This is a genomic window from Kitasatospora sp. NPDC001095, assembly GCF_053598615.1.
Map to the genome: position 1 here is coordinate 1 of NZ_JBSFKQ010000001.1, position 56252 is coordinate 56252.

Sequence of the window (56252 nt, forward strand, 5' to 3'; positions counted from 1 at the left end):
CGCCCCCGGGGGCGCCGGGTGCGGCCGGCTCCCGCGCTGACCGCCCGCACGCGCGCGGGCGGTCAGCGGTGGTGCGCCACGGACCCGGCCGCCGGGTGCCGACTACCGCGTCCGGGAAGCCCGGTGGGCGGCGATCAGGTCCCGGTACCAGGCGTAGGAGGCCCTCGGCGTCCGCTCCTGCGTCGCGAAGTCGACGTGGACGAGGCCGAAGCGCTGGCTGAACAGCCCCTCGGCCCATTCGAAGTTGTCGAGGAGGGACCAGGTGTAGTAGCCGCGGACGTCGACGCCCTCGGCGGCGGCCCTGGCGAGGGCGTCGAGGTGGGCGGCCATGAAGTCGATGCGGGGCTGGTCGGGTTCGACGGACTCCTCGACGGAGCAGCCGTTCTCGGTGATGGTGACGGGTGGGAGGGCCGTGCCGTAGGTGTCGCGGAGGTCGAGGAGGAGGCGGGTGAGGGCGTCGGGGACGACGGGCCAGCCGAAGGCGGTGTGGGGGACGTCGGGGATGTCGACGAGGTCGAAGGGCAGGCCGGGTTCGGTGGGGGCGGCGACGCGGGTGGGGTTGTAGAAGTTGAGGCCGAGGCCGTCCAGGCCGGGTGCGTGGATGAGGTCGAGGTCACCGTCGCGCACGGCGCCGAAGATGTCCTCGAGGACGCCGAGGGCGGAGAGGTCGGGGTAGCGGCCGAGCAGGACGGGATCGGTGAACAGCCGGTTGTGGAGGGCGTCGTAGGCCCGGGCGGCGGCCGCGTCCTCGGCGGCGTCGGAGGCGGGCTCGACGGGGGTGAGGTTGTTGGAGAGCATCACCTCCAGGCCCCGCTCGTGGAGGATCGAGGCGGCCAGACCGTGGCCGAGGAGCTGGTGGTGGGCTGCCGGGAGGGCCTCGAACATCAGGGTGCGGCCGGGGGCGTGGGTGCCCAGGGCGTAGCCGAACACCGTGTGGACGAAGGGCTCGTTGAGGGTGATCCAGGCGGGGACGCGGTCGCCGAGGCGGTCGGTGACGATCCCCGCGTACTCGGCGAAGCGGTACGCGGTGTCGCGGTTGAGCCAGCCGCCGCCGTCCTCCAGGCCCTGCGGGAGGTCCCAGTGGAAGAGGGTCGGCAGCGGCGTGATGCCGGCCTCCGACAACGCGTCCACCAGGCGGTCGTAGAAGGCGAGTCCGGCCGGGTTGACGGCGCCGGCGCCGGTGGGCAGGACTCGGGACCACGAGACGGAGAAGCGGTAGCCGTCCAGCCCGAGGCCCTTCATCAGGGCGATGTCCTCGGGGTAGCGGTGGTAGTGGTCGCAGGCCACCGCGCCGGTGTGGCCGTCGCGGACGGCTCCCGGCCGGGCGGCGAAGGTGTCCCAGACGGAGGGCCCGCGGCCGTCCTCCTCCACCGCCCCCTCGATCTGGTACGCGGCGGTGGCGGCACCCCAGCGGAATCCCGCCGGCAGGTCGTAGCGGTCCGACATGACAGCCTCCTGAGTAAACGTGAGGGTCACTCATGTTACTGGCGCGGAATCGAAACGCCAGAGGGCGAACAGGATGCCCGGCGGGAGCCCTTCCCTCTCGCGTTGCCCCGCAGGACGGCCCAGGGGCGACGGATCACCTGCGGTTCGGAGCGCCGGAGGACGTCGACAACTGCCGTGCGGGGAAGGGCCCGTCCTCCCGGCGGGGCGGGAGGACGGGCCCGGTGGAAGGACGGACCGGAGCGGTCAGTGGCGGGTCAGCGGCGGGAGGGGCCGCTCGTGGTCGGGCGAGGTGGAGAGGACCGGGCCGGTGCTCGACGGGGTGGTGCCGGCGCGGACGGGCAGGCCGCCCGGGACGGCGTACATCGCCTCGTCGAAGGCCCGGCCGTCGGCCGGGGCCCTGCCGACCGCGAAGACCGCCACCGCCCTGCCGTCGAGGACGGAGGTGGAGAGGTAGTCGCCGACCATGCTGCCCCCGGTCGTGGCGGCGATCCGGGACAGCGGCATCGGGCCGGCGACGGTCAGCGGTGTGCTCCAGGTGGCGCCGCCGTTGGCGGAGGAGATGTATCCGACCTCCAGCCGGCAGGTGACGTCGGTGCAGTCGGCTTCCGGGTAGAAGTAGTAGTACAACCCGAGCTTGGCGGTGGGGCCGGCAGTGGCGCGGTCGACGCCGAGGCCGGGCAGGAAGTGGTCCGCGCCGCTGGTGGTGGGGTCGATCGGCACCCTGGTCACGGCGGACCAGCTGGTGCCGTCGGGCGAGGTCGCGTAGACGATGTCGTTGACCGGGCAGCCGGCCCGGAAGCGGCAGTCCTGCCAGGCGACGTAGACCCTGCCGTCGGCGTCGATCTCCGCCGAGGGCAGGCCCTCGCCGTCGCGCAGGCCGCCCGCGACCTCGTGCGCGGAGACGTCCGCGACCAGGACCGTGGAGCCCCAGGACCTGCCGCCGTCGGTGGAGGTGAAGGAGCGGATCGAGGTGGTGTCGGTCGAGAAGGGGACCACGACCGTGCCGTCCGGCCGCACCAGCGGCTGGCCGCCGAGGCCCAGGTTGACGCCGGACGGGGAGGCCGGGGCGGACCAGGTGGAACCGCCGTCCCGCGAGACGGACATGACCATCAGGTCGTCGGAGGACGGGATGTCGACCTCGATGTAGCAGGTGCCGAAGTATCGGCTGGTCGGAGTGTTGTCGCAGACGATCCACTCCTTGTCGTAGGCCTGGCCGTCGAAGCCGACCGCCGGCACCGGCTCCCGCCAGCTCCGGCCGTCGGCGGAGCGGCTGACGGTCACGCCCACGGGGTTGCGCCCCGAGTCGATGACCAGGCCGGCGACCATCCAGGTGCCGTGCCTGGCGTCGTAGGCGACCGACGGGTCGGAGGCGCGGGCCCAACGGCCGCCCTGCTGGACGGTGAGGCCGGGCAGCATGCCCTGCCGCCAGCTGACGCCGCCGTCCATCGAGGTGCTCCAGCCGAGGCCGGCCGCGCCGCCGTCGACGAACCGCCCGACCTGGAAGGAGGAGACGATCGTGCCGCCCTGGGCGAAGGTGTCGGGCTCCACCTCGGTGGCGTGCTGGCTGCCGGTGTCGGTGAGCGGGTCGGCGCCCACCCGGACCAGGCTCGGCCCGACGGCGGCGGTGTCCGGGGTGGGCGTCGCCGCGACGGCGGCGGCCGGGGTGGCGGCGGCCGGGGTGGCGGCGGCGCTCGCGGCCGCCGGCGCGGTGCTCCAGGCGGCGCCGGCCAGGGCGAGGGCGGCGGCCGCGACGGCGGCGAACGGCCGCCGCCAGGGGGTGGGGGTGCGCGGGTGCTTCATCCGAAGCTCCTTTGCGTGGGGGTGGGAGTACGGACGACGGGCGCGGTCCGGGGGCACGGCGCCCACCCCTGCTGGTGCGTACGGTCAGAGGAGCGCGGCGTCGGACCGAGCGTCCGGGGATGTCCGACGGTGATGGCGGCCGTCCTCCGGACCCGGCCGGAGGAGGGCATGCGGCGGCCGGGGAGCGCCCGGCGGACGAGAAGTGGAGGACCTTCGTGCGGAAGCGCACGTATGGTCGCAAATCGGTAGTGTGAGCCCGGCCATGACATCCCACAAGATGTGTGACCGAACTCACGGAAAATCAGGCCCGGCGCCCATCACGCCGGATCTCCGGGGCGAATACCGGTGGTTTGTCATCCGTTTTCGGCGGCCCGGACGTCCTGGGGACATGAAGCGCGAAGCGATCCGCCCGGGGGGCTCCGGGCCCGACCCGTTCGACGAGTTCGTCGCAGCGCGGTACCAGGCCCTGCTCCGGGGGGCCTACTTGATCACGGGGGACGTCCACGACGCCCGCGACCTGCTGCACGACGCCCTGGCCCAGGTGTATCCGAAACGTTCGGCGATCCGGGACGTGGCGGCGAGCGAGGGGTACGTCCGCAGGACGATGGTCCGCACCCACGTGTCGCGATGGCGGCGGACCAGACGCGAGGTGCTCACCTCCGCGCTGCCGGACGGGCCGGCGGCCCAGGAGACCGAGCGGGACGACGAACTGGCCGCGGCACTGGCCGGGCTGCCGCGACGGCAGCGGGCGGCCGTGGTGCTGCGCTACTACTTGGACCTCCCGGTGGCGCAGGTGGCGGAGGAGCTGGGGTGTTCGGTGCCCACGGCGAAGACTCACCTGGCGCGCGGGATCAAGGCGCTTCGACAGGAGATGGAACCGGTGGAGGAGTTGGTGAGTCGTGAGCGCTGAGGACAGGTTCGAGGAGGAGCTGGTCACCCGGCTCGGAGCGCATGCCGCGGGAATCGGTGGCAGCCCGCCGCTGACCGAGCTGCACGAGGCCGGGCGCCGCCGGGCCCGACGGCAGGCGGTCGTGCGGGGAGTCACGGCGGTGGCGGTGCTGGCCGTCGGAGCGGGGGCGTTGACACAGCTCGTCGGCGGCCTCGGGGCCGGCCGCACGGGCGCGGCCGGGGCGGGCCCGGGCACGACGAGTCCGACACCGAGCGCGACGGCGCCGGGACGCGTGACCGTGATGCTGAACTGCACGAACGGGCCCTCGTCGATGCGGACGCCGGGCTGGCACCAGCACGGCGCCCGGCTGCTGCCGAGTCCGCCGTCGGGCCACCCCTCGGGCGGAACGCCGTCGTCCGGCCTTCCGGCGACGGACCAGCCCTCGTCGGGGATGCCGTCGACCGGCGGCCCCACAACCGGGGCCCCGACAACCGGCGGCCCCCCAACCGGGGCCCCGAGCTCCGACGCCCCGTCCAGGCCCGGCTCGCCGTCGACCTGGCCCACGGCCTCGGGCTCGCTGTCACCGTCGTCATCGTCGGTGTCGGCGGATCCGGCGGAGCTCGCCCTGAACCAGGCGGGTCAGGCCATCGAGGGACTGGCGATGACCGACTACCCCGACCAGTACTTCGGCACCTGCCGCGACCGGAGCACGAACACGCTGTACGTGATGCGCGTCCCCGGCAGCGGACTGGACGCCGCCGTGACCCGCATGGCGGCACCCCCGGTGAAGGTGGCGTTCGCCGACGCGGCCGGCTCCCGCGGCCAGCTCATGACGTTCCTGAACCGGATCCGCGCGGACACCGAGGAGTGGCAGGCCAAGGGTGTGGAGATCGAGGGGCTGACGCTCGCCATCGACGGTAGCGGCGTGATCGTCGACACCCCGCAGTGGCAGTCCGCGGCTGCGGACATCAAGGCGAAGTACGGTCCCCTGGTGGCCGAGGTCCGCTGACGGTCGGCGCCGTAACATCCCTTGCCGTCAAGCGACTTGACGCCAGGGACCACAGCACCGGACCACCGGACCACTGCTGACGGCAGGCCCCGCACCCCCACGTGCGGGGCCTGCCGGCGCTGCACCGGTGCCCGGCCTGGCGTCCCGGAGAGGCCTCAGGAGACGAGCGCCTCGTCCTCGCGCGCCCCGGCCACGGGAGCGGCGACGACACGCTTCCGGCCGAGGCCGAAGGCGGTGACGACCGCACCGAGGAGCACCGCGCCCACCGGCACGGCGAGCGCCGCGTGGAAGCCGTCCAGCTTGTCCCGGACGGTGCCGTCGGCCTTGGTGGCGGCCAGGTTGACGGTGGTGACGACGGAGAGGCCGAGCGCCGCACCGAACTGGAACGAGGTGTTGACCAGGCCGCCGGCCAGGCCCTGTTCCTCCTCCTCGATCCCGTCGGTGGCCGCGATGGTGAGCGGGCCGTAGGCGAGCGAGAAGGCCATGCCGGTGAGGATCATGGTCGGGAACATCGCCGCGTAGCTCCAGTCGAGGCCCACCGGCAGGAACAGCGCGTAGGACACCGCGGCCAGCAGGAAGCCGCCGAGGATGACCTTGACGTTGCCGAACCGGTCGACCAGCTTCGGAGTCAGGGTCGGGGCGAGGATCGCGTCGCATCCGACCGCCAGCAGGGCGAGACCGGTCTGCAGCGAGTTCCAGCCGCGCAGGTCCTGCAGGAACAGCGTGACCACGAACTGGAAGCCGAAGAACGAGCCGGCGAAGAGCATCGCCCCGAGGTTGGCGCGCACCAGCGGGCCGGAGCGCAGGATGCCCAGCCGCACCAGCGGGGTGGCCGAGCGCTGCTCGGCGACGACGAACAGCACCAGCAGGAGCAGGCCGCCGCCCAGGATCGCCAGGGTGACCCCCAGCTCGGCGTCGGACTCGCCGAAGCGGACCACCGCGTAGACGAGCAGCAGCATCGCGCCGGTCGCGGTGATCGCGCCCAGGACGTCGAACTTCTCGTTCGGGTCGCGCTGCGGCGGCGCCTCCCGGGGGATCAGCGCCAGAGCCCCGAGCAGGATCGATCCTGCGAGGATCACCGGGGCGAAGAACACCCAGCGCCAGCTGATCCCGGTGAGCAGACCACCGACCACCAGGCCCAGCGAGAAGCCCGCGGCCGCGGTGCCCGCGTAGAGCAGCAGGGCCCGGTTGCGCTGCGGGCCCTCCGCGAAGGAGGTCGTGATGACGGCCAGGCCGGCCGGCGTCATGAAGGCCGCCGACAGACCGGTCACGAAGCGCGCGAGGATCAGGATCCAGCCCTCCGTGGCGAATCCGCCGAGGCCGGAGAAGAGCACGAAGGTGGTCAGCCAGAACAGGAACATCCGCCGCCGGCCCAGAAGGTCGGCGGTGCGGCCGCCCAGCAGCATGAAGCCGGCGTAACCGAGGACGTAGGCGCTCAGCACCCAGCTGAGCGCTCCGGTGGACATGCCCAGGTCGGCGCGGATGGAGGGCAGCGCCACGTTGAGCATCGCGACGTCGATGCCCTCCAGGAAGATGGCGCCGCACAGGACGATCAGTACACCCAGGGATCGGCCGGTGATCCGGCCTGAGTCGCCTTCCGGCGATGCGGTTCGGGTTGACACGGAGTTCTCCTTGCGAGGCGTCACGGAGCCCGGGACCGGACGGCCGGGGTCGGTTCCCGCACGGCCTGCCAGTTCCCTCTTGTAAGCAGTCGCCATCCTGCGGCAGCATGAGGAACCGTGGAAGAAGGCACTTCGAAGTTACCGACGCACTGCACGGATACCGACGGCGACTACGCGGTCCTGCAATGGGACACGCGTGAGGACTGCGAAGTCCGCCAGATCCTCGACCGGATCGCCGACAAGTGGTCGCTGCTGGTCATCGCCCTGCTGGACCGGCGCTCCCTGCGCTTCACCGAACTGCGCCGTGAGATCGACGGCATCAGCCAGCGGATGCTCACCGTGACGCTCCGCCAGCTGGAGCGGGACGGCCTGGTCAGCCGCACCGTGCATCCGGTGGTCCCGCCCCGGGTGGACTACGAACTCACCCCGCTCGGGCGCACCCTGCACTCGACGATCCAGTCCCTGGTGGTGTGGACGGAACAGCACCAGAACGAGATCGCCAGGGCCCGTTCCCGTTACGACATCCGGTCCGACGCGCCCTGACTCCCGGCGTCCTCGGTGGCGCCGGCCAGGCCCCGTCCTCGACCGGGCGCGGCTGGTCGGCCCCACCCGCCGAGGGCGGAACCGCCGTACGTCATACGCCGCCCGCCGCCCGCACCCCGATCAGGCGAGGTCGCGCACCCGGCGGATCGGACCGACCAGCAGGATCGCCGGACCGGCCAGGCCGCACACGGCCAGCACCACCAGGGCCGTGCGCGGCCCCCAGGCGGTGGAGGCCGCGCCGGCCAGCAGCGCGCCGACCGGGGTGGCGCCCCAGGAGACGAACCGGACGGTGGCCATCACCCTGGGGAGCAGCTCCGCCGGGGCGTGGGTCTGCCGGTGGGTGCGGGCGACGATGCTGGTGACCACGACGCCCGCCGAGAAGCCCGCGTTGCCGACGGCGAAGACCAGCACCGCCCAGCCCGAACTCGCCGCCGGGAGCAGGAAGGTGAAGAGCGCGGCCACCAGCGCCGCCCACCGCAGGGCGCCGCCGCTGCCGATCCTGGACACCACCCGGGGTGTGAGGGCGGCGCCGGCCAGACTGCCCAGGCCGCCGGTGGCCATCAGGGCGCCGACGGCGGCGGCCGGCGCGTCGAGGGTGTCGATCAGGAACACCGGAGTGAGCGTCATCAGCCCGCCCGCGACGAAGTTGACGACGGCGGCGTCGGCGGCGCACGGCCCGATCACGGGGTGGCGGGTGACGAAGTGCCAGCCCTCGCCGATCTGTTCCCGCATCCCCGCGCCGGCCGGCCGCCCGGCGGGCCGCTCCGCGCGCGGCAGGCTGCGCAGCAGGGCGGCCGAGACCAGGTAGCTGACCGCGTCCAGCACCATCGCGGCCGCACCGCCGACGAGTTGGACCAGGACCCCGCCGAGCGAGGGGCCGGCCAGCTCGGTCGCCGCGCTGCTGCCGGAGAGCAGGCTGTTGCGGGCGGTCAGCTCCTCCTTGGCGACGATCGAGGGCAGGAAGGTGGAGTTGCCGACGTCGAAGACCACGCTCGCCAGCCCGACCAGCAGGGCCACCGCGACCAGGTGCGGCAGTCCGAGCACCCCCAGCGCGGCCGCCACCGGCACCGTGGCCACGGCCAGCGCGCGCACCAGGTCCATCACCACCTGGGTGCCGCGCAGCGGGAGCCGGTGGACCAGGACGCCGGCCGGCAGCCCGACCAGCAGCCAGGCCAGGTACCCGGCGCCGGTGACCAGGCCGACCTGCCAGGCCGTCGCATGCAGGGTGAGCACGGCGATCAGCGGCAGGGCGACGGCGGTCACCTGGTCCCCGAGCCGGCTCACCAGCGATCCGGTCCAGTAGCGCCGGAACACCCCGGCGGACGTGCGGAGTTGCGCCTCCCATCGCGCCTCCCGTTGCGCGTTCCGTTCCGCCCCCGAGCGGTCCGTCGTGACCGCCGTCCGTACCGTCACATCCACCCTCGGTCCCACCCCTTCTGTCGCCAACCGGCCCACCCACCGGGTGGGGGGAGTCCCCGGCACGGCCGACACGCACCCCTGAGTCCGACACCGACCGTGACCGAGTGGCCGAATCCACCGCCCGCGACGCCCGGGCCCACGGCTGCGGCACCCAACGCCCCTACTGGACGGCCGCGTTGGCGGAGTCCGCCACGCGGCGATCGACCCAGCGGGGATCGGCCGAGGACGCACCCACCCTGATCGACGGGCTCCTCGCACACTGACGGCAGGCCGTCACCGGCCCCGCTCCGACGCACCGGGCGTCCGCACAGCCGCCCGGGTCCTGACGCGTCCCTGCCCAACTCTCCCGACACTCACACCCCAGGCGTCGACAACACTCGGCAGGACCGGGCCCCGGACAGAGCGGTTGCACCGCCGTCCGACAGGATGGGGTGGGTCAGCGAACGGAAGCGGAAGCGGAAACGGAAGCGGAGGAGGAAAGCCGATGTCGAGGTACGACATGCTCGTCGTCCTGCCACCGATGGCGCCCGAGCGGTACCGCAAGGCCCTGATCGCCGCCCTCGCGCCGTACCACAGCGAGCTCGAAGTGCCCCCGTACCGGGACTACGAGCCGGCGGACCCGAACAGCGCGTACTGGGTGCGGGCGAACAAGGAGCGCGGCATCCTGCCGGACCGGGACCGCCTCGGCTGGGCCGAGGTCGCCGACGTGATGAACTCCCGGACCGGACGAACCCCCGGTGACGACGGCTATCTTCACGTCGACGGGACCGGGCGCGGATACTTCCTCAGCACCCGCAATCCCCGCGGCGAGTGGGACGGCCTGTCCCTGCGCATCGAGGGCCCGCGCCTGCTGCACCGGCCCGACGCCATCGCGGACCCGCGACTGGTCAAGCACCTCTACGCCGAACCGCCCCAGGGCCGCGACCTGCTCGGCGGCCTTCCCAACCGGTGCGACGGCGGCCCGCGCGGACTGCTCGACTTCGAAGCGCTGCGCGCCGCACACGAACGCCTCGCCGCGGCCCGGCACGACGCGTGGGCCGCGGGCGGCGACGAACCGTGCGACTGGCCGTTCCGGTTCACCGAGGACCGGGCCCGGAACATCGCACGGGCCCGCGCCACCGCGGTGCCCGGCCACGCGCTGCTGCGGCTCGACGGCTCGTGGGCCGACCACGACGACGCCGGCTACCTGCCGGACGCCAACGCCTACCTGGACGCCCTGGCCCCGGAAGCCGTCGTCCTGGACGTGTACTGCCACTGCTGACGGGATGCCGGGGCGGCGGGCCCGGAACCCGAAACCCGCCGGACCCCGGTCGGATCGGAGTTCAGGACCGCTACGCGATGGGGCCGATCAGCCGGTTCTCCTGCCCGGCGACGGGGCACGCCGCCCCGTCAGGACTTTCGGCGCACGTTAGGTCGAAAATGAACGGCGCGACAATTGCTTTCCGGGAAAATCACGCCTTCGATGGAAGAACGCGCCATGAACGCATGATCTGCGCGCGCGAGGATAGGGCAGCACGGCGCCGTGCCGGTCGACGCGGACGACTCGGCTGAGCCGCCCGGGCTCTCCTCGGGGTCGCCGTCGGTGGGGTCGCCGTCGGTGATGACGCCGCCGTTGCCGAAGCCGATCCACCGGGAGATGCCGCCGAAGGCCTCGGTCCGACGGCCAGGGCGCCTCGGACCGCCCTACGCCCCGGCGACGAGCATCCCGCCCATCACCAGCATGGTCACGGCGACCAGCCCGTCCAGCACCCGCCAGGCCTTCGGCCGGGACAGGACGCCGGTCAGCAGCCGGGCGCCGAAGCCCAGGGCGGCGAACCAGCACAGGCTGGCCAGCGCCGCGCCCGCGCCGAAGGCCCAGCGCAGGTCGCCGCGGTCGGAGGCGAGCGAGCCCAGCAGGAGCACGGTGTCGAGGTACACGTGCGGGTTCAGCCAGGTCATGGCGAGGCAGGTCAGGACCGCTCGCCGGACGGAACCCGTCTCCGGTCCGCCTCCGGTGAGCGCGGCCGCCGGATCCGGGCGCAGCACCCGTCGGGCCGCCAGGAAGCCGTAGCAGAGCAGGAACGCCCCGCCGACCAGGCCCACGGCGGTCAGCGCCGCCGGCCAGGCCGTGACCACGGTGCCCACCCCGGTCACGCCGAGCGCGATCAGCGCCGCATCCGAGAGGGCGCAGATGGCGACCACCGCGAGGACGGCGTGCCTGCGCGCGCCCTGGCGCAGGACGAAGGCGTTCTGGGCCCCGATGGCCACGATGAGGGAGAGTCCGGTTCCGAATCCGGCGATCACGGCCGCGATGGTGCTGCTGTTCATGGCCTCGACCGTATGGACGGCGTATCGGTGAGTACAGCTAAAGATTCTTACGTATCCTTAGCAGTAGTTATGGACGAGCTTCCCCTGGACCAGGTCCGGACCCTGCTCGCGGTGGTCGACGAGGGCACCTTCGACGCCGCGGCCGCCGCCCTGCACGTGACCCCCTCGGCCGTCAGCCAGCGCGTCAAGGCCCTGGAACAGCGCACCGGGCGGGTCCTGCTGCTGCGCACCAAGCCGGTACGGCTCACCGAGTCCGGCGAGGTGGTGGTCCGTTTCGCCCGCCAGCTGGCCCGCCTGGAAGGCGACGCCCGCGCCGAACTGGGCCTGGCCGCCGAGCAGGGCCCGGCCCGGGTCCCGATCGCGGTCAACGCCGACTCCCTCGCGACCTGGTTCCTGCCCGCGCTCACCCGGGTGCCGCAGGACCCTCCGATCTGCTTCGAGCTGCACCGGGAGGACGAGGCCCACACCACCGCCCTGCTGCGCGAGGGCCAGGTGATGGCCGCCGTCACCTCCTCGCCCGACCCGGTGGCCGGCTGCACCGCGCGGCGGCTCGGGCTGGCCCGCTACCTGGCCGTGGCCACACCGGAGTTCGCGGCCCGGCAGCTCACCGGGGACCTGGCCGAGGACCTGTGTCACGCCCCCACCGTGGTCTTCGACCGGCGCGACGAGCTCCAGGACGAGTTCGTCCGGTCCCTCACCGGGGGGCGCTCGGGCGCCGGGCGGATCCGCCACCTGGTGCCCGCCTCGGACGGGTTCCGGGACGCGGTGGCCGCCGGTTTCGGCTGGGGCCTCGTGCCCGAACCGCAGGCCGAGCCGCTGCTGCGGTCCGGCCGACTGGTGGAACTGGCGCCCGGTCGGCCCATGGACGTCGCCCTGTACTGGCAGCAGTGGAAGCTGGATTCGCCCGCCCTGTCCACGGTCGCCGAGGTCGTCGCGACGGCCGCCGCCGAGGCCCTGCTGGCCGAACCCACCCGCCGCCGGCCATAGCCGGCCCTGGATGCACGGCGCACGGCCAGGCCGCTGCCGGTGACGGCCGCGCGCCCGCGCGCAGAGGGCCGAGGGCCGAGGGCCGCGAGGCGGACTGCCACCGGGCTGCGACGAGGAGCGGCACAAAAGGGAGTGACACCGGAAGCGCGTTGCCGCGCAGCGGATCCACGGCGGCCCGGCGGGCGCGCGGCCGTTCCCGGAATTCCCCGGAAATCCGCACCGCCGGAAATCGAAGGCCACATCAGTGCCGGAAAATCAACATTTACTTTCCCGGAATCGCTCTGCATAGTGGTGGGTCGAATCGAGAGGGGGCTCTTCCTTGTCGCAGATCCACGGCAACGCCGCACAGCAGGTGGAGCTGGAACGGGTGCAGGTGTCCGTCATCGGCGAGCTGTTCGACGAGCGGCTCGCCGGGGCCCGGGCGCAGCTGGGCCGGGTGCTCGCGTCGGCGGCCGGCAGTGCGGGCGAGGTGTACGAGCGGGAGGTGGCGGCCGGGCGGCTGGCGGGCGAGGTGCGCCGGCTGGAGGGCGCCGAGGGAGGGCTGGTCTTCGGCCGGATCGACCTCGCGGACGGGACGGTGCTCCGGATCGGTCGGCTGGGCCTGCAACGGGACGAGGACGAGCTGCCGCTGCTGGTGGACTGGCGGGCGGAGGCGGCACGGGCCTTCTACGAGGCGACGCCGGTGCACCGGATGGGGCTGCGCCGGCGCCGTCATCTGAGCCTGGCAGGCCGCACGGTGGTCGGGGTGAGTGACGAACTGCTGGACGGCTCGGAGCCGACCCGCGGGGACGTCGTCGGTGACGGCCCGTTGGCGGCGGCGCTGCAGGAGCGGCGCACGGGTCGGATGGGTACGGCGGTCGCCACGCTCCAGGTGGAGCAGGACGCGATCGTCCGGTCGTCGCACCGCGGGGTGACGGTGGTGCAGGGCGGGCCGGGCACCGGGAAGACGGTGGTGGCGCTGCACCGCGCCGCGTACGTGCTGTACGCGTTCCCGAAGGCGGCCGAGCGCGGCGTGCTGGTCCTGGGGCCGAACGCGCGCTTCCTGGACTACGTCTCCCAGGTGCTGCCCTCGCTCGGGGAGAACGACGTCGTCCTGGCGACGTGTGCGGAGCTGGCCGGTGTCCGGCCGGGTGCCGTGGACGGGTTCGGGGTGGCGCGTCTGAAGGGCGGTGCCGAACTGGCCGACGCGCTGGTTGGGTCGGTCCGCGCGCGGCAGGCGCCCTGCGGGGACTTCACCGTCCGGGTCGGGCAGGAGTGGGTCCGCCTGGCGGAGGGAGAGGTCGCCGGGGCGCGCGAGGCGGCGCGGGCGAGCGGACTCGCCCACAACCGGGCGCGCCGGCTGTTCCTGGAGCTGCTGGTGGACGCTCTGACCGGCGCGCTGGCCCGCGGCATGGCCGAGGACCTGGAGCGCATCGACGCCGAGGTCGCCCAGCTCACCGGCGTCGACTTCGACAAGATGGCGGCCCGGGACCTGCGCAACCTCGGCATCGACGGCGAACCCTCCACCGGGGCCGACGAGTTCGACGCCGACGCCGTCCGGTCCGCGCTCCTGGACGACGCGTACGTGGACCGGGCCGTCGAGGAGCTCTGGCCGCGGCTGGTGCCCGGCGGGGTCGTCGACGCCCTGCTGGCGGACGCCGACGCACTCGCCGAGTACCTGCCGCACCTCACCGACGACGAGCGGGCGTCGCTGCTGCGCTCCCCCGGCGCGCCGTGGACCGAGGCCGACGTGCCGCTCCTCGACGAGGCGGCGAGCCTGGTCGACGGGCCGCCCGAGCAGGACTTCGGGCATGTCGTCGTCGACGAGGCGCAGGAGCTGACGGCCATGCAGTGGCGGATGATCGTGCGCCGGTGCCCGGGGCGGTCGATGACGCTGGTCGGTGACTTCGCGCAGGCGGGCCCGGCGGCGACCGCGCGGGACTGGGACGAGGCGCTCGCCCCGCACCTCGGCCGGCGCTTCGACCTGCGGACGCTGACCGTCAGCTACCGGACCACACAGGAGATCCTCGCCACCACCGGGGAGTTGCTCCACCGGATCGCCCCGGCGCAGCCGCCGGTCCGGTCGATCCGGCACGGCGACGAGCCGCGGTCCGTCGCGGTGGCCCCGGAGCGGCTCGTCGGCGAACTCGTCCGCGAGCTGCGGGCGCAGGCCGCCGCGCACCCCGGCGAGCTGCTCGGCGTCGTCTGCGCGGACGGCCGGGTGGCGGAACTGGCGGCCGCCGGAGTCGAGGAGTACGCCCGGCTGGTCCCGGCGTCGGAGGCGCGCGGCCTGGAGTTCGACGAGGCCGTCGTGGTGGACCCGGAGGGGATCGTCGCGGCCCGTCCCGCGGGCGAACGGGACCTGTACGTCGCCCTGACCCGCGCCACCAAGCGGCTGTGCACGGTCGTCGTCCGGGGGTCACGGGCGTAGCGGGACGTCCGGCGCGGCCGGGCCGGGCGGTGACCGTCCGATCCGGTTGATCCGGTTGATCTGGCTGCTCCGGTTGCTCCGATGTGACGAAGCCCGTCGTCACCGTCGTTGCTGCATCGCGCGGTCTTCTGCCGCGCGTCGCTGCCGGTCTGCCCTGTCCTTCGCCGCGTCCTTGCGGGCCTGGGCCGCGTCGGGGGGCTCCACGACGTGATTGCAGTTGCCGCAGACGTAGCCCCCGCGCGGGCCGTAGATGATCTCCGCTCCGCACTGGGCGCAGTTCATGCCCGATACGCCCACCTCCCGAGTGGTGACCTCTCGGGAGGTGGCGTTGGCCGGCGGGGGGACGACGTGCCAGCACGAGCCGCACACGTACCCGCCCAACGGCCCCTCGGTGGCCGGTTTCCTGCACTTGCCGCAGCGCGGAGACTTCATGGCTACCTCTCGGCGGGCTGGACGCTTCGGAGGAACAGCCTAGGGATGTGTTCCGGATGCACCCGGGTGGGGTTAACCCCACCCCTCGTCCGCCAGCAGCCTCCATGGCTCGCGACACCCGCCGTTCCTAGCCTGGGTCACGTCGACGACCAGCGACGATCCGCCGACGATCCGCGAGGGAAGGCACCACCATGGCACGCCGCCACGACCGCTCCGAGTACCGGTCCGAGTACCGGCCGTCCGGGCCGACCGGGCCGACCGGGCCGACCGGGCCTTTCGATCCTTCCGGCCGGGCCCGAGTCGCGATCGAGTTACGGGCGGTGCGGCGCAGCTACGGGCGCGGCGGTGAGACGGTGCACGCGCTGCGCGGCATCGACCTGGCGCTGGCGCACGGCACCTTCACCGCCGTGATGGGCCCGTCCGGCTCCGGCAAGAGCACCCTCCTGCAGTGCGCCGCCGGCCTGGACGAGCCGACGTCGGGCGAGGTGTTCCTCGGCGGCGAGGAGATCACCGGCCTGAGCGAGAACCGGCTGACCGAACTGCGGCGCAGCCGGGTCGGGTTCGTGTTCCAGGCGTTCAACCTGCTGCCCTCGCTGACCGTGCTGCAGAACGTGCTGCTGCCACTGCGCCTGGCCGGTGAGCGTCAGGACCGTGACAGGGCGCGGGAGTTGCTCGACCAGGTCGGTCTGGGTGGGCACGCTTCGCGCCGGCCGGGCCAGTTGTCCGGCGGTCAGCAGCAGCGGGTGGCGATCGCGCGTGCGCTGATCACCCGCCCCGACGTGGTGTTCGCGGACGAGCCGACGGGTGCCCTGGACACCCGCACCGCACACGAGGTACTGGGACTGCTGCGGCACGCGGTGGACACGATGGGTGCGACGGTGGTCATGGTGACGCACGATCCGGTGGCGGCCTCGTTCGCCGACTGCGTGGTCTTCCTGGCCGACGGCATCCTCGCGGGCGAGTTGCCCCACCCGGATCCGCAGTCCGTCGCCGACCGGATGGTCACGCTCACCACCGGCCGGGTGGAGACGGCGGCGTGAGCAACGGCCTCGCGCGCGCGTCGGTGCGCTTTCGGCCCGCCTCCTTCGCGGGCACGTTCATCGCCCTGCTCTTCGCCGCGGCGGTCATCATGGCCTGCGGCACCATGCTGCAGACCGGCATCACCGCCACCGTGCCCCCGGTCCGCTATGCGAACGCGCCGGTCGTCGTCGCGGCCGATCCGGACGTCGAGATCGTCCGCAAGACCGGCAAGAAGGAGAAGACCGTCGACCGGCCCGTCTCCGACCGGGCCCGCCTGGATGCCGCCCTGGCCCGGCGCATCGCCGCGCAGCCGGGCGTGGCGGCGGCCCGCGCGGACTCCGCCTTCCCGATCCAGCCGGGCCCTGCGACGCCGGGCCTGACGGGGCGCGGGTACGCGGCGCTCGGCATCGCCGGCGGCGCGGACACCCTGGTCGAGGGCGTCGCCCCCGGCGACGGCGAGGTCGTCCTCGACGCCGCCAGCGCACGCGCCGCCCACCTCGCCCCGGGCGCGAGCCTGAGCCTGGTCGCGCCGGGCGGCAGCGGCACCTACCGGATCTCCGGCCTGGCCGCGCCGCAGAGCGCCGGCCCCACCGCCTGGTTCGCCGACGACACGGCGAGCCGGCTCTCCGGCCACCCCGGCCGCGTCGACGCCGTCGCCGTCCAGCCACGCGAAGGCGTCAGTGCCGGGGACCTCGCCCGGCAACTGCGCGGCGCGCTGCGCGACACCGCCGACCGGAAGGCCGCCGGAGCATCCCAGCCCGCCGCCTCCCCCACCGGGATCAGGGTGGTCACCGGCGACGCCCGCGGATCCGTCGAACAGCCGGCGCTCGGGAACGGCCGGACACTGCTCATCGCGATCGGCGGTTCCTTCGGCGGCACCGCGACCATGACGGCCGTCTTCGTGGTGGTGTCCACCATCGCCCTGGCCATCGGCCAACGAGCGCGCGAGTTCGCCCTGCTGCGCGCCGTCGGCGCGACACCCCGTCAGATCCGCCGCTCCGTCGCCACGGAGGCGGTACTGGTGGCCCCGCTCGCCGGCGTGCTCGGCCTCGTCCCGGGCGTGGCACTGGCCCGCTGGTGGTTCGACGGCCTCGCCTCGCGCGGCGCCGTCCCCCCGGGCGTCGAACTGGACGTCGGCCCGCTCCCCGCGCTCGTCGCCGTCGCCACCTGCCTGCTCGCCGCACTGGCCGCCGGCTACCTCGCCGCCCGGCGGCCCTCCAACCTGCGGCCCGGCCAGGCGCTCGGCGAGGCGTCGGTGCCGGTGGCGCGAACGGGCGTGGTGCGGACCCTCCTCGGGGTGGTGGCCATCGCGGGCGGCGTGGTGCTGACCGCGGTCGCCGCCAACCTGAGCGGCGAGAACGCCGCCAACACCGCGCTCGGCGTGGTCATGTGCTTCCTGCTGGCCATCGCCCTGCTCGGCCCGTGGGTGGCCCGGATCGCCGCCGGAGTACTCGGCCTGCCGCTGCGGGCCGGCGCGGGCGGCGCCGGCGGATCACTGGCCGCCGACAACGCCCGCGCCAACGCCCGCCGACTGACCTCCGCCCTCACCCCCATCGCGATGGTGACCGCCTTCTGCGGCACCATGCTGTTCATCCAGAGCAGCGTCCAACACGCCACCGGCGAGCAGGTGCGCGACGGGATCACGGCCGACCACGTGCTCGGCTCCACCGGCCCCGGCCTGCCCGCCACCACCGCCGAACAGGCCGCCCGGGTGCCCGGCGTCGACGCCGCGATCGGGCTGCTGCGCACCGGCGCCGTCTACCGCTCCGACGGCAAGCTCCGCTCCGCCAACGCCCTCGGCGTCTCCGGCGACCCGGCGAAGCTGCCCCGGGTCCTCGACCTGGGAGTGCGAACCGGTTCGCTCGCCGACCTCGCCCGGGGCACCGACACCGTCGCCCTCGACACCGCCCTCGCCGACAAGCTCGGCCTCAAGGCCGGCGACCGCGCCTCCTTCTGGCTCGGCGACGGCACCCAGGCTCAGCTGACGGTCGTCGCCACGTACGAACGCGGGCTCGGCTTCGGCCAGTTGATCCTGCCCCAGGCGGCCGTCGCCACCCACGCCGCCGTCGCCTACGACAGCCAGGTCCTGGTCGCGGACACCCCCGGCACCGACCGCGCCGACATCGCCGCCCGGCTGGCGAACCTCTCCGCCGACGCCTCCGGCACCACCACCGCCACTCCCGGCGCACTCACCGTGGCCGACCGCGCCGGATACCTCGCCCAGACCGACCGCAGGCGCGCAGCCGGCGACTGGGCGAACTCCGTGATGGCGGGCGTCCTCGGCGGCTTCGCGGCGATCACCGCCGCCAACACCCTGGTGATGACCGTCCTCGACCGCCGCCGCGAAGTGGCCCTGCTGCGCCTCACCGGCGCCACCCGCCGCCAGGTGCGCGGCATGATGCGCTGGGAGGCCCTGCTCGTGGCCGCGGCCGGACTGCTGCTGGGCGGCGCGATCGCCTGGATCACCCTCGTCCCGATCGCCCGCGGCCTCGCCGGCACCGCACCGTACGTCCCGCCGGGCACCGCCCTGACCCTGGCCGCCGCGGCCGTCGCACTCTGCCTCGCCGCGACCGCCCTGCCGACCCGGGCCCTGCTGCGCACCCGTCCGCTCGCGGCGGACGGCTGAACCACGTCCGGGTCGGGCCTCGCCGGTGCCCGGGTCACGTGTCCTCAGTCATCGGTGTGCCGAACGAACATGTTCCGCCAGCGCTGACTGAGGACATGGCGTTTGCCCGCCGCCAACGGCGCAAGTGCCTTGCGAGCGGCGCGGATGTCCTGGTCCCGCCCACTCCAGCTGCGAGTCGACGACGCGTCGCTACGGCGATAGACAGCGGAAACGGTGTTCCACTGCCGAAAGCCCAGAACCTTTGCGAGTGCCACCCGGTTCTCCGCCCACGCCTGCGCAGTCGGACGCGCCTGGTGACCAGCCGCACCGACGCTTCCTGTTTCCAGGCGAGCCAGGTCGTCGTCGACGAGGCGGGCACCTACGATGCCATCGGCCAGTTCCTGACGGATCGTCGCGAGCCATCCCCACAGAGTGGAGATCAGACCGCCGACCACGACGCCGATCAGACCGAACCACGCAGCATCCACGCGGCGATGGTACGTCAATTGGTCCTGGTTCTGGCGCATTTGGACCGCCGACCGGGCCGCCGGTAGCGGGCCCGGGGGAGAACTCCTCCAAGCCGGCGGCGCCCGAGCCGGCTACGCGTCGAGCGGGATGGTGGCGACGGTGTCCCAGTCCGCGTCAGCGGGAGCAGCCGATTCCCCAGGCGGCGGCCCGGGCGGCGGCGGCCGCACGGTTGGGGAGGTCGAGCTTGGCGAGGATGTGCTCGATGTGGGTCCCCACGGTGCGGGGCGTGACGTACAGCCGTTCGGCGATCTCCCGGTTGGTGCGGCCGGCCGTCAGTTCGGCCAGGACCTGCAGCTCGCGCGGCGAGAGCCCACCGGGCCGGGACGAGGCGCCCTGGCCGGGAACGGCTGCCCCGGCGGCCTCCTCGGACCGCGGGCCCGCGTGGGGGGCGACGGCCGCGGCGAGCGCCTCACTGAGCAGGGTGACCACGGCCCGCGCGGGATCGGGCGCTGACCGCGGCCGTCGGGTGCTCACGTTCAGCACCCCGACGTACCGGCCGTCGACGGCGAAGAGGCACTGGGCCACCCCGTCCGCTATGCCGAGCGGGCGCAGCACCTCCCGGAAGCCCGGGGAGGCGGCCAGGAGCCGTCCGGGGACGTCCCCGAGCCAGAGGCCGCCCCTGGCCGGGCTGCGGAGCACGGGGAACACCGGGTCGTGGTGGAGCCGCGTCTCGATGTACGCGGTGGCGTCGTCCGGGTAGCTCCCGGCCAGGGTGGTGTGGCAGCCGCGCAGCGGATCCCACCGGGCCAGCGAGGCGTGGTCGTACTCCATCACCCCCGACAGCGCCGCCAGGACCGCGTCGAGGCCGGTCGTGCCGGCCGCCGCACCCCTGGCGGCCTCGCGGACGCCGACGGCCGCGTCCAGGATCTCCGCCACGCTCCGCTCCGCTGCCATCGTCCCAGGATGATCATGTGCCCGGAATGCGTCAAACGCGCGCCCGGGCCGCGACTCGCCGCGCCGGCCCCGCGGGGCGTGCCGGAGGCACCGCAGCAGGTGATGCGGCAGCTCCGGCCGTGTCGATCAGCCGGAGGACCGGGCGCCGGACGTGCCGCGGCGGGCGTCCTCCCTTCCGCTCCTAGCGGCGGGCGAGCGTCGCCGCGACGGCGGTGCGGGCGGGTTCGCGGGGGTCGGGGTCGGTGGAGAGCCAGGCGAGGTGGCCGTCGGGGCGGACGAGGGCGGCGGTGACCCCGGACCAGGCGGCGCGGTGGCCTGCGGGACGGCTGCCGGCCGGAGGGGCGGTGTGGACGTCGAGGCCCGGCGTCACGTCGTGGGCCAGCGGCGCGAGCGGCGACGGGGCGTCGGGGGCGGTGGTCAGGTCGAGCAGGACGTAGCGGCCGCGGCGCAGCAGGGGCAGCAGTGTTGTGCCGCCGTGAACGGGGAGGTCGGGGGTGCGGGTCCCGGTGAGCGGGTGGGTGTCGGACGGTTCGGCGGGCGGGTAGTGGACGGCGAGTCCGGAAGCGCGCAGGGCCAGGGCGTCGGAGAACTCCGGTACGTCGCCGATGAGTTCGCTCAGCAGGTCTCGCATGGCGAGGTTCTCCGGGGTGTAGCCGGTCATCAGGCCGGTCTGCGCGCTGGTGCTGCGCAGCAGGTCGGCGCCGACCGGGTGGCGCTCGGTGTGGTAACTGTCGAGCAGGCCGTCGGGGGCGGTGCCGGCGAGGGTCTGGGCGAGCTTCCAGCCGAGGTTGCCGGCGTCCTGGAGTCCGACGTTGAGGCCGGGTCCGCCGGCGGGGAAGTGGGTGTGCGCGGCGTCGCCGGCGAGCAGGACCCGACCGTGGCGGTAGCGCTCGGCCTGGCGGGTGGCGTTGCCGAAGACGGAGATCCAGTGCGGGTCGCGCATGCCGAGGTCGGTGCCGGCGATCCGGCGCACCCGGGTGCGGACTTCCTCGATGGTGGGGGTCTCGGGCGGCTCCTGGACGCTGTGCGCGTCGTTGCCGACCACCCGGTGGAGGCCGTCGGGCAGGGGGAAGACCATGACGGTGCCGTGCTCGTTGAAGGCGGTGTGCGCGGCGGGCGGCGCGTCGAGCGTGACGTCGGCCATCCAGGCCCACCGGGTGGCGGACGTGCCGGGGAAGCCGATGCCCGCGGCGGTGCGGACGGTGCTGCGGCTGCCGTCGCAGCCGACCAGGTAGGCCGCGCGCAGTTGCCGGTGCCCGGTGGGGGTGTCGACCTGGACGGTCACCCCGTCGTCGTGCCGGGTCAGACCGGTCACCCGGTGCTCGCGCAGCAGGCGGACGCCGACGGCCTCGGCGTGGGCGGCGATGAGTTCCTCGGTGCGGACCTGCGGCAGGACGAGGGTGAACGGATAGGGCGTGTCCAGCCGGGAGAAGTCCATCCGGGTGGTGAGCGCGGCGAAGTGCCCGTTGGGCACCCGCAGTCCTTCGGCCAGGAAGGGCGCCACCAGCCCCCGGGCGGCGAACAGTTCGAGGGTGCGCGGGTGGACGGTGAGGGCGCGGGAGTGCGGGTCGGGCTCGGCCCGGGTCTCCAGCACGGTCACGTCGACGCCGTGGAGCCGCAGCTCGCAGGCGAGCCAGAGCCCGACCGGTCCGCCTCCGGCGATGACGACCCCGGTGGCGTGTTCGGCAGTGGCGGGTGCGGTGGTGGTGTGTGTTCCTTCGGGCATGACGAGACTCCCCTTCTTGGTCGCTGACCAATAGCGATGCCTCCAGTAGACTAGGTCAGTGACCAAGAAGCAAACCCCGGCCGCCCCGCGAACCCGGCTCGACCCCACCGCCGTGGTGCGGGCGGCACTCGAACTGCTCGACGAGAAGGGCGCCGACGCCGTCTCCCTGCGCGGCACGGCCGAACGCCTCGGCGTACGGATGAACACGGTGCTGTGGCACGCCAAGACCAAGGCCCGACTGCTGGAGCTGATGGCCGACGCGATCGTCGCCGGGATCCCGCTCACCGACCTGCCCGCGGCCCCGGACGAGCGGGCGCGCGAACTGGCCCGCCGCTACCGCCGCAGCCTGCTCGCCCACCGCGACGGCGCGGCCGTCGTCGCCGGCACCTACGCCGCCGAGCCCGCGACCCTCGCGTTCGCCGAGCACCTCGTGGCGGCCCTGCTCGACGCCGGACTCGACGAACGCCGGGCCGCCTGGACGTTCTGGAGCATCCAGTACCTGACACTGGGCCTGACCCAGGAGGAGCAGGCACTCGCCACCTCCGGCGAGGAACACACCCTCGGCCCCGCACTCGCCGCCGGCGGCTACCCCGCGCTCGACCGGGTGGTGCCGCACCTGGAGGACACGGCGTTCGACGAACGCTTCGAGTTCGGCCTCGACCAGCTGCTGCTTCCCCGACCCATGTGATCGCACGTCAGGCAGGTTTGACGCCCGGACAAGCCGCCGAGCCGGTAGCGGACTGGCTACGCCACTGCCCGCCGGACGCGGTAGTTCCAGCGCGTGAGTGACCGGACGACGGTTTCGGCGCCGATGGGGTTGGCGCTGTGGACGAAGACGGTTCCGATCCGGAAGGGCCGCCCGTTGAAGGCGGCTTCTTCCATGAGGGTCACCACGGGCATGATGCTGTCGTCGCCGCCGAGATCGTGGTCGAGCCAGAGTTCGTCGACGAAGACGTCGCGATGTTCTTCCAGGAGCCGGACGCCCTCACGGCTGGTGCGGGCGATCCGCGTGACTCCGGGGAGCGGCCGGAGGTCGTCTATGCCGAGGATGACGGGCGTCGGTACGACTGGATCCTCTTTCATCTGATCATCATCGCAGTAGAGCGGCCGCCAGAGTTGCGGGAATACCGCACCTGGCTCCCGCCTCCCCACGAAGGCGGCCACGCCCCCCGCCACGCCGGTGGCCCGCGGGATCGCCCGCGGGCCACCGGCGGGCCGTCAGGGTGCCAGGCGGTAGGCGCGCAGCACGGTCTGCTCGACGGTGGAGCCGTCGGCGGCGCGTGCGGTGGCCTTGAGCGAGACGAAGCCGCCGGCGCCCTGCGGCGGGTCGACGGTGACGCGGTAGCCGCCGTCGGCCGGGGCGACGGGGGCGTCCTGCCAGGTGGCGCCGTCGTCGAAGGAGACCCGCACACTCAGGCTCGCGGTGGCCGAGGCCGGGGCGCCCTTCTGCCGTTCGACGGCGGCGAGCAGGGTGTGCTGCCGGCGCGGCGTCTGGTTGTCCGGGTCGACGGGGGCGGTGAAGCGGACGGTGTCGACCGGCAGCGCCGTGCTGCCGGTCCGGCCGTCGGGCCCGGGGGCGACGGCCGCCGAGCGGAAGGTCCAGACGGCCTCGACGGTGCCGGACAGCATCGCCCAGGGTTCGGCCCGTACGGCCTTGGCGGTCAGCCGGTAGGAAGCGTCGCCGGCCGGCACGGCGAAGCGGGCCTGTTCCTGGTCGCTGCCGCCGACGCGCTGCCCGTCGCGTTCCAGTTCGAGGCGGACGGTGTCGTCGAGCATGCGCGGCCACGGGGAGCCGAAGTGGCCGGCGGAGGCGTCGCTGAACAGCTGCGGGGCCACGGTGAGGTAGCCGTCGCTGGTGCGGGCCATGGTGGCGCCGCCCTTGTCCGGGGCCAGGCCCGGGCCGATGACGGCGGCGTTCCAGCGTTCCGCGCAGGTCGCGCCGGCGGCGCAGCGCACCGTGCCGCTCTGGCTGGTGGCACTGGGGACCATCTCGCCGCCGGGGCCGGCGGTCTGGCCGAAGGTCGTCTCGCGGAACTGGTCCTTCACGGTGAAGTACTCGGTGCGGGTGGCCGGCAGCGCGAAGTTGGGCTGGCCGATGCTGAAGAGGCCGAGGCCGCCGGCGGACGCGAAGCTGCTGAAGTCGCCCGCGGTGCCCGGGCCCTGGGCGAAGTAGCGGGTGTTGAGGGTGGCGAGTTCACCGGCCTTGACGGTCAGGGCCGGGTCGGGCAGTCCGCCGGTGGTGTGCACCAGCAGGTCGTAGCGGTCCGGCAGTCGGCCGTTCTGCGCGGCCGGGCCCTCCTGGATGCTCTGCGTGACGAAGTCGAGCCGGCCGGTGGTGGGCCGGGCGGTGGGGACGACGTACAGGTTGCCGGGCCGGGCCAGGACGGCGAAGGAGTCCGCGCAGTCGCCCTCGGGGGCGCTCCCGGTTGCGCGGTGGCAGTAGCCCGCGGCGAGCGACCAGCCGGTGGTGGCGCGGCCGGGGACGGTGACGGTCAGCTGCCGGCCCTCGCGGGCGTCGACGGCGAGCCGGGTGTCTCCGCGCAGCTCCAGCTCGGGCTGCAGGAACAGCGTCGAGGTGCGGCTCGCGGTGCCCGAGGCGGGGGTGACCAGCTCTCCGCCGAGGTTGTAGCGGCCCTCGGGCACCCGCGCGGTGGCCGTGCCGCCGGTGAACCGCAGCTGGAAGGTCTCTCGGGTGTCCAGGTTGACGAGGTTGACCGTCGACGAGGTGTTCCAGGTGCCCGGCCCGATCGGCGCCCCGTTGCGGTCGACGGCCGTGACGGTGACGTCGTGCCGCACGGCCTCGCGGGTGAGCGCGTAGGCGGTGGTGACGGCGGCCCCGCCGGGCCCGGTCGCCCGCACCCGCCCGGTCAGCGACGCCCCCGAGGGGACGCGGGCCGGATCGACGGTCACGGTGGCCGACGCCGTCGCGCCCGCGGGCACCGTCAGGCGGGAGGGGGAGACGGTGAACGCGCCGGCCGCCGCGGTGGTCTCGACGGCCAGGTCCAGGGTGACCGGCGTCCCGCCGTCGTTGCGGTACTCGACCGTACGGGTCAGCGGCGCGCCGCCGGGCGGGCCCTCCAGGTGGATCCCGGTGCCCTCGGCGGTGGCGGACACCTCCTGGGCGGTGGCCCGGGCGAGGTCGACGCGCCCGGCGCCCTGCTCGTACGCGCCCTGGCCGGCGGCCGGCGCCGCGGAGGAGGTGAGCGCGGCCTTGAGCTGCGCGCCCTTCCACTGCGGGTGCTGCTGGGCGAGCAGGGCCGCGGCCCCGGCCACGTGCGGGGCCGCCATGGAGGTGCCGGAGATGGCCGTGTACCGGTCGCCGACCGGTTCCTGACCGTTCGTCCCGGCGGCCCGGGCGGCGACGATGCCGACGCCGGGCGCGGTGAGGTCCGGCTTGACGGCCTGGTCGCCGACGCGCGGGCCCCGGCTGGAGGACCGGGCGAGCGCGCCGTCCCGGTCGACGGAGCCCACCGTCAGCGCGGCGTCGGCCGACCCGGGGGTGCCGACGGTGCCGGGGCGGCCGCTGTTGCCGGCGGCGGCGACGAACAGGGTGCCGTAGCGGGCGGAGAGCGTGTTGACGGCCTGGGCCATCGGGTCGGTGCCGTCGGTCGGGGGGCCGGTGAGGCTCAGGTTGACGATCGGCGCCCGGGCCGCGGCCCACTCCATGCCCTGGAGCACCCAGGACTCCTGGCCGTTGCCCTCGTCGTCCAGCACCCTGCCGACCAGCAGCTCGGCGTCGGGGGCGACGCCCTTGAACCGGCCGTCGGAGGCGGCCCCGGTGCCGGCGACGATCGAGGCGACATGGGTGCCGTGCCCGTCCGGGTCGGCGTTCACCGGCGCGTTGGCGGGTCCGGTGAAGTCGGAGGTCTCGCCGAGCGAGCCGGCCACGTCGGGGTGGCCGCGGTCGATGCCGCTGTCGAGCACCGCGACCTTGACGCCCTTGCCGGTCCAGCCGGAGTTCCAGGCCTGCGGGGCGCCGATCTGGGCGGTCGAGTGGTCGAGCGCCGCGGTGACCTTGCCGTCCAGCCAGACCTTGTCCACGCCGCCCGCGCCGGCCGCGGCGAGTCCGGCGTCCGGCCGCGCGACCAGCTGCCACAGCTCGCCCGCCCGCGCCTTCGGGGCGCGCAGGGCCGCGCCGTGCACGCTCTCCAGCGCGCGCACGGCGGTGGCGCCGGCGGGCGGCGCGGCCGCGGCCAGGCCCGGGGCGCCGGTGTGCTCCGAGCCCAGGATCAGCGGCAGTTCGGCGGTGTGCGCGTCGTCGTAGCCCTGGGCGATCAGCCCGGCGACGTCGAACAGCCGGGGGTCCAGCCGTCCGGAGTCCAGCGGCCCGACCGCGTCCGAGGGGACGAGGTTCAGCGAACCGGGCGCACCGGAGCGCCGGACGAAGGTCACGTCCTCACGCCCCGGCCCTGGCCGCACGCCGGCCAGCGCCACGGCGCCGTCGGCACCGACCCGGGCCGTGACCGTGTCGCCGGTGACCAGGGTGACCTGGACCGGACGGCCCGGCGTCGGCCCGTCCGCCGCCGCGTCGGGCGCCGGGCCGGGATCGGCCCAGGCGGCGGGTGCGGCCAACGAGGCGACCAGCGCCGCGCCCAGCACGGCGGCCGGCCACCGCCGGGCCGCCCGGGGCCCTCGCCCGGGCGTGTCGTTCCTGTGGGTTCCTCGCACAGGTGTCCTCTCGATCTGGCGGCGCCACGGATCCCGGGGCCGCGCACAGGTTCTGGCAAGGAATCGACGGAACCCGGGGCAGCGGAGGATGTCATCCGAGGATCAGAAACCCGGAGAACTTCCGGTCCCCCTGACGACAGGCGAACTTTTCCCGCCACCCGTGACATCCCGGCACCGGGTGTGCTCCGTCGGAGTGGACAGAGACGAACGGAGGACACGCCCTGTGCGTACCGCAGACCTGGAGGAGTTCCGCGGCTTCGCCGAGGACCGGTTGCCGCACCTGCGGCGGACCGCGTACCTGATGTGCGGCGACTGGCACCACGCCGAGGACATCACGCAGACCGCACTGACCAAGCTGTACGCGGCCTGGGGAAGACGGCACCGCATCGCCAACCTGGAGGCCTACGCCCACCGCGTACTGACCCGGACCTGCATCGACCACACCCGGCGCCGCTGGCGCCGCGAGGACCCGACAGCCGCACTCCCCGACCGGCCCGGTCCGGGCACCGACCCGTCGCTCGGCCTGCAGGTCCGCGCCGCGCTCGCCGCCCTGCCGCCGCGTCAACGGGCCGTGGTGGTCCTGCGCTTCTGGGCCGACCTGGACATCGCGGACACCGCCAAGGCCCTCGGCTGCACCGCCGGAACCGTCAAGAGCCACACCGCCCGCGCACTCACCAAACTGCGCACCCTGCTCGGCGACACCGACCCGTTCGACGAACTCGCCGCCAACCCCACCCCCTTGAAGGAGCTGCTGTGACCCACGACGCCCTCGACCCGCAGGACGAGCTGCGCACCCTCCTCGCCGCCGGGCTCGGCGCCGAACCCCCGCTGCGCCCCGACGCGGTCGACGCGGCGGTCGCGGGCGGACGCCGCCGCCGCGGCACCCGCCTGGTCGTCCGCGCCGGCGCCGCGACGGCCGCCACCGCCGCCCTGGCCGCCCTGGTGGCCACCGTGCCCACCACCGGCACCCCCGCCCCGGGCGCCCCGGCGGCGGCCGCCGACCCCCTGACCGGCCCGCTCACCCTCGCCGGCTCGGAAGGCGCGAGCGCCGTACCGCTGCGCCCCGACTCCTTCGGCTCCGGCAGCGGCCGCGCCACCGACTGGACCAGCGAGCACCTGGCGACCACCCTGGCCGGCCTGCTCCCGGCCGGCTCCACGACCGTGGGCGCCGGCGACATCCCGGGCCGCACCTTCCGGGTCGCCTGGCAGGCCCCGGCCGGCCCGGTGAACTTCGTCGGCGGCGCCGAACACACCGCCGAGGCGCCCAAGGTCCCGTTCTGCGCCACCATCGCCCTGCCCGTCGTCACCCCCCGCCCCGGCGTGCCCAGCCCGCAGGAGGTCGCCCCGCGCACCAGCTGCCACCTGGTCGACCTCCCCTCCGGTGCGCACGGCGAGGCCGTGACCCTGACCCACCCGCAGAGCGGCCGCACCTCCCAGTACGTCCGCCTCCAGCGCACCGACGGCCGCACGGTGACCCTCCAGCAGTGGACCGACCAGCCGGACGCCGGCCTGGCCGAGGCCGCCCTCCTGGCGATCGCCGACAACCCCGCCTGGCAGTTCTGACCGACCCACCCCCGCCCGGCCGCCGCGCCCCGGGGGCCGGACAGGGACCACCGGAGTGACCCACGAGGGCCCGTGCCGCGCAACCGCGCGACACGGGCCCTCGCCCCGTTCCCGACCGGCCGCGTCCGGAACCTCGCCGCCACCGTCGGCTCACCCGGCACGGCCGAAGGGGCCGGTGCCCGACCGGCCGGGGGCGGCCCGCCGGGCACCGGCGGGCCGCCCCCGGTCCCTGAGATCAGTACCAGTTGGTGCAGGCGATGTTGTAGCCCCACTGGGGGTTCGCGTACGGGCTCCCCGCCCACTCGGCCGCGGAACAGGCGCGGTACCACACGCCCCCGTCGTCGTACTTCGTCGGCAGGGTGTACCAGCCGCCCGGGCCCACGTACGTCCGGTCGAGGAAGCTGTTCCAGGTCCGGCCGCCGTCGTGGGACTGGTCGTAGTAGAACGCGACGTTGCCGCTCCCCGCGTACAGCCAGCCGACGACGTAGTGGTGGCCGTCGCTGCCGACGTACTGGTTGATCTCGACCGTGTTCACGTGCCCGTCGGGGTTGTAGGTGGCGGTGTTCCACACGCCGCTGTCGAGGGCGGGCTTCGCCGACGCTGCCCCGGCCACGGGTGCGGCGCCGGCCGCCGTGGCGGCGAGGGGACAGAGTGCGAGGGTGGCGGCCGCTGCCGTGGCGGCGGCTATGGCGCGAAGACGCATCGTTCCTCCGGTCCTGAGGGCTTGGCTGGCGCTTCGACCGACGACTGGACGTCGGTGCGCGAGGAGTTCGGTCGGCCGGTGGTCCACCGGCACGCGCCGGTCCTCGCTCCCCGGTCCCCGGCCCCTTCTCGGGACCGGCCCCGGTGCGCTGGTTCCAGGAAACGCCACGCCACCTGACGGGTCGAATCATTCGAAGTTCTTCGACGGATCGGCGAAGGAGGGGCCGTTCGTGGTACGGATCCGGGTGCCTTCGCCGACCGGACACGATCCCGGCCTCCGGTCACTCGTCAGGGCCCGATCGGCCGGGCGTCAGCGCGCGATCGGCCGGGCGTCCCACGTCAGCCCGCCGCCCCGCCGCTGACCTGCCAGTCCCTCGGCGTCATGCCGTAGGCGTCGCGGAAGGCGCGACTGAAGTGGCTGGAGTTGGCGAAGCCCCAGCGCCGGGCGATGCCCGCCACGCCGAGTTCCGCGGCCATCGGGCGCAGCAGGTCCCGGCTGCAGCGCTCCAGGCGCTGGGTCCGGATCCACCCGCCGACCGTGAGGTCCTCCTGCTGGAACAGCTTGTGGAGGAAGCGCACCGACATGAAGTTCGCCTCCGCGATGGTGGACGGCGAGAGGTCCGGGTCGCGCAGGTTGCGCAGGATGTGGTCCTTGACCCGCTCCAGCGAGGCCGCGGTCCGCGAACCCTGCGGCCGCACCAGCCCGGCCCGGTCGTCGACGAGCAGCGCCAGCAGGTCGAGTGCCGTGGCTGCGGCCCGGCGCCCGACGGCCTCGTCCAGCCCGGCCGCCTCGCGCGTCATCTGCCGGAGGTAGCCGGCCAGCAGTGCGGCACTGCCCTCGGCGCCGTCGAAGGTGGTCGCGGTGAGCGCCCTCAGGTCCTTCTCCCGGACGTCGAGTTCCGCACGGGGGAACTGGAAGGAGGTGAAGGCGAACTCCTCCTCGATCCTCTTGCGGAACACCCGGGAGGTGTCGGTGAGGGAGAATCCGCCGGGCCGGATGAGCGTCTCCCTGCCGTCCTGTTCCTTGAGCGCGACACCGCGCTCCTGCAGGCTGAGGATGAGCGTCGGCGAGTCGCCGTCGGCGATCAGGCGCCTGGTGCGGGTCACCATCTGCGGCCCGGCCTGGACCCTCGAGATCCGCACCGGACCGAGCCGGTGTCCGGTGATCTCCCCGGGTGACGGCTCCTCCTCCAGGAAGTCCACGGCCATCGGCACGAAGGCGTGGGACACGGCGTCGTGCCACACGTCCGCCCGGTCGGAGGCGGACAGCGACGCGGTGGAGAGGGATGCGGTGGAGCGGGATGCGGTGGAGCGGGAAGGGGACACCGGGTTCCTCTCCGGTCGACGGGTCATCGGGACACCGGGCCTGGGGTGTCCGGCCGGGTGGCCGGCTCGGCGCCGCCGCGGGTGTCGCGCCACCGGCTCGGCGAGACGCCGTACGAGGCGCGGAAGAGCCGGCTGAAGTGGGCCGGGTCGGTGAAGCCCCATCGCTGGGCCACGCCGGAGACCGTGCTGTCACCGCCGTCCTCGCGGGTGAGCTCCTCGGCGCTCTCCTGGAGCCGGCGGCGCTGGATCAGACGGCTGACGGTGGTCCCCTCCCCTTCGAAGAGCTTGTGCAGGGAGCGGACGGAGATGGCGTGCGCGGCCGCGATGGTCTGCGGCCCGAGTTCCGGATCCTTGAGGTGCCGGTCCACGTAGGCGTGGATCTCCCGGATCCGGGTGTGCCGGGAGTCCTCCGTGCGGGAGTCCTCCGTGGCGGGCGTGTCACGGGCGGCCTGCTCGGTGACGAGGGTGGCCACCAGGTCGGTGACGTTGCGGGCCAGTCGGCCGGCGACGAACTCGGGGCAGTCCTCGGCGGTCTCGGCCAGGGTCAGCAGGGACTGCGCGACCAGGGCGGCCACCGGCCCGCCGGCATCGGCCACGGTGGCCGTCACCCGCGCCAGTTGCTCGTCCCGCGCGCCGAGGGCCCGGCGGGGGATCAGGCACGCCCTGACGTCCACTCCGTCCGGGTAGTCGACCACATGAGGGGTCTCCGAGTACCAGAAGGAGACCGCTCCCGCGGGGACCTCGGTCGTCCTGCCGTCCTGCCGCACCACGGCGCCGGTGGCCCCCATCACGGCGACCACGAAGAACCCCTCGGCCTGCCGGGTGCCACGGGCGATCTCCCGCGGGCCGCGGGTGTAGCACCGGGGGCCCGCCTCCGTCGTCAGGAAGAGCAGGTGCCCCAACTGCCGGGTCGTCATCCGGCCCGGGTCCGACGCAGGCTCGTACGAGGCGACCGTGAAGGGTACGGCGGCGACGGGGACGGCCCCGCTCCGGCGGCGGAGCGTGCTCCCGTCGTCCGGCTGCCCGGCCGTGTCGGTCACGGATGCCATCGGTCCTCTCCCTCCGCTCGACATGGCTTCCAGCATGGGACACGGGATGACTTACGTCGGCGGCAGGATGACTGTGAAGCGACTGTAGGTGATGTGTCGCCGAACACATGACCATCCGTGCACTCGAACCGTGCAATGCGCGCACCTACACTGCAACGGTCCAGGTCAGGGCACTGGCGCAGGCGCAGGCGCAGAGGAACTTCGGATGTCAGGCACCACACTGTTCGGCCGGGACGAGGAACTCGCGGCCGTCGACGCACTGGTCGACGCCCTGCCCGAGCGGGGCGACGCGCTGCTGGTCCACGGGGCCCCCGGGATCGGCAAGTCCGCCCTGCTGGACCACGCCGCCGCCCGGGCCGGGAGCGCCGGATTCACCGTCCTCAGGGCAGCGGGTGTCCGGGCCGAGACCGAGCTGCCGTTCGCGGGGCTGCACCAGCTGGCCCACACCATGACGGAGCGCATCCCGCACCTGCCCGCCGTCCAGGCACAGGCCCTGCTGGGCGCCTTCGGCATGGCGGAGCCGTCCGACGACGCCTCCGCGCCCCGGTTCTTCATGATCGCCCTGGCCACCCTCGGCCTGCTCGGCGAGGCGGCCGCCGAAGCCCCCGTACTGCTGGTCGTGGACGACGCCCAGTGGCTGGACGCGCCGACCCTGGACGTCCTCGGGTTCGTCGCACGCCGCGTCGGCGCCGAACCGCTCGGTCTGCTCCTCGCCGTGCGCGACGACCGTACGGCCAGGCGGGGCGTCCCCGACATCCGCGAGCTGCACCTCGGGCCCCTGGCCCCGAGCGCGAGCGACGCCCTGCTGGACGCCCGCAGTCCCGGCCTCGACCCGGGGGCGCGCCGCCGGGTGGCGCGGCTGTCGGCCGGCAACCCCCTCGCACTGATCGAGCTCCCCCTCTCCCCGGCGGCGGACGCGGAGCCCACGGCGTCCGTGGGGTCGCCGGTGCTCCCCCGCACCGCCCGGCTCGAGCGCGCCTTCTCCTCGTGGCTGGCCGACCTTCCGTCCGACACCCACCAGCTGCTGCTGGTCGCCGCCACCACCGACGACGGTGCGCTGACCGAGGTGCTCGCCGCGGCCGCGGCCCTGACCGGCGCCGAGGTCTCCGCGCTGCCGCTGGAGCCCGCCGTGGCCGCCGGCCTGGTGCGTGTCGACGGGTTCAGGATCGCCTTCACCCACCCCCTGGTGCGCTCCGCCGTCCTGGGCTCGGCACCGCTCGCGGACCGTCTGGCCGCCCACGGCGCGCTCGCCGACACCCTCCGGGGACACCCTGACCGACAGGCGTGGCACCGGGCCTCGGCCGGCGGCCGTCCCGACGAAGCGGTGGCCCGGCAACTGGACCGGGTGGCTCTCGGGGCGCGAGAGCGCGGTGCCGTCACGGCGGCCCTGACGGCGCTGGAACGCGCCACCGCGCTGAGCGAGGACCCTTCGGGACGGCGGGCGCGCCTCCTCGGTGCCGCGGAGCTGTGCTTCGAACTCGGCCGGGCGGATCGCGTGTCAGCCCTGGTGCAGCAGGCCGAATCGCTGGGCCCGGACGTGCTGGAGCGGGCCCGCGTCGTCCTGCTGCGCGAGTGGCTGGAGTCGGAGTCCGACACGAGCACGTCCCGGATCCACCTGCTGATCGCCACGGCGGAGCAGGCCGCCGAGGCCGGCGATCCCGAACTCGCGTTGCGGCTGCTGCGCGTGGCCGCGTGGCGTTGCTGGTGGGCGGACCCGGGGCGGGAGCTGCGGGAGCGCGTCGTGACGGCCGCCGAGCGGCTGCCGGTCCCGGAACTCCACCCGGACCTGGTGTGCACGCTGGCGGGGGCCGCCCCGCTGGAGGCGTCGGCGACAGTGATCGACCGGCTGCGGCGCCTCGAACGCGAGGGCGGGTACGACGTCGTGGCCGCCGCCACCCTGGGCAACGCGGCCATCATGGTGAACGGGTTCGACCATGTCACCGGCTTCGCGCGCCAGGCGGCGGACGGACTGCGTCGTCAGGGGCGTCGGGGCCCGCTGACCAAGACGCTGGTGCTCCTCGCCCTCGCCACCGTGCACACCGTCGACTGGGAGACCGGGCTCCCGGCGGCCGCCGAGGCGGCACGGCTGGCCGAGGAGACCGCGCAGCCGCGCTGGCTGACCGGTGCCCGGGTGGCGAAGGCACAGTTCGCCGCGCTGCGCGGCGACCTGGACACCGCACTGGTCGCGATCGGCGAGGCGGAGGGCCAGGGGCTGACCGTGGTCGACCCCTCCAAGCTCGCGTACATCCAGATCGCCCGCGGCCTCATCGCCCTCGCCGCGGGTCGGCACGCCGAGGCGTTCTCCTGCGTCTGGCGGGTCTTCGACCCGGCCGATCCGTCCTACCACCCGTTCATGCAGACCATGGCCATCGCCGAGTTGGCCGAGGCCGCCACCAGCGAGGACCAGCGCGCCATGGCGAAGGCCGCCCTGCGACACCTCGTCACGTCCGTCGGGGCGAGCGAGGTCCAGATGATCCGGGTGAGCCTGGGATTCGCCCAGGCTCTGCTCGCCGACGACGAGGACGCCGAGGAGCGGTTCCGGGCGGCCTTCGACCTGGACATGTCCCGGGCGCCCTTCGTCCGTGCCCGGCTCATGCTCGCCCACGGCACCTGGCTCCGGCGCCACCGCCGGGTGACGGAGGCCCGCACTCCGCTGCGGATCGCCCGGGAGTCCTTCGAGGCCATGGGCGTGGAGCCCTGGCGTGAACGGGCGGCCCAGGAGCTCCGTTCGGCGGGCGAGGGCAGCAAGAGCCAGGGCCGCCCCGACCGGGACCTGCTCACGCCCCAGGAGGTCCAGATCGCCCAGCTGGCGGCGCGGGGCCTCTCCAACAAGGAGATAGGCCGGCAGCTGCACCTGTCACCCCGGACGATCGGTGCCCACCTGTACCGGATCTTCCCGAAGCTCGGGATCACCTCCCGCAGCCAGCTGAGCGACAGGCTGGACGAGCCGTCGGCCTGACCGTCGACTCCGGGCCGCGCACCCACGTCGGCGGGCAGCGGACGGGAGAAGAGGTGGAGACAGGAATCGAACCCGTCTGAACGGCCCTGCAAGCCGTCGCCTCACCACTCGGCCACTCCACCGCGACACCGGTGGAAACATTACACGGGCATGAACCGGAAACTCTCCGGAAGTGGCCTTTCTTCACTCCGGAAGGCTCTTAGTGGGTCTAGTGCTATTTCTTCCGACATGGCCTCGAAAGGCTCCGGAGGCCCGCGCGGGGAAAGGCCGGTTGCGCTAGCCTGTGCCGATATCTCCAACCCGATGGGATTTCATTGATGGCCGTCGAGGAATCACGGTTCCCCCGAACCGCGGAGCTGCGCTGCGAAACCGCCGCGAACCGGTGCCAGTACAAGAGCCTGCCCCTGCGCGACCTCCCCCCGCTCGGTGTCGTGCGCCGCGCCCGGATCGCCCGCGAGGGGCTGCGTGAGCGCCGCGACGGCGTTCCGGCGCCGGGCCGGCCCTCCCGCTTCGCCGAGGGGGACTGGGTCCGGGTGAAGGACGAGGCCGCGGTGCGCGCCACCCTCGACGACAGGGACCGCCACCGCGGCCTGTGGTTCACCGCCAGCCAGTGGTCGTTCTGCGGCGGCGTCTACCGGGTCGACCGCGTCGTGCGCCGCATGGTCGACGACCACTACCGGGTGCGGCGCCTGTCGGGCACCGTCGCGCTGGCCGGCGCCACCTGCCACGGCGCCGACGGGACCCAGGGCTGCGGCATGGACTGCGCGCTGCTGTTCCGCGACGAATGGCTGGAGCCCGCCCCCGCGCCGGCCCCCGCCGAACGGCCCGTCACGCTGTGGGCGACGGTGCGCAGCCTCGCGGAGATCCGCGCGACCCTGGGCCCCGACGGGCGTCTGCACGGCGTGCCCTTCCAGGCGGGGATGGAGCGCCACGCCGGCACCCGGCACGGTGCCACCGAGTTGCGTCACCGGTCCCTGGTCTGGTGGCAGTACCCCGCCGGGGGGCGGTGGTTCATCCTCGACGGGCTGCGCTGCGGGGGTGAGCCGCTGACCGCGGGCTGCGACCGCCGGTGCGCGCTGCTGTGGCACGAGTCCTGGCTGCGCGTGGAGCCCGCCGCGGGGGCCGGCGCGGATCCGACCGTGGGATCCGCCGCCGTCCCCCGCTGAGCGGCCGCCCCCACCGGGCGGCCGTCCGCGGCCGTCCGCGGCGGTCAGCGCCGCCAGCGGTCGCGCACCAGCTTCGCGGCCAGGTGCAACGGTCCGTCCCGGTCGCCGACGTAGCAGCGGGGAAGCGCGTACTCCCCGCTGTGGGCACCGGGGCTGACCGCGCACGCGTGGTCGTAGCCGGCCTCGGCCACCGCCTCCACCGCGGCGGCGTCGAGCGAGCCGTACGGGTAGCAGAACCCCGCGACCTCCCGGCCCGTGAGGTCCTCCAGGACGTGGCGGCTGTCGGTGACCTGGGCCTCCAGGTCCCGCGCGTCCAGGCCCGCCAGCCGCCGGTGCGTCAGCCCGTGCGAGCCGATCTCCATCCCGGCGGCGGCGGCCTCACGGACCTGGCGCGCCGTCATCAGCGGCTTGCGCGGGCCCTGCCGGTCCCAGTCGTTGTAGCCGCCCAGCCGGTCGGCCACCACGTAGACCGTCGCGGTGAAGCCGTGCTCCGCCAGGGCGGGCATGACCTCCTCCACGAAGTCGCGGTACCCGTCGTCGAAGCTGAGCCCCACCATGCCCGCCGCGGCGCCGTCCCGGTGGGCACGCATCAGGGTGCCCACCGACACCCCGCGCAGGCCGCGGGCGGAGAGCCACCGCAGCTGGCGGCGAAACCGTGCCGGATCGACGGTGATCAGATAGGGATCTTCGAGCGCCGGCGCCACCGAGTGGTACATGAGCGTCCACGGAAAGCCGCCCGCGACTGCGCCGGGCCTCTTTTCCGAACTAATACGCGGCTGAATGATTCGCATGTTCCGCTCCAGCTGTCCGATGGCACCGACTGTGCGGGGGGACCCCGAGGAAATTGCATTCTGGCAGCGCCGGACCCGGCTTCATTCCGCGCCGGGCGGCGCCGCGCCAATTCACCCGGATGCCGGATCGGGAATCGCCTGCCGAAAGCCCGGCCGGAACGGCCCGGACACGACGCCGGGGCCGGCGGGGGCGGACTCGGGAGCCGTGCGGGGACTCGGGCGAGGTGCGGGGACCCGGCGACCCGGCACGGCGCGCAGCCGGGCGGAGCCCGTCGCACCCGGGCCCGTCGCCGTACGCCCTCCCGGCCGTCGCCTGCCACCGCATCCCCGCCGCCTCCGTCGCAGGACCGCGCGGAAGGTCTGCTTCCAGATTGTGACGTGCTCCTGTCTAGTTCGTCTCCGTCCTGGTGTGGTGGGATGAGGCCTTACGGGGATGAACCGCTGACGGGGGTGTGTGCTGGTGCTGAGTCGATGGCTGCGGGAGCTGGACGGGGACGCGGCGTGCCTGACGGCCGTGGGGCTGGTACGGCTGGGGGCCGAGGACCGGCTGAGCACGGAGGGCGAGTCGACCACCTGGGTCGGCGGGGTGCGGGCGGCCTCGTTCGCCGATGCCTGGCTGGCGTTCGGGGACGGGTCCGCGGCCGGGCTGCGGGCGTCCGCGCCGGCGGTGCTGCGGGCCGTGGTGGCCCGGGCCGCGGAACTGGTGCTCCGCCGCTGCCGGGAGGACGGGCCGGCGGCGCTGGAGTGGCTCGGGCAGCGCTCGGCGGAGGCCCGCGAGCAGGCGCAGCGGGCCGGCTCCTCGCACCCGGCGGAGCCCTGCGCGCTGACCCTGGTGTGGCACGGGGTGCGGGCGCTGACCGCCGAGGACGGGCCGGGCCACGTCGACCGGGTCGAGGAGCGCGCCGAGGCGTACGTACGGGAGCACCGCCGCCGCCGGGACACCCTGGCGCTGGTGCTGTGCTGCACCGGGATCGCGGCGTCCGCGCTGGTGGAGCTGTGCGAGGGCGATCCGGAGCGGGTGGCCGACTGGCTGGAGCAGGACGCGGCGCGCTGCATGCCGCGCGGCGGCCGGGTGCCGCTGTGGGTACCCGGCCGGCCCGCTCAGCCGGCCGGCTGAGCGCGGCGACGGGCCGAGCGCGGCGGCGGGAACCGGGCGAGCGCGCCGGTCAGGCCGCGGCGAGCAGCCGGGCGACCTCCGTCATGGTCGGCCCCAGCGGCAGGTCGAGCCGGAGCGCGGCGAGTTCGTCCCCGCGCGTCGCCCCCTGGTTGACGATCGCGACCGGCAGGCGCGACCGGGCGGCGCGGCGGACGAAGCGCAGCCCGGACAGCACCGCCAGGGAGGAACCGAGGACCACCAACGAGTCGGCCGCGTCGACCAGTTCGTAGCAGCGCTCGACCCGGGGCGGCGGGACGTTCTCGCCGAAGAACACCACGTCGGGCTTGAGCACCCCGCCGCAGTCCGCGCAGGCGACGACCCGGAAGCCGTCCACCGCGGACTGCGGCAGCCGTGCGTCACCGTCGGGCCGCAGCCGCGCCCCGGGCCGACGGAAGCCCGGGTTGAGCTCCTCCAGCCGCCGGTCCAGCTCGGCCCGGGCGCAGGTGCGGCGGCAGTCGAGGCAGACCACCCGGTGGAGTCCGCCGTGCAGCTCCACGGCCTCCCGGGTGCCGGCCGCGTGGTGGAGGCCGTCCACGTTCTGGGTGATGACCGCCGCGACGTGCCCGGCCCGGTGCAGCCGCTCCACCGCGTGGTGCCCGGCGTTGGGCCGGGCCCCGGCGATCGCCGGCCAGCCGGTGTGGCTGCGGGCCCAGTAGCGGCGCCGGGCGTCGGCGCTGCCGGTGAACTCCTGGTACGTCATCGGGGTGCCGCTGCGGCGCCGGCCGGTGGCGCCCCGGTAGTCGGGGATGCCGGACTCGGTGGACAGGCCCGCCCCGCTGAGCACCACCGCGCCGCGCCGGTCCAGCAGCCGTACCAGGGCTTCCAGCCCCTCCTCCGGCGGGACGGCGGCCTGACCGCCCGGATGTTCGAACGCGTCCATACCGTCGAGGTTAGACCGCCGGGCCGCGGCCACCCGGCCGAGCGCATCGGCCGGGGCGTGCCCCAGCGTGGTCTTGCCCGCCCCCGGCGGAGCGCTCACGACGAGCAGCTGCGGGCGTCGGTGCGCGGTCGGGCGTCGCGTCATGCCCGGCGGGCCCAGGCGGAGATCATCGGGGCGGTGGCCAGGTCGAGGCGGCCGGCGGCGACGTTGGCCAGGTGGCGGTCGATCTCCTCGTCCGTCGCGAGGCCTTCGGCCACCAGCAGCCGGCGGATCTGCCGGACGGTCGCGTCCTCCAGGACGGCGCAGGCCGGCGAGGTGATCGGGAAGTACGCGTCGGCCTGGACGTCGATCAGGCCCGCTTCGCGCAGCGCCCTGGGCAGCGTCCGGCCGTACGCGAGGTCGGCGCCGCGCCCGGCCAGCAGGGTGCGGAAGCCGGACCGCAGTCGGTTGGCGAGGCGCTCGTCGGGGCCGGACTCGTCCGGGCAGAGCAGCGGTTGCAGGGCCGGGTCGGCGTCCTCCAGCAGCAGCCGGCCGCCGGGGCGCAGCGCCCCCACCATCCGGCGCAGGGCCTCGGCGCGGTCGGCGACGTGTACCAGGACCAGCCGGGCGTGCACCAGGTCGAAGCCGCCGGGCGGCGGCGGGTCGGCCGCCACGTCGTGGCGCAGCACTTCGATCACGCCGCCGGCAGCGGGGGCGGTCCAGGAGACGTCGATGTCGGTGGCGACCACCGCGCCGGTCGGGCCGACGCGTTCGGCGAGCCCGAGCGGCACCGAGGGGCCGCCCGCGCCGACCTCCCAGCAGCGCATGCCGGGGCCGATGCCGAGGGCGTCGACATGCCGGAAGGTCACCGGGTCGAACAGCTCGGCGAGGGCGCCGAAGCGGATGCCCGCCTCGGTCTGCCGGTTGTCCAGGAGGTAGCCGTGGTCGCTCTCGTGCTCAGCCATGGCGGGATTCTCGCAGGCGGGCGGGGCGGCCGGGCGCCGGGCTCGGGGCGGCCGCCGGTCAGGCGCCGGGGCGGCCGGCCGCCCCTTCAGGCGAAAGCCTTGACAGCACTGCTTGTTGACGAAAAGTCAGTAAGTTCCGCCCATCGCCTTGACGGCGCGCGGTCACGCCTGGAACGTATGGAACCCGGAAACGCCGCGCGCTCCCCGGTCCCCACCGCTCGGGAGCCCGCGAGAGGACGTCTTCTCGCCCCTCACCGAGGAAGAGGTTTCCCATGCGCTTCAGCCGCCACCTTGCCGTCACCGCCGCCGTCTGCGCGACCACCGCGCTCGCGCTGGCCGCCGTACCCGCCTCCGCGTCGCCGGGGGCCCTCGCCGCCGGCCCGGTGCTCACCACCGGGAGCGCGGGCGGCACCGCCGTCGCCGTGGGCGACGCGCTCTCCGCACCGCTCGCCTCGGGCACCAAGGCGACCTTCTACTCGACCGCGACCAGCACCACCGGTGTCACCTGCGCCACCTCCCAGCTCTCGGCCTCGGTGCTGAGCAACCCGGCGGCGCCGGGCAGCGCCACCGCGTCGCTGACCGGGCTGACCTTCGGCTCGTGCACCGCGAACGTCACCGGGGTCACCTCGGTGCGCAGCCTGACGGTCGGCAACCTGCCGTACGGCGTCACCGTCTCCGACGCGCCCGGCCTGCCGGTCACCCTGACCGGCGGGTCCGCCGGGACGATCCAGGCCACCGCGGTGCTCGACACCTGGTTCGGCACCATCACCTGCTCCTACCAGCTGAGCGGCGCCTTCACCGGCAGCGCCGACAACACCGCGCACAGCCTGGCGTTCCGCACCGAGCACTTCGCCAAGAGCGCCGGCTCGACGCTCTGTCCGGGCGACGGCTACTTCTCCGCGGCGTACGGCCCGGTCGCCGACGCCGGCCAGCCGGGAAGCCCCGTGGTCGTCGTCAACTGACCTCGCCCACAGGACCACCGGGTTGGGCGCGGCGGCGCTGCCGCGCCCACCCCGGCAGCCGCCGGGCCCGGGGCACGCCGAGCTCCCGGGCGGTGGCCTGGACGCAGCAGCCGCCGGAGACGGATGACAACGGGACGGATTTCCGCGGGCCACCGGTCGGCCCGTGCGGCCCGGCCGCCCGCTCAGGCCCCGGCCTCCCGGTGCCGCCACCGCACCGGGTCCGTCGCCCTCGCGGCCGCCGCCGTGCCCGGTGCGGTCCTGGCCGGCGCCCGGTAGCCAGCGGTGGAGAGCACCAGCATCTCGTCGGCCCCCGGCTGGAACTCGTAGGCCACCCGCTCCACCCGGCTGGGGACGCCGAGCTCCGCGAGTTCCGCGCGCAGCGATCCCAGCCCCTCGTAGCGCGCTCCGGTGTCGTACACCACCAGCGGGAAGACCCGGACCTCCCGGCGCGCGACCCGGGCGAGCTCCAGCAGCCCCGCCCGCTGGAACTCCCCGCCCAGCCGGTTGCCGTACGAGAACAGCAGGTACGAGCAGAGCGCCAGGTCGAAGGAGTCGTCGGCGAAGGGGAGCGCGGGCAGCGAGCCGGCCACGTAGCGCTCCGGGCGGGCGGCGATGTCGGCGCCGAAGGCGCGGGCGTTGGCGGTCCACCGGCGGATCATGTCGTCCGCGTCGGCGTACCAGGACCAGACGTACCCCGCGGTCTCCTTCACCAGCAGCTCGCGCTTGAACGCGGTCTCCCGCTCCACCAGCACGCCCAGCTCCTCGCGGTGCTCGGCGTACTGGCGGTCGACGGCGACGGCGTCGACGCCGAGCCGCCCGGCCTCGGCGACGAAACTCGCCGCGCCGGCCGGGCAGTCCAGGATGCGCTGCTCCAGGTCGCGCTCGGTGAGCGCGAACATCGCCCGGTACTCCGCGAAGGAGCGCGCGCTGACCAGCACGGCTCAACCCCTCCCGACGAACGGCATGGTGGTCGGCAGCACCACCAGGGACTGGATGGTGGTGTCCGGCGGCTGCGAGGCCATCAGCACCAGGGCCTCGGTGAAGCGGTCCACCGGGATGGTCGCCTCGACGGCCATGGTCCGGTCGGCCTGCATGGCGGCCGGCTGCGGGCCGCCGTCCACCGGGGTGACGTTGCCGACGTCGATCTGTCCGCAGGAGATACCGTACGGCCGGCCGTCCAGGGCGAGCACCTTGGTGAGGCCGAGGACGGCGTGCTTGGCGGCGGTGTACGCGATCGAGTTGGGGCGTGGCACATGGGCGGAGGGCGCGCCGTTGTTGATGATCCGCCCACCCTGCGGGGTCTGGGCGCTCATCACCCGGAAGGCCTCACGGGCGCAGAGGAAGCCGCCGGTGACGATGGTGTCCAGCACCCGGTTCCAGTCCTCGAACGGGGTCTCGGTGATCGGCCGGCGCGGGGCGGCGGCGCCCGCGTTGTTGAAGAGCAGGTCCAGCCGGCCGTACCGGGCGAGCACCGTGTCGAAGAGCCGGGCGACCTCCTCCGGGCTGCGGATGTCGGTCGGGACGGGCAGCACCCGGTCGGCCCCGGGGCCGGCCAGGGCCGCGGTCTCCTCCAGGGCGTCCTTGCGGCGCCCGGCGACGACCACCGTCCAGCCGGCCGCCAGCAGGGCCAGCGCCGAGGCCCGGCCGAGCCCGCTGCCCCCGCCGGTGACGATCGCCACCCGTCCGTGCGGTGCGGTCCCGCCGCCGCCCTCCCCCGTGGTCGTCACGGCGCCCACTCCTCCCCCTCGTTCACCCAGATCCGCAGCATCCGCCGGGAGTACGGCCCGGGCTCGTCGACGAACGGCGAACGGCCGTGCAGCACCCGGCTGTTGCGGATGATCAGCAGGTCCCCGGCGGCCATCGGCAGCCCGAAGGCGATCTCCGGCCGGTAGAGCACCTCGTCCAGCACGCCCAGCGCCTCCCACTGACGGTCCGTCAGGTCCGGCCCGCCGCGGTCGGGGGAGGAACGGACCGTACGGGTCTGGTAGTAGCAGCCGATCGTCCCGTCCTTGCGGTCGTACAGGATGGGGGTGACCACCACCTGCGGACCGGCCCGGCCACTGCGTTCGAAGGTCCAGTCCTCACGGAGCGTGGTCAGCGCGTCCGGGCGCTCCCGCTGGATCAGGTCGTGGACGTGCCGGGCGCTCGCCAGCTTGGTCAGCCCGCCGCCGTCGAAGGCGGGCCGCAGGCAGAGCAGGACCAGTAGGTCGCAGGTGTCGCAGTGGAAGCCCAGTTCGGTGTTGCCGTCGCCGTCCTGGTCGTGCAGCACCGAGGTGAGGTCACCACGCCCGTTCTGCGGGACGATCCGGCCGAAGTCCCGCAGCAGGAAGGAGAGCACCTCGGTGATCTCCTGCTCCGGGCGGGCCGGGTCCACCAGGCCGCTCACATGGGCGACGCCCACCGAGTCGGCGGCTTTCCGGACGAACTCCCGTAGTCGGGCACGCACTTCCTCGGCCGCGCCCCAGCGCCCGGCCCGCGCGTCGGCCCAGAGCAGCCGTCGCTCCCGCTCCCCCAGCGGGAGCGACCAGAGCTCCCGCCGGGCGTCCAACTCCAGGCTGCTCCAGCCGATTTCGGTCACCGCATCCATGTCCTCTCCTTCCTACCGGCCGCCGGCCGCGACGGCCTTCGCCCACAACTCCAGGCCCTCGTCGATCTGTTCGGCCGTGACGACCAGCGCCGGGATCATCCGGACCACGTTCAGGTGGATGCCGCACAGCAACAGCAGCAGGCCGTGCTCGGCCGCGGACTGCTGGGCGCGCCGGGCCGCCTCCGGGTCCGGGGTGCCGTCCGGGCGGCAGAACTCGCTGGCGGCCATCAGCCCGAGCCCGCGGACGTCGGCGATCCCCGGCGTCCCGGCGGCCACCGCCCGCAGCCCGGCCAGCAGCCGGGTGCCCTGCTCGGCCGCGTTCTCGACCAGCCGCTCCTCGCGCAGCACGTCCAGGGTCGCCAGGGCGGCGGCGCAGGCCACCGGGTTCCCGCCGTACGTGCCGCCCTGCGATCCCGGCCAGGCGCGCCCCATCAGCTCGGCGGGCGCGGCGATCGCGGACAGCGGGAAGCCGCTGGCCAGGCCCTTGGCGGTGATCAGGACGTCGGGGAGCACCCCGCTCTCGTGCTCGTGGGCCCAGAACCGGCCGGTGCGGCCGAAGCCGGTCTGCACCTCGTCCACCACCAGCAGGATCCCGTGCCGGTCGGCCCGCTCCCGCAGCCCGGCCAGGAAACCGGGCGGCGCCGGGACGTAGCCGCCCTCGCCGAGCACCGGCTCGACGAACATCGCGGCCGTCTCGGCGGGCGCGGAGACGGTGGCGAGCACCTCGTCCAGTCCGCGCAGGGCGTGCGCCACCGCCTCCTCCTCGGACAGTCCGAGCCGGAAGGCGGCCGGGAAGGGCGCCACCGCGACCCCGGGCATCAGCGGGCCGATGCCGGCCCGGAACCGGGTGCCGGCCGTGGTGAGCGAGGCCGCGCCCATGGTGCGGCCGTGGAAGGAGCCCTCGAAGACGATCACGTTCTGCCGGCCGGTGGCGTGCCGGGCGAGCCGCAGCGCGGCCTCCACCGCCTCGGTGCCGGCGGTGGCGTAGAACAGCGAGTCCAGACCGGCGGGCAGGACCTCGCCCAACCGCTCGGTGAGAGCGAGGAGTCGGTCGTGCAGCACGGTGGTGTACTGCCCGTGGATCAGCCGGCCGGCCTGGTCCCGCACGGCCTCGACCACCTTCGGGTGACAGTGGCCGGTGCTGGTCACCCCCACGCCGGAGGTGAAGTCGAGGTGGCGGCGGCCGTCGGCGTCGTAGAGGTGGAGTCCTTCGCCGCGGACCGCGACGACCGGGGTGGCCTGCTTGAGCACTGGGGAGAGCCGGGACACGGGGCCTGCCTTCACGGGTTGGTCCTGCCTTCACGGGTGTCGTCTCGGATGTCGTCACGGCTGCCGTGACGGGTGTCGTGACGCGCGTCGTCACGGCTGTCGCGTCGGGCGTCGTCACGGGTGGGCGGGGTCGGACCGACGGGCGGCAGGTAGCCGGCCTCGGCGGCCCAGGTGAGCGCGGCCGACCACCACCGCCGGGTCGGCGCGGCGAAGCGCACGCCCAGCCGGTCGAGCACCGCGGTGGTGTACGCGCTGTCCACCAGGACGCGGCGCTCCTCCTGCGCCGCCCAGGCGGCGGCCACCCGGGCGGCCGTCGGGTGGCGGCGCTCGGCCCGGGCGAGGGCGGCCGCGAAGGCCTCCTCGTCGGTGAGCCGCACGGGGTGGCCGTGCCCGGCCAGCCACCGCACCAGTTCGTCGTGCGGGACGGCGTGCGGCGACTCCACGTGGTACGCGCCGGGCACGGCGTACCGGTCGAGGGCGATCGCGGCGATCCCGGCGGCCACCGTGTCCACGTACGAGAACGCGAAGGCGGTGTCCGGCCGGCTCGGCGCGGCGCCGGCCAGCAGATAGCCGCGGATCAGCTGGTAGATCCGGTTGTCCCCGGCGTTGGCCTGGAACGCGCCGGTCCGGCTGTGCGCCGCGATGTGGCCGCTGCGGTGCAGGTAGGCGGCGTGCCCGCCCGTCGCCCAGGCCCGGACGGCCAGCTCGGCCCGGTACTTGGTCCGCTCGTACGGGGTGCGGAAGTGCTGGCCGATCTCCAGGTCCGCCTCGCTGAAGCGACGCGGCGGGCCGTCCACCCCGCCCGAGACGGCGAGCGTGGAGACGTGGTGGAGCCGGGCGTCCGGGGCGTTCTCGCCGACCCAGTCGAGCAGCCGGCGCACCGCGAGGTGGTTGGTGCGCTCCAGCTCGTCGGGCGAGGCCACCAGCCGGACGTCCGCCGCCGCGTGCACCACCAGGTGGGCGCCCCTGACGAGTTCGCGTCCGGCCGGGGAGAGGCCGAGGCCGTCCCGGTCGACGTCCCCGGCGAGCGCCCGGACGGCGCCTCCGGCTGCGTTGTCGGCTCCGGCTCCGGCTCCGAGCCGTTCCAGCGCCGTGGCGTCGTCCGCGGCCCGCACCAGGCAGGTGACCTCGGCACCGCGCCGGACGAAGGCCTCCAGCAGGTGCCGGCCGAGGTAGCCGGTGGCGCCGGTGAGCAGCACCCGGGCGGGTTCGCGCACCGTCGCCCGGGCGGCGGTCGGGGAGACGCCGGGGTGCAGCAGCTGGCCGGAGGTGGACAGCGCCGCCCGGACGGGCGGCGCGGTGTCCGGCGCCTGCGCCTCGGCCGCCACGGCCCGGGCGAAGCGCCCGGTGATCCGCCCGGCGGCGGGGTGCGGCAGACCGGGCCGGCCGTACACCAGGTCGGCCACCAGCCGATGCTCCACCACCCGTGCGGTGAGGCGCAGTTCGTACAGCGGGTCGCCGCCGGCGCAACGGGCCGTGCCCGCCTGTTCGGCGGCGACGGTCCAGTTCAGCGCGGGCTCCTCGGGCAGCCGGAAGGTGCCGAGGAAGTTGAAGCCGACGGCGGGCCGTTCGCCGGGCACGTCCATCGGCCGGACGGGCGCCTCGCGCAGTCGCCGCGCCACGGTGTCCGGGGTGGCCCCGGCGTCCAGCTCGACGTGCTTGACGGCGGTGAACCAGCCGACGGTGTCCAGGAATTCACCCGGGTCGCCGACCGCGTCCCGGCCGTGGGTCTCGACCTCCACCGCGAGCCGGGGGCGGCCGTCGTCGCCGGTGACGGCCTTCGCGAAGGCGGCCAGCAGCACGGCCTCCAGCCCGGCCCCGGCGCCGTGCCGGGCGATCAGCCGGGCGGTGGCGTCCGGGTCGAGCGCCCAGCTGAGCGTGCCGGGCGCCTCGAACTCCGCTGCCGCTTCGGCTTCCCGGGCTTCCTCGGTCTTCTCGGCAGTGCGCTTCTCATTGCCGTCGACCTGCTGGGCATCGGGCGAGGCGAGCGCCGCCCAGGCGTAGAAGTCGGCCGTCGGCGGCAGGTCGACCGGCTTCCGGTCGAGCACCGCCCGGTACGCGTGCGCCAGATCGTCCAGCAGGATCCGCCAGGACAGTCCGTCGACCACCAGGTGGTGCGCGATCAGCGCGAGCCGGTCGTCGGTGCCGGGCGGGCCGGTGAACAGGTGGGCGCGCAGCAGCCGGCCCGCCGACGGGTCGAGGCTGCGGTGGAGTCCGGTGCAGACCCCGGCGACGGTGTCGGCGATCTCCCCGGCGGCGTTCGGGATCCGCGAGAAGGAGACCGGGTCGAGGTCGGCCACCGCCCGCGGTTCGCCGCAGCCGTCCGGAGTGACCGGCCGGCGCAGCGCCGGGTGCCGCTCCAGGACGCCCGCGACGGCGGCCGAGAGCGCCGCCGGGTCGACGGCGGTGCGACAGCGCAGCAGCACGGACTGGTTCCAGTGCCGCAGGTCCCGCGGCCTCCGCTGCCCGTACAACCAGCGCTGGGCCGGGGCGAGTCGGAGCCCGCCGGTGGAGCCGCGCGGGGCCGGGGCGGACGGCGCGGCCGGGACCGCGGCCGCCGCCAGGCCCTCCGCCGTCGGGTGCCGGTAGAAGTCCTCGTAGGCGACCCGCAGGCCGGAGCGCCGCAGGAAGGCGATGGTGCGCATGGCGAGAATGGAGTCGCCGCCGAGGCCGAGCACGTCGGCGCCCGGCCCGACCACGGGCAGGCCGAGGGCGCCCGCCCAGAAGCTCGCGATCTCCCCGACCAGGCCGCCCCCGGCGTCACCGCCCGGCTCCCCCGCGCCGGCCGCGCCCGACTCGGCCCGGGCCTCGACCAGTTCGGCCGCCAGCTCGGCCAGCCGCTGCCGGTCGAGCTTGCCGTTCGGTCCGACCGGGAACCGCGGCAGCACCAGGATCGGCTGCGGCACGGAGTAGCCGGGGAGCCGGTCCCGCAGGTGGGCCCGCAGCCCATCGAGCCGGTCCGAGCCGTCCGAGCCGTCCGACAGCCGTACGATGCCGATCAGTTGATGGCCGAGCGAGGTTTCCCGCAGCAGCGCCGCCGAGCGGGCGACACCCGGGTACCCGTCCATGGCCCGCTCGACCTCGGCGAGGTCCACCCGGTACCCGCGGACCTTCACCTGGCGGTCCACCCGGCCCAGGAAGACCAGGGTCCCGTCGGCCCGCCGGCGGCACAGGTCACCGGTGCGGTAGACGAGTCGGCCGTCGTGCCGGACGAAGCCGCGGGCGGTCTCGGTCGGCCGGCCGTAGTATCCGGTGGTCAGGCCCCGGCCGCCGATGAGCAGTTCGCCCACCGTGCCGTCCGGGGCCTCCCGGCCGGTGCCGTCCACCACGGTCAGCAGCACCTCGCCGATCGCGGTGCCGATCGGTACGGTCGGCTCCTCGGCGGGCAGCTGGCGGGCGGAGGTGACGAGGAGGCAGGCGGCGCCGACGGTGGTCTCGGTCGGGCCGTAGTGGTTGACCAGCCGCGCGGTGGTGCCGCCGTCGAGCAGGGCGGCGGCGAGCGGGCGGGGCAGCGCCTCGCCGCCGAGCAGCACGGTGTGCAGCGGCGGGGAGTCGGCCGGGCGGCCCTCCAGCAGGGCGGTCAGGTGCGAGGGGGTGGTCTTCAGCACGTCCACCCCGGCCCGGCGCAGCGAGGCCCAGAAGGCCTCCGGGTCGCGCACCTCGCGGTCCGGCACGAGGTGCACCGAACCGCCGGTGGCCAGGGCGAGCAGCCAGGAGGTGTGGCCGAGGTCGGCGGCCAGGGTGGTGACGTGCGCGGCGCACGGCGCGTCGGCCTCGGTGAGGTCGAGCCGCCCGGCCAGCGCCCGGGCGTAGTGCACGGCGTTGGCGTGGGTGACGGCCACCGCCTTGGGCTCGCCGCTCGACCCGGAGGTGAAGGAGAGGTACGCGAGGTCCTCGCCCCGCACCTCGGCCCGCGCCTCACTCCCTCCCGGCGGCAGGCCCGGCAGCGCCTCGACGTCGACCACCTCCCCGCCGAGCCCGCCCTCGGTGGCGAGCACCCGGGCCACCCGGACGGAGGCCAGCCGCCGGGCCAGGTCCGCCGCCGACCAGTCCGGATCGGCCAGCACGGCCGCCGCGCCGGAGCGCAGCACCCCGTGCAGCAGCACCAGCATCCGGGCGTCCCGGGGCCCGACCAGGGCGACCCGGTCCCCCCGGCCGGTGCCGGCGGCGGCCAGCCGGTCGGCGATCCGGTCGGCCGCGGCGTCGACTGTGCGGTAGTCGAAGCCGCGGACGCCGTCGGTCAGAGCGGTCCGGTCGGGGTGGGCCCGGGCGCGGTGGGCGAGCAGCTCGGGCAGCGAACGGGCAGGGCGGGCGGGGTCGGCCGGGTGGCCCGAGGACGCGGAGCGGACGTGCTGCGTCGCGGAGGTCACGCCGACTCGTCCCCCGTCCGGCCCGCCCGGGCGGGCTCGGCGACCACCGCCGGGTCGCCGACCAGGTAGCCGTCCAGCAGCGGCCGCTCGGGCAGCCGTCCGGCCAACTCCCAGGCCAGCATGCGGTGCAGGCCGTCGAGGTGGATCAGACCCGACCGGACCGCGAGGTCCCCGTAGTCGGAGTGGTCGACCGGGGAGGTGCTGAGGAAGAGGGGCGTGAACGGCGCCCGGCGCAGCAGCCGGAGCTTCGTCGCGCAGACCGGGTTGGCGGTGGCCCACGCCGCCCCGCCGGCGCGGACCCGCTCGGCCGCCTCGGCCACCGTCAGTCCGCAGCGCGGCACCAGTTCGAGCTCCCCGCCCTCGCTGAGGTGCCAGGGCAGCACGACGCCCAGGACGTCCGCCCGGGAGAGCCGGATCCGCCACCAGCCGCCGCGGATGCGGTCGGCGCGTTCGAGGTTCTCCTCGCCGTACATGTTGCTGTTCGCCTCGTGGGCCCGCTCCACCGGGTGGTCCCGCAGGTAGGCGTCGTGGACCTCGGGGTAGGCGACGGCGGTGACGATCTCCACGGCAGTGCTCCTCAGACGGTTCCGGTGTACTCGGTGCCGGCGTACTCGGTGCCGGACGGTCCGGTGCCGGCGTACTCGGTGCGCCCGGTACGCCCGGTACGCCCGGCACGGCTCGTGCCGGTGTACTCGGTGAAGTGCCGCTCCGCGAACAGCTCGGGCCACTGGCCGTCGGCCAGGTCCAGTTCGCGGGCCCGGGCGAGCATCCGCCGCCAGTACGGCTTCACCGGGCGCCAGCGCGCCCCCACCTGGCAGTAGGAGGCGTCGACGAAGTAGCGGGGCCGGCCCGGGCCTTCGGGCGCCGGCCGACGGGTGTGGAACAGCGCCGAGTTGAGCAGCACCGTCGAGCCGGGCGGCAGCCGGTCGATCACCACCTCGCCGGCCAGTTCCGCGGTGCCGTGGTGGGCGTAGGCGGACTTGTCGGCGGTGCGCAGGTGCGAGCCGGGCAGGACGGCCAGACTGCCGACCTTCCCGTCCAGTCCGCCGAGGTAGTGCAGCGCGTGGACCATCAGCAGCGACGGGTCGGAGCGGTCGTTGGGCTCGCAGTCGTGGTGCCAGGCCTTGCCCGGGATCCCCGGGTCCTGGCGGTCGCTGTGCAGGTGGTGGAAGACGAAGTCCGGCCCGAGCAGACGGGTCAGGGCGAGCAACAGCGGTGGGAAGGTGAGGAGTTCACCGTGGGCGGGAAGTTCCAGTTCCAGCAGCGGCGGCGGTCCGTACCGTAAGGGGTCGGCGCAGGCGGCGATCGAACGGGCCCGCAGACCCTCGTCCACCCACCGGTCGACCTCGGGGGCGAGCCGTTCGCGCAGCGCTTCCGGCAGCAGGCCGGGCAGGACCAGGTATCCGGCTTCCAGGAACTGGCGGCGGTGCTCGGTGTCGAGGGCCTCGCGCCCTCCGGGCGGCAGCGTCACCGAACCGATCCCCTCCTTCCGGTCGGCGGGGCACACACAGGAACGTGGCGCCACACGGCGTGGCACGGGCAGTGGAGGTACACGGCGTCATCCAGACCTCGGGTGGCGGCGGAGCGTCCGTCACAGGCGCCTCGGCCGCCACAGCTGAATCGCGATCACCACGAAGAGGCATGCGTTGATCACGCAAGGTAGTCCGCCTCAGGAGTATGAACCTGTCCTCGCGTCCACGACAAGGCCGATGCCAACCCGTGGACACCTTCCCGCCACCGTGCCGTTCAGCTCCGGCCACCACTCGCCTCCCGTCGCACGGGCAACTCCGCGCCGATCGCGCCCCGGTGATTCGCCGCCGCAACAGCGGATGCGGCACAGTGAGGTCATGAGCGACAGGACCAACCCCGCCCCCGGACCGGTCAGGCGCCGCCCGGTCCAGCAGCGCAGCCTGGAGCGGTACGGCCGCATCCTGGACGCCTGCGCCGGACTGCTGGACGAGGTCGGGGCGACCGCGCTCACCACCAAGGAGGTGGCCCAGCGCGCCCAGGTGCCGATCGGCACCCTCTACCAGTTCTTCGCCGGCAAGGAGGACCTGCTGGCCGCGCTCGCCACCCGCAACCTCGACCGCTACCTCGAGCGCCTGGACGCCCGGCTGGCCGCCGCCGCACCGGTCGGCCCGGCCGTCTTCACCGACCTCGCGGTGGAGGAGTTCGTGGCGATGAAGCGCGCGGTGCCGGGCTTCGGCCAGCTGGACTTCGGCCTGGCCGTCCCGGCCGTGCCCACCGACGTCCTGGACGACCGGCACCTGCTGGACACCGGCGTCGACAACAACACCGCCGTCGCCCTGCGGCTCCAGTCGCTCGGCGGCGAACTGTTCCGGGCGGGCGACCCGACCGCCACCACGCTCACCCTGCGGGTGGCCCTGGAGGCCGCCGACGCGGTGCTCAAACTGGCCTTCCGGGAGGCCCCGGACGGCGATCCGGCGCTGATCGCCGAGTGCAAGCGGTTGGTCCGCGGCTACCTCGCGCAACAGCCGTCCGCCCGCTGACGCCCACCCCGGGCGCCCGAGGCGTTGCGCACCCGCCGCCCCCGCAGCACAGTGGATAGCGGGAGAGGCCGCGCAGGCGGCCTGCACACGACCCGAGGGAGCAGACCATGCACGCGGCGGTAGGTGACCAGCTCCACATCCACAGCAGATCGGTGGGCATGGTGGACCAGAAGGGCGAGATCGTCGAAGTCCGCGGCACCGACGGCCAACCGCCGTACGTGGTCCGCTTCGAGGACGGCCACGAGGGCCTGATCTACCCCGGCCCCGACTGCAACATCGAACAGCGCCAGGGGGGACGCTGACCGACTCCCCCGCCACCTTGCCCCGCGCGAGGTGGTGAGGAGCGGTGTCCGCCCCCGCGACCCCGCTGCCCGGGGCGCTCGCCGGGCTCGCGCCACTGCTGGACCACTACGGGTACCTCGCGGTGGCGCTGCTCGTGCTGCTGGACAACTGCGGCATCCCGGTGCCAGGGCAGACCATCCTGGTGCTGGCCTCGGTGTACGCCGGCGCCGGGCACCTGGACTTCGCCGCCGTGCTGTTAACCGCGGCCGGCGCCGCCGCGCTCGGCAACAGCCTCGGCTACCTGATCGGCCACACCGGCGGGCGCGCCTTCGTCCACCGCTGGGGCCGCTACGTGCTGCTCACCCCGGCCCGGATGGAGCGCGCCGACGGCTTCTTCGCCCGGCACGGCGGCAAGGTGGTCACCGTCGCCCGCTTCGTGGACGGGCTGCGCCAGTACAACGGGATCATCGCCGGGACGGCGGAGATGCCCTGGCGCCGGTTCCAGCCGTTCAACCTGCTCGGCGCGGTGCTGTGGACGGCGGTCTGGGGCACCTTCGGTTACGTCGCCGGGGCCCACATCGGCACCGTCTACCACACGGCGCTGCGCTACCAGATCTGGTTCGCGATCGCTCTCGGCGTGCTGGTCGCCGCCCTCCTGCTGCGGCAGGTGCTGCGCTACCGCCGTCGGCGCCGCGCGGGCACCGACGGCCCCACGGACGGCTCCGAGGACGCCGGATCCGAGGACGGGTCCGAGGACGACGGATCCGAGGACGGGTCCGAGGCTCCTAGCTGAGCGGGAACACCTCGAACGACACCGCGAAACGCGTCCCCAGCCGGGTCCCGGCGCCCCGGCCGGCACCCTCCAGGAACTCCCGGGGCTCCGCCATCGCCCCGCCCAGTCCGGCCAGGTACGCCCGGTGCTCCTCCAGTGAGGCGACGCCCCGGTCGAAGGTGTCGGTGGTGTCCACCGCGTGCTTCGCCTCCGGCGAGGCCGCCGCCCAAATCTGCCGCACGCCGTTCCACGGCTCGTGGCCCTCGGCCAGCAGCTCGCGGAACACCCAGCGGTTCCCGGCGTCCCTGACCCCGTCCAGGGTGGCCCGCCCGACCGCGATGTGGTCGGCCTGGTTGAGGAACTCCCCGCCGTAGGTGTCCCGGAAGTTGCTGGTGATCACGATGTCCGGCCGGTGTCTGCGCACCAGCCGGGCGATGTCCCGGCGCAGCGGCAGCCCGTACTCGACCACGCCGTCCGGGTAGCCGAGGAACTCCACGGTCTCGACGCCGACCACGCGGGCCGAGGCGAGCTGCTCGGCCTCGCGCAGCGGGCCGCACTCGGCCGGGTCCAGCCCGTCGATGCCCGCCTCGCCGCTGGTGACCATCGCGTAGACGACCGTCTTGCCCTGCGAGGTCCAGCGGGCGACGGCCGCGGCCCCGCCGTACTCCATGTCGTCGGGGTGGGCGACGATCGCCAGCGCCGTCCGCCAGTCCTCGTCGACGGGCTCGAAGGACTCGGGGGCCAGCTCGCTCATGCTGCTCGTTCCTCTCGATGCGGCTCACGGTCGTCCGGGGGTCCGGCCGTGGACCATGATCCGGCGGCCGACTGGGAACTTACCCCGCGTCAGGTGGCGTCGAAGGGGCATGACCCGCTACCAGCTCGGCTTCGTCCACGCGGCACTCGCCCTGCTCATCCTGGAGACCGTCGCCGCCGTCATGCTGTTCCTCATCGCCTCCCCGATGATCGGCGGCCTCTCGTTGCGCCACGACACGTGGGACGTGCCGCTCGGCGTGCTGATCGCGTCGGTGGTGGGCGTGTCCGCCGTGCTCAACACGTGGGCGGTCAAGGCGGTGTCGCGGATGGGCATGGCGGGCGAGCGGACCGGGCGCCGCCGGCTGGCCCTGGCCGGCGCCGCGGTGGTCCAGCTCGGTCTGGCCGCGCTCGGCCTGCGGCACGAGAACACGCCGGCCGTCCTCTACCCGGTCGTGGTGCTGCTCCTCCTCGCGGCGCTGTCCGGCCGGCTTGCCTCTGACGCAGGGGTCAGGGGTTAGCGTCCGGGCACCCCGCGGCGGCACCGGCCGCCGCTCCCCTCGTTCCGAGGAGTGCCGCCATGGCCCTGCCCGCCACCGCCCGTGTCGTCCGGCTGACCGCCGCGCCGAAGGGGCTGCCCGCCCCCGGGGACTTCGCCGTGGCCGAGGAGCCCCTGGGCGCGCCCGGCCCCGGGGAGGTGCTGGTCCGCAACCGGGCCTTCCTGGTCTTCCCCGCACTGCGCACGCTGATCGGCGGCGCGGGCTCCGGCCTGCCGCTGCCGGGCATCGCCCCCGGGGACGCGCTGTTCGGGCCCGCCCTCGGCGAGGTGCTGGCCGCCCCCGGGGGCGGGCCGCTGCGCCCGGGCGACCTGGTCACCCACCTGTACGGCTGGCGGGACCACGCGCTCGCCCCGGCCGGGCGTTTCACCGCCGTCCCGGCGGACTTCCCGGACCCGCTCGCCCTGGTCTCCTCCGCCGCGGCCGGCTACGGCGGGCTGACCCGCTGCGCCGGGGTGCGCCCGGGCGACGTGGTGCTGGTGACCGGCGCGGCGGGCGCGGTCGGCACGGTGGCCGGACAGGTCGCCAGGCTGCTCGGCGCCGCCCGGGTGATCGGCACCACCCGCTCGCCCGCCAAGGCCGAGCGGCTGACCGCCGAACTCGGCTACGACGCCGTGCTGGTGCCCGGCGAGCGGCCGCTCGCCGAGCAGTTGGCCGGGGCCGCGCCGGACGGCGTCGACGTCGTGCTGGACCTGGTCGGCGGCGAGCAGCTGACCGCCGCCGTGGCCGCGGCCCGGCGCGGCGCCCGCCTCGCCCTGGTCGGCACCCTGGCCGGTCAGCTCGCCCCGGAGCGCCAGGGCGGCGACGCGCCGACCGTGATCGACGCGTTCCGGGTCGTCACCCTCGGTCTGAGCCTGCGCGGCTTCACCGTGCCGGACCACCCGGGCCTGGAGGCCGAGTGGCGGGAGCACCTGGCCGGCTGGCTGCGCGCCGGGGAGATCGTCCTGCCCCGGACGCCGGTGGCGGGCATCGACCGGGCCGCCGAGGCGTTGGCCGGAGTGTTCACCGGGAACACCTTCGGGACCACCCTCGTGGAACTCTGACCATCCGGTACGACGACCGGGTACGACGACCAGGGAGCGGGCATGCGGATCGGCGACGCGGCGGCAGGGGCGGGCACCACGCCCAGGGCACTGCGCTTCTACGAGCAGCGCGGCCTGCTCCACCCGCCGGCCCGCTCCGCCTCCGGCCAGCGCGAGTACGGCCCGGACGACGTCGCCCGGGTCCGGGTGATCCGCCAACTCCTCGCCGTGGGGCTGACGGTGGACGACCTGGCCAGCCGGGCCCACCGCCTCGACCTGCTCGGACAGGACCCGCCGGTCCGCTGCTCCGGCTCTCCCGGCCCGGACACCTTCGCCCCCGTAGTCCACGCCCGACTGGCCGCCCTGGACGTCGAGATCGCCCGCCTCACCGCGCTGCGCGCCAAGCTCGCCCACCACATCGCGACCGGCGGCTCGGACGTGCCGGCCGAGGCCTGACGGATGCGGGAAGCCCGTCCGAAGGATGCGGGAAGCCCGGCCGGCACCTCGCGACGGGGGTTGCGGGAGGTGCCGGACGGGCGTGCGGGGCGGATCAGGACGCGTCGGTGGCGAGTCGGCCGTCGGCGACCGGGGCGGCGGCGCCGTCCCGCCCGGTCCAGCCGATCCTGGTCGCGCAGAGGGAGACGACGGCCGCCGAGGCGGCGACGGCGGCCATGCCCCAGAGCAGGCTGGTGGCACCGGCGATGAAGCCGATCACGGCGGGGCCGGCCAGCAGGCCGGTGGTGCCCATGGCGGCGACCAGCGAGAGGGCGTCGGCGCCCTGCCGGGCCGCGGCGACGTAGACGCACGGGGTCACCGCGGCCACGCCGAGACCGACGCAGGCGAAGCCCAGCAGGGTCGGGACCACGCCGCCGACCGCCAGCGCGAGGGCGAGCCCGAGGCCGGCCAGCAGGCTGCCGGTGCGCACGATCCGTCCGTCGCCGAAGCGGGTGCGCCAGCCGTCCGCGAAGATCCGGGCGCAGACCATCATCACCGAGACCACCGCGATGCCCATCGGGGCCAGTCCGGCGCCGGCGTGCACGTAGTCCTTGAGGTAGAGCGCCGACCAGTCGTTCATGGCGCCCTCGGTGACGGTGCCGAACACCATCGCCAGGCCCATCCACAGGGTCGCGACGGTCGGCAGCACGAAGCCGCGGCGCTGCTTCTTCTCCGCCGATTCGCCGGTGTCTCCGGTGTCGCCGGCGTCGGCGGCACCCTCGGCGTCGGCCGCCGCGGCCGGGCCGTCCGCGAGCAGCCCCGGCCGGGCGGCCACCACCAGCACCGCGAGCAGCGCGGCGGCGAGCCCGAAGTGCACCGCCAGGGTGCCGGTGGCGGAGGTGACGCCCGAGGCCAGCAGCGCGGCGAGCAGCGAGCCGGCGCTGAAGGTGGCGTGCAGCCTGGACATCGTGGTCCGCTCGAAGCGCGCCTCGAGCGCGGCGCCCTGGGCGTTCATCGCGACGTTCAGGCAGCCGACCGCGACGCCGTCGAAGAACAGCACCAGCAGCGTGACCGGGTAGTTCGGCACCACCGAAAGGGCGAGCAGGATCACGCCGAGGGCGAGTGCGGACAGCACCGAGAGCAGCCGGGAGCCGAGCCGCCGCATCAGCACCGCGACCACGGGGAAGGACACCGCCGCGCCGATGCCGCAGGTCATCAGCAGGAGGCCGATCTGGGCCTCGCCCAGGTCGAGCCCGGCCTTGAGCGCGGGCACCCGGGAGACCCAGGTCGCGTACTGGAATCCGAGGACGAAGAACAGTGCGCCGATGGCCACTTGGGACCGGCGGAACTCGTCGCGAACGGGGGACATCGGTATCAGCCCACTTCGGCTCTGGGACGCGGCCCGGGGACCGGGTCGGTGGAGTGCGGCAGCGGCCGGGCCGGGACGGGGTCCAGCGGCATCGCCATGTAGACCGCCCGGGTGCCGTAGCTCTCGGGCAGTTCGATCTCGGGCCGGGCGCGGTAGCCCAGCGGGGTCCACAGCACGTGCGAACCGCGGACGGCGACCAGCGAGGCGGTGCGGTAGCCGGCCGCCCGGGCGGTCTCCTCCAGGTGCCGCAGCATCCGCAGGGCCAGGCCCCGGCCGCGCAGGCCCTCGGAGATCACCAGGTCATGGGCGTGCATGTTGGTCGGCCGCTCGCCCGCACCGGGCGCGGTCCCGCCCTCGTCCTCGCTGCGGCCGAGGTCCGGGCAGCGGAACAGCGGGTACGGCAGGGCGAGCAGGTAGCCGCCGAGGCCGCCCACGTGCTCCAGCACGAAGCAGGTGTCCGGCGAGGCGCGGTGCCGGGAGCGCAGGGCCTCGCGGCCCTCGGACAGGCCGCTGGCGGCGTAGGCGC

The 56252-nt window shown here is 74.7% G+C and carries 49 protein-coding genes and 1 tRNA gene (1 of these 50 running past the window's edge); 22 read left to right on the forward strand and 28 right to left on the reverse strand.

Translation table 11 applies throughout. From position 1 onward, the window contains the following. Positions 1 to 102 precede the first annotated feature (102 nt). Together ACWDBB_RS00005 and ACWDBB_RS00010 are read right to left on the reverse strand one after the other, a co-directional pair. The gene (locus tag ACWDBB_RS00005) at positions 103 to 1446 is read right to left on the reverse strand and encodes a GH1 family beta-glucosidase (protein ID WP_449787422.1); all 1344 of its coding nucleotides are present in this window, start codon (positions 1444 to 1446) and stop codon (positions 103 to 105) included. 243 nt (positions 1447 to 1689) lie between these two features. Continuing rightward, entirely contained in the window at positions 1690 to 3246 is a 1557-nt protein-coding gene (locus ACWDBB_RS00010) for a sialidase family protein (protein ID WP_449787423.1), read from the reverse strand. Between the two features lie 388 nt (positions 3247 to 3634). Here ACWDBB_RS00010 and ACWDBB_RS00015 point away from each other — a divergent pair, with 388 nt between their 5' ends. Beyond that, the gene (locus ACWDBB_RS00015; RefSeq protein WP_449787424.1) at positions 3635 to 4156 is read left to right on the forward strand and encodes a SigE family RNA polymerase sigma factor; all 522 of its coding nucleotides are present in this window, start codon (positions 3635 to 3637) and stop codon (positions 4154 to 4156) included. A gap of 640 nt (positions 4157 to 4796) precedes the next feature. Next, on the forward strand, positions 4797 to 5144 hold the full coding sequence (locus ACWDBB_RS00020) for a hypothetical protein (protein ID WP_449787425.1): 348 nt from the start codon (positions 4797 to 4799) through the stop codon (positions 5142 to 5144). A 155-nt stretch (positions 5145 to 5299) separates the two neighbouring features. Here ACWDBB_RS00020 and ACWDBB_RS00025 read toward each other — a convergent pair whose 3' ends face one another. Beyond that, positions 5300 to 6724 (reverse strand): MFS transporter, encoded by a 1425-nt coding sequence (locus tag ACWDBB_RS00025; RefSeq protein WP_449787753.1) that lies wholly within the window; start codon positions 6722 to 6724, stop codon positions 5300 to 5302. Positions 6725 to 6883: 159 nt separating this feature from the next. Here ACWDBB_RS00025 and ACWDBB_RS00030 point away from each other — a divergent pair, with 159 nt between their 5' ends. Beyond that, positions 6884 to 7309: a winged helix-turn-helix transcriptional regulator gene (locus tag ACWDBB_RS00030; RefSeq protein WP_392875880.1), complete on the forward strand. Its 426-nt coding sequence runs from the start codon at positions 6884 to 6886 to the stop codon at positions 7307 to 7309. A gap of 120 nt (positions 7310 to 7429) precedes the next feature. Here the strand turns inward: ACWDBB_RS00030 and ACWDBB_RS00035 are convergent, their stop codons facing one another. After that, on the reverse strand, positions 7430 to 8623 hold the full coding sequence (locus ACWDBB_RS00035; protein ID WP_449787754.1) for an MFS transporter: 1194 nt from the start codon (positions 8621 to 8623) through the stop codon (positions 7430 to 7432). 209 nt (positions 8624 to 8832) lie between these two features. On the opposite strand from ACWDBB_RS00035, the gene ACWDBB_RS00040 reads away from it, so the two are divergent. Together ACWDBB_RS00040 and ACWDBB_RS00045 are read left to right on the forward strand one after the other, a co-directional pair. Then, positions 8833 to 8991 (forward strand): hypothetical protein, encoded by a 159-nt coding sequence (locus ACWDBB_RS00040; RefSeq protein ID WP_449787426.1) that lies wholly within the window; start codon positions 8833 to 8835, stop codon positions 8989 to 8991. A 221-nt stretch (positions 8992 to 9212) separates the two neighbouring features. Continuing rightward, entirely contained in the window at positions 9213 to 9989 is a 777-nt protein-coding gene (locus ACWDBB_RS00045; RefSeq protein ID WP_449787427.1) for a hypothetical protein, read from the forward strand. 422 nt (positions 9990 to 10411) lie between these two features. Here ACWDBB_RS00045 and ACWDBB_RS00050 read toward each other — a convergent pair whose 3' ends face one another. Beyond that, complete coding sequence (locus ACWDBB_RS00050) at positions 10412 to 11035, reverse strand: LysE/ArgO family amino acid transporter (RefSeq protein ID WP_449787428.1); 624 nt, start codon at positions 11033 to 11035, stop codon at positions 10412 to 10414. 69 nt (positions 11036 to 11104) lie between these two features. Here ACWDBB_RS00050 and ACWDBB_RS00055 point away from each other — a divergent pair, with 69 nt between their 5' ends. After that, positions 11105 to 12022: a LysR family transcriptional regulator ArgP gene (locus ACWDBB_RS00055; protein ID WP_449787429.1), complete on the forward strand. Its 918-nt coding sequence runs from the start codon at positions 11105 to 11107 to the stop codon at positions 12020 to 12022. A 319-nt stretch (positions 12023 to 12341) separates the two neighbouring features. Further along, a complete protein-coding gene (locus tag ACWDBB_RS00060) occupies positions 12342 to 14432 on the forward strand; it encodes a HelD family protein (RefSeq protein WP_449787430.1) in 2091 nt (696 codons plus the stop codon). A gap of 99 nt (positions 14433 to 14531) precedes the next feature. On the opposite strand, the gene ACWDBB_RS00065 is transcribed toward ACWDBB_RS00060, so the two are convergent. After that, the gene (locus tag ACWDBB_RS00065; protein ID WP_449787431.1) at positions 14532 to 14714 is read right to left on the reverse strand and encodes a hypothetical protein; all 183 of its coding nucleotides are present in this window, start codon (positions 14712 to 14714) and stop codon (positions 14532 to 14534) included. A gap of 341 nt (positions 14715 to 15055) precedes the next feature. On the opposite strand from ACWDBB_RS00065, the gene ACWDBB_RS00070 reads away from it, so the two are divergent. Continuing rightward, positions 15056 to 15904, forward strand: coding sequence for an ABC transporter ATP-binding protein (locus ACWDBB_RS00070; protein ID WP_449787432.1), 849 nt, complete (start codon positions 15056 to 15058; stop codon positions 15902 to 15904). Beyond that, on the forward strand, positions 15901 to 18510 hold the full coding sequence (locus tag ACWDBB_RS00075; RefSeq protein WP_449787433.1) for an ABC transporter permease: 2610 nt from the start codon (positions 15901 to 15903) through the stop codon (positions 18508 to 18510). Before ACWDBB_RS00070 ends, ACWDBB_RS00075 begins: the two co-directional genes overlap by 4 nt. A gap of 44 nt (positions 18511 to 18554) precedes the next feature. On the opposite strand, the gene ACWDBB_RS00080 is transcribed toward ACWDBB_RS00075, so the two are convergent. From ACWDBB_RS00080 to ACWDBB_RS00090, 3 genes are all read right to left on the reverse strand, one after another. Beyond that, positions 18555 to 18977 (reverse strand): hypothetical protein, encoded by a 423-nt coding sequence (locus tag ACWDBB_RS00080; protein WP_449787434.1) that lies wholly within the window; start codon positions 18975 to 18977, stop codon positions 18555 to 18557. 154 nt (positions 18978 to 19131) lie between these two features. Further along, on the reverse strand, positions 19132 to 19911 hold the full coding sequence (locus ACWDBB_RS00085) for a response regulator transcription factor (RefSeq protein ID WP_449787435.1): 780 nt from the start codon (positions 19909 to 19911) through the stop codon (positions 19132 to 19134). A 181-nt stretch (positions 19912 to 20092) separates the two neighbouring features. Further along, positions 20093 to 21637, reverse strand: a complete 1545-nt coding sequence (locus tag ACWDBB_RS00090) for an FAD-dependent monooxygenase (RefSeq protein WP_449787436.1) — start codon at positions 21635 to 21637, stop codon at positions 20093 to 20095. A gap of 58 nt (positions 21638 to 21695) precedes the next feature. Here ACWDBB_RS00090 and ACWDBB_RS00095 point away from each other — a divergent pair, with 58 nt between their 5' ends. After that, positions 21696 to 22325 carry a TetR/AcrR family transcriptional regulator C-terminal domain-containing protein gene (locus ACWDBB_RS00095; protein WP_449787437.1) on the forward strand — a complete coding sequence of 210 codons (630 nt, stop codon included), beginning with the start codon at positions 21696 to 21698 and terminating at the stop codon, positions 22323 to 22325. 56 nt (positions 22326 to 22381) lie between these two features. Here ACWDBB_RS00095 and ACWDBB_RS00100 read toward each other — a convergent pair whose 3' ends face one another. Both ACWDBB_RS00100 and ACWDBB_RS00105 read right to left on the reverse strand, forming a co-directional pair. Next, positions 22382 to 22801, reverse strand: a complete 420-nt coding sequence (locus ACWDBB_RS00100; RefSeq protein WP_449787438.1) for a cyclic-phosphate processing receiver domain-containing protein — start codon at positions 22799 to 22801, stop codon at positions 22382 to 22384. 54 nt (positions 22802 to 22855) lie between these two features. After that, entirely contained in the window at positions 22856 to 26305 is a 3450-nt protein-coding gene (locus tag ACWDBB_RS00105) for a S8 family serine peptidase (protein ID WP_449787439.1), read from the reverse strand. 223 nt (positions 26306 to 26528) lie between these two features. On the opposite strand from ACWDBB_RS00105, the gene ACWDBB_RS00110 reads away from it, so the two are divergent. Both ACWDBB_RS00110 and ACWDBB_RS00115 read left to right on the forward strand, forming a co-directional pair. After that, the gene (locus tag ACWDBB_RS00110; RefSeq protein WP_449787440.1) at positions 26529 to 27062 is read left to right on the forward strand and encodes a SigE family RNA polymerase sigma factor; all 534 of its coding nucleotides are present in this window, start codon (positions 26529 to 26531) and stop codon (positions 27060 to 27062) included. Next, positions 27059 to 27868, forward strand: coding sequence for a hypothetical protein (locus ACWDBB_RS00115; RefSeq protein ID WP_449787441.1), 810 nt, complete (start codon positions 27059 to 27061; stop codon positions 27866 to 27868). The genes ACWDBB_RS00110 and ACWDBB_RS00115 overlap by 4 nt, the downstream gene beginning before the upstream one ends. A gap of 235 nt (positions 27869 to 28103) precedes the next feature. On the opposite strand, the gene ACWDBB_RS00120 is transcribed toward ACWDBB_RS00115, so the two are convergent. From ACWDBB_RS00120 to ACWDBB_RS00130, 3 genes are all read right to left on the reverse strand, one after another. Further along, the gene (locus tag ACWDBB_RS00120; protein ID WP_449787442.1) at positions 28104 to 28571 is read right to left on the reverse strand and encodes a hypothetical protein; all 468 of its coding nucleotides are present in this window, start codon (positions 28569 to 28571) and stop codon (positions 28104 to 28106) included. Positions 28572 to 28909: 338 nt separating this feature from the next. Next, complete coding sequence (locus ACWDBB_RS00125; RefSeq protein WP_449787443.1) at positions 28910 to 29896, reverse strand: AraC-like ligand-binding domain-containing protein; 987 nt, start codon at positions 29894 to 29896, stop codon at positions 28910 to 28912. 23 nt (positions 29897 to 29919) lie between these two features. Continuing rightward, entirely contained in the window at positions 29920 to 30945 is a 1026-nt protein-coding gene (locus tag ACWDBB_RS00130; RefSeq protein ID WP_449787444.1) for a helix-turn-helix domain-containing protein, read from the reverse strand. 205 nt (positions 30946 to 31150) lie between these two features. Here ACWDBB_RS00130 and ACWDBB_RS00135 point away from each other — a divergent pair, with 205 nt between their 5' ends. Continuing rightward, positions 31151 to 33904 (forward strand): ATP-binding protein, encoded by a 2754-nt coding sequence (locus ACWDBB_RS00135; RefSeq protein ID WP_449787445.1) that lies wholly within the window; start codon positions 31151 to 31153, stop codon positions 33902 to 33904. Between the two features lie 51 nt (positions 33905 to 33955). On the opposite strand, the gene ACWDBB_RS00140 is transcribed toward ACWDBB_RS00135, so the two are convergent. Next, positions 33956 to 34026, reverse strand: a tRNA-Cys gene (locus ACWDBB_RS00140). A gap of 195 nt (positions 34027 to 34221) precedes the next feature. Here ACWDBB_RS00140 and ACWDBB_RS00145 point away from each other — a divergent pair. Beyond that, positions 34222 to 35070, forward strand: a complete 849-nt coding sequence (locus ACWDBB_RS00145; RefSeq protein ID WP_449787446.1) for a hypothetical protein — start codon at positions 34222 to 34224, stop codon at positions 35068 to 35070. A 44-nt stretch (positions 35071 to 35114) separates the two neighbouring features. Here the strand turns inward: ACWDBB_RS00145 and ACWDBB_RS00150 are convergent, their stop codons facing one another. Then, positions 35115 to 35786, reverse strand: a complete 672-nt coding sequence (locus ACWDBB_RS00150; protein WP_449787447.1) for a polysaccharide deacetylase family protein — start codon at positions 35784 to 35786, stop codon at positions 35115 to 35117. 535 nt (positions 35787 to 36321) lie between these two features. On the opposite strand from ACWDBB_RS00150, the gene ACWDBB_RS00155 reads away from it, so the two are divergent. Continuing rightward, entirely contained in the window at positions 36322 to 36978 is a 657-nt protein-coding gene (locus ACWDBB_RS00155; protein ID WP_449787448.1) for a hypothetical protein, read from the forward strand. 49 nt (positions 36979 to 37027) lie between these two features. Here ACWDBB_RS00155 and ACWDBB_RS00160 read toward each other — a convergent pair whose 3' ends face one another. Both ACWDBB_RS00160 and ACWDBB_RS00165 read right to left on the reverse strand, forming a co-directional pair. Further along, positions 37028 to 37897 carry an NAD-dependent protein deacetylase gene (locus tag ACWDBB_RS00160; RefSeq protein WP_449787449.1) on the reverse strand — a complete coding sequence of 290 codons (870 nt, stop codon included), beginning with the start codon at positions 37895 to 37897 and terminating at the stop codon, positions 37028 to 37030. 140 nt (positions 37898 to 38037) lie between these two features. Further along, a complete protein-coding gene (locus tag ACWDBB_RS00165) occupies positions 38038 to 38841 on the reverse strand; it encodes a methyltransferase domain-containing protein (RefSeq protein ID WP_449787450.1) in 804 nt (267 codons plus the stop codon). Positions 38842 to 39113: 272 nt separating this feature from the next. Between ACWDBB_RS00165 and ACWDBB_RS00170 the strand changes: the two genes are divergently transcribed. Next, positions 39114 to 39803, forward strand: a complete 690-nt coding sequence (locus tag ACWDBB_RS00170) for a Tat pathway signal sequence domain protein (protein ID WP_449787451.1) — start codon at positions 39114 to 39116, stop codon at positions 39801 to 39803. Between the two features lie 182 nt (positions 39804 to 39985). Here the strand turns inward: ACWDBB_RS00170 and ACWDBB_RS00175 are convergent, their stop codons facing one another. From ACWDBB_RS00175 to ACWDBB_RS00205, 7 genes are read right to left on the reverse strand one after another with little or no spacing between them, the layout of a single operon-like run. Then, positions 39986 to 40741, reverse strand: a complete 756-nt coding sequence (locus tag ACWDBB_RS00175) for a hypothetical protein (RefSeq protein ID WP_449787452.1) — start codon at positions 40739 to 40741, stop codon at positions 39986 to 39988. A 3-nt stretch (positions 40742 to 40744) separates the two neighbouring features. Further along, positions 40745 to 41539 (reverse strand): SDR family oxidoreductase, encoded by a 795-nt coding sequence (locus tag ACWDBB_RS00180; RefSeq protein ID WP_449787453.1) that lies wholly within the window; start codon positions 41537 to 41539, stop codon positions 40745 to 40747. Beyond that, positions 41527 to 42390 carry a TauD/TfdA family dioxygenase gene (locus tag ACWDBB_RS00185; RefSeq protein WP_449787454.1) on the reverse strand — a complete coding sequence of 288 codons (864 nt, stop codon included), beginning with the start codon at positions 42388 to 42390 and terminating at the stop codon, positions 41527 to 41529. The genes ACWDBB_RS00180 and ACWDBB_RS00185 overlap by 13 nt, the downstream gene beginning before the upstream one ends. A 12-nt stretch (positions 42391 to 42402) precedes the next feature. Beyond that, on the reverse strand, positions 42403 to 43659 hold the full coding sequence (locus tag ACWDBB_RS00190; RefSeq protein WP_449787755.1) for an aspartate aminotransferase family protein: 1257 nt from the start codon (positions 43657 to 43659) through the stop codon (positions 42403 to 42405). Between the two features lie 11 nt (positions 43660 to 43670). Further along, positions 43671 to 48029 (reverse strand): AMP-binding protein, encoded by a 4359-nt coding sequence (locus ACWDBB_RS00195; protein WP_449787455.1) that lies wholly within the window; start codon positions 48027 to 48029, stop codon positions 43671 to 43673. Next, a complete protein-coding gene (locus ACWDBB_RS00200) occupies positions 48026 to 48595 on the reverse strand; it encodes a DUF6309 family protein (protein ID WP_449787456.1) in 570 nt (189 codons plus the stop codon). Before ACWDBB_RS00200 ends, ACWDBB_RS00195 begins: the two co-directional genes overlap by 4 nt. Before the next feature lie 11 nt (positions 48596 to 48606). Further along, positions 48607 to 49500: a phytanoyl-CoA dioxygenase family protein gene (locus ACWDBB_RS00205; RefSeq protein ID WP_449787457.1), complete on the reverse strand. Its 894-nt coding sequence runs from the start codon at positions 49498 to 49500 to the stop codon at positions 48607 to 48609. Positions 49501 to 49876: 376 nt separating this feature from the next. Here ACWDBB_RS00205 and ACWDBB_RS00210 point away from each other — a divergent pair, with 376 nt between their 5' ends. From ACWDBB_RS00210 to ACWDBB_RS00220, 3 genes are all read left to right on the forward strand, one after another. Then, on the forward strand, positions 49877 to 50539 hold the full coding sequence (locus tag ACWDBB_RS00210; RefSeq protein ID WP_449787458.1) for a TetR family transcriptional regulator: 663 nt from the start codon (positions 49877 to 49879) through the stop codon (positions 50537 to 50539). Positions 50540 to 50646: 107 nt separating this feature from the next. Next, positions 50647 to 50841 carry a DUF1918 domain-containing protein gene (locus ACWDBB_RS00215; protein WP_449787459.1) on the forward strand — a complete coding sequence of 65 codons (195 nt, stop codon included), beginning with the start codon at positions 50647 to 50649 and terminating at the stop codon, positions 50839 to 50841. Positions 50842 to 50885: 44 nt separating this feature from the next. After that, the gene (locus ACWDBB_RS00220; RefSeq protein WP_449787460.1) at positions 50886 to 51614 is read left to right on the forward strand and encodes a DedA family protein; all 729 of its coding nucleotides are present in this window, start codon (positions 50886 to 50888) and stop codon (positions 51612 to 51614) included. Here ACWDBB_RS00220 and ACWDBB_RS00225 read toward each other — a convergent pair. Then, positions 51607 to 52347, reverse strand: coding sequence for a PIG-L deacetylase family protein (locus ACWDBB_RS00225; RefSeq protein ID WP_449787461.1), 741 nt, complete (start codon positions 52345 to 52347; stop codon positions 51607 to 51609). The genes ACWDBB_RS00220 and ACWDBB_RS00225 overlap by 8 nt on opposite strands. 109 nt (positions 52348 to 52456) lie before the next feature. Here ACWDBB_RS00225 and ACWDBB_RS00230 point away from each other — a divergent pair, with 109 nt between their 5' ends. Genes ACWDBB_RS00230 through ACWDBB_RS00240 form a run of 3 tightly spaced genes read left to right on the forward strand, consistent with a single transcriptional unit; the run spans position 52457 to position 54378 of the window. Further along, a complete protein-coding gene (locus tag ACWDBB_RS00230) occupies positions 52457 to 52864 on the forward strand; it encodes a hypothetical protein (protein WP_449787462.1) in 408 nt (135 codons plus the stop codon). A 59-nt stretch (positions 52865 to 52923) separates the two neighbouring features. Beyond that, on the forward strand, positions 52924 to 53943 hold the full coding sequence (locus tag ACWDBB_RS00235) for an MDR family NADP-dependent oxidoreductase (RefSeq protein WP_449787463.1): 1020 nt from the start codon (positions 52924 to 52926) through the stop codon (positions 53941 to 53943). Positions 53944 to 53985: 42 nt separating this feature from the next. Continuing rightward, on the forward strand, positions 53986 to 54378 hold the full coding sequence (locus ACWDBB_RS00240; RefSeq protein WP_449787464.1) for a MerR family transcriptional regulator: 393 nt from the start codon (positions 53986 to 53988) through the stop codon (positions 54376 to 54378). A 94-nt stretch (positions 54379 to 54472) separates the two neighbouring features. Here the strand turns inward: ACWDBB_RS00240 and ACWDBB_RS00245 are convergent, their stop codons facing one another. Further along, positions 54473 to 55726, reverse strand: a complete 1254-nt coding sequence (locus ACWDBB_RS00245) for an MFS transporter (RefSeq protein ID WP_449787465.1) — start codon at positions 55724 to 55726, stop codon at positions 54473 to 54475. A 5-nt stretch (positions 55727 to 55731) separates the two neighbouring features. Beyond that, a protein-coding gene (locus ACWDBB_RS00250; protein WP_449787466.1) for a GNAT family N-acetyltransferase crosses the window boundary here: on the reverse strand, positions 55732 to 56252 show its 3' portion. The gene runs 67 nt beyond the window's last position; 521 of the gene's 588 nt are visible here — the last part of the coding sequence; its start codon lies off the right edge, out of view; the stop codon is at positions 55732 to 55734.

Coding starts and splice junctions, on each gene's coding strand:
- ACWDBB_RS00005 (WP_449787422.1), bottom strand. CDS start 1,446: ATGTCGGACCGCTACGACCTGCCGGCGGGATTCCGCTGGGGTGCCGCC.
- ACWDBB_RS00010 (WP_449787423.1), bottom strand. CDS start 3,246: ATGAAGCACCCGCGCACCCCCACCCCCTGGCGGCGGCCGTTCGCCGCC.
- ACWDBB_RS00015 (WP_449787424.1), top strand. CDS start 3,635: ATGAAGCGCGAAGCGATCCGCCCGGGGGGCTCCGGGCCCGACCCGTTC.
- ACWDBB_RS00020 (WP_449787425.1), top strand. CDS start 4,797: ATGACCGACTACCCCGACCAGTACTTCGGCACCTGCCGCGACCGGAGC.
- ACWDBB_RS00045 (WP_449787427.1), top strand. CDS start 9,213: ATGTCGAGGTACGACATGCTCGTCGTCCTGCCACCGATGGCGCCCGAG.
- ACWDBB_RS00050 (WP_449787428.1), bottom strand. CDS start 11,035: ATGAACAGCAGCACCATCGCGGCCGTGATCGCCGGATTCGGAACCGGA.
- ACWDBB_RS00055 (WP_449787429.1), top strand. CDS start 11,105: ATGGACGAGCTTCCCCTGGACCAGGTCCGGACCCTGCTCGCGGTGGTC.
- ACWDBB_RS00065 (WP_449787431.1), bottom strand. CDS start 14,714: ATGAACTGCGCCCAGTGCGGAGCGGAGATCATCTACGGCCCGCGCGGG.
- ACWDBB_RS00070 (WP_449787432.1), top strand. CDS start 15,056: ATGGCACGCCGCCACGACCGCTCCGAGTACCGGTCCGAGTACCGGCCG.
- ACWDBB_RS00085 (WP_449787435.1), bottom strand. CDS start 19,911: ATGGCAGCGGAGCGGAGCGTGGCGGAGATCCTGGACGCGGCCGTCGGC.
- ACWDBB_RS00090 (WP_449787436.1), bottom strand. CDS start 21,637: ATGCCCGAAGGAACACACACCACCACCGCACCCGCCACTGCCGAACAC.
- ACWDBB_RS00120 (WP_449787442.1), bottom strand. CDS start 28,571: ATGCGTCTTCGCGCCATAGCCGCCGCCACGGCAGCGGCCGCCACCCTC.
- ACWDBB_RS00130 (WP_449787444.1), bottom strand. CDS start 30,945: ATGGCATCCGTGACCGACACGGCCGGGCAGCCGGACGACGGGAGCACG.
- ACWDBB_RS00135 (WP_449787445.1), top strand. CDS start 31,151: ATGTCAGGCACCACACTGTTCGGCCGGGACGAGGAACTCGCGGCCGTC.
- ACWDBB_RS00145 (WP_449787446.1), top strand. CDS start 34,222: ATGGCCGTCGAGGAATCACGGTTCCCCCGAACCGCGGAGCTGCGCTGC.
- ACWDBB_RS00150 (WP_449787447.1), bottom strand. CDS start 35,786: ATGTACCACTCGGTGGCGCCGGCGCTCGAAGATCCCTATCTGATCACC.
- ACWDBB_RS00160 (WP_449787449.1), bottom strand. CDS start 37,897: ATGGACGCGTTCGAACATCCGGGCGGTCAGGCCGCCGTCCCGCCGGAG.
- ACWDBB_RS00165 (WP_449787450.1), bottom strand. CDS start 38,841: ATGGCTGAGCACGAGAGCGACCACGGCTACCTCCTGGACAACCGGCAG.
- ACWDBB_RS00170 (WP_449787451.1), top strand. CDS start 39,114: ATGCGCTTCAGCCGCCACCTTGCCGTCACCGCCGCCGTCTGCGCGACC.
- ACWDBB_RS00185 (WP_449787454.1), bottom strand. CDS start 42,390: ATGGATGCGGTGACCGAAATCGGCTGGAGCAGCCTGGAGTTGGACGCC.
- ACWDBB_RS00210 (WP_449787458.1), top strand. CDS start 49,877: ATGAGCGACAGGACCAACCCCGCCCCCGGACCGGTCAGGCGCCGCCCG.
- ACWDBB_RS00215 (WP_449787459.1), top strand. CDS start 50,647: ATGCACGCGGCGGTAGGTGACCAGCTCCACATCCACAGCAGATCGGTG.
- ACWDBB_RS00225 (WP_449787461.1), bottom strand. CDS start 52,347: ATGAGCGAGCTGGCCCCCGAGTCCTTCGAGCCCGTCGACGAGGACTGG.
- ACWDBB_RS00230 (WP_449787462.1), top strand. CDS start 52,457: ATGACCCGCTACCAGCTCGGCTTCGTCCACGCGGCACTCGCCCTGCTC.
- ACWDBB_RS00235 (WP_449787463.1), top strand. CDS start 52,924: ATGGCCCTGCCCGCCACCGCCCGTGTCGTCCGGCTGACCGCCGCGCCG.
- ACWDBB_RS00240 (WP_449787464.1), top strand. CDS start 53,986: ATGCGGATCGGCGACGCGGCGGCAGGGGCGGGCACCACGCCCAGGGCA.
- ACWDBB_RS00245 (WP_449787465.1), bottom strand. CDS start 55,726: ATGTCCCCCGTTCGCGACGAGTTCCGCCGGTCCCAAGTGGCCATCGGC.